Source organism: Novosphingobium huizhouense (assembly GCF_020179475.1).
Lineage (GTDB): Bacteria > Pseudomonadota > Alphaproteobacteria > Sphingomonadales > Sphingomonadaceae > Novosphingobium > Novosphingobium huizhouense.
This window is the reverse complement of record NZ_JAILXZ010000001.1, coordinates 613,137-667,182: the sequence shown is the minus strand read 5'-3', so window position 1 is coordinate 667,182 and position 54,046 is coordinate 613,137. Positions and strand designations below refer to the sequence as shown.

Sequence of the window (54,046 nt, the reverse complement as noted above, 5' to 3'; positions counted from 1 at the left end):
CGTCGGGCTTTCCTGCGACTACTGGCAGGCCCAACTGCCCGGCCGCACATTCGGCGAGCTGCTGGAACGGCGGATGGACTTGATCGACCGCGGCGTGCTGCGATCGGCCCGGCCGATCTAGCGCTTGCCCTGCTGCGCCGTCGCCCGCATCCTGACCAACTGCGCGGCGATGCCCCTTATCTGCGCAGTCCGCGCGGCCTCGAAAGCCTTTCGGCTTTCTGACCACGGCAGGCCCGTCAGCGCGCCGAGCCGCGCTTGCGCGGCCTCGGTTGCCCGCTGCTCGTCGATGCAACCATCCACCGCCGCCGCTGCAAGCGTCTCAGCGCTGTCGGTGCCATTTGCCGAGAGTGCTGGTGCCGCCTGCCATGCACAGTCGAACCACGTCCGGGTGGTGGCGGTTACCTGGGCCACCGCGCTCCGCAATTCGGCCGCATCTGCTGTTGGCGCGGCGGCTTGAGCAAGGATCAAAGCAACGATCATGCAACGCAATTAGCATCTTTCGGCAACTATATCACCTGGGCGCCTTCCTATTGAACATAATAAGAACAAACCACTTTCCAACACGCTAGCACGCTGTTTACAAACGCCCCGTAACGTCACTCCCGGGGGGAATCGTCATGGACAACATCAGTCACCTGAATCTGCGCGAACCGATGTTCGCGCCCTGCGCGCCGCATGTCGAACAGGAACGCGCGCGCAGCGCGCTTTTCACCCTGCGCGATCTTCTCGAAGCGGCACCGCCCGCCGTTGCGTTCGATCCGGAAGGGCTGGGTGCTTTGATCGGCATGGTCGGCGACATGTTGCCGGTCCTGCCCGAGGATGGCGGTTAGCCTTCCTCGCCCGCCATCAGGACGGACAGCGGCACCGCGATGGCGTTGTCCGTCTTGCCATCGCTTCCCGATGTGAAGCGAATTTTCAGCCCCTTCACCACGCCCTCGATCTTGCCCAGCGATTGCAGCCATCCGCCTTCGGCCCATTCGCTGCCGCGGAACACGTCGCACAGCGGCTTGTACGTGGGATAGGCGATGGCAAGATACTGGTTTTCCAGTGTCTCCGGCAGCGCCTCGGCAACGCGCCACCGCCCGCCTTCCGTTTTCAACTGGATCACCCGCAGGCCCCAGCTTTTCAGCTTGGCCCGCGCCTCGTGGTCGATTTCCTTGGTGCTGTCATCGGTCGGGAACTCGCCCGGCACGATCCGCAACCGCATCGCGCGGTCCAACCACGTGCCCACACTCTCGCCGGGCTTGCCGTGCGCCCCAGGGAGCATGTGCGACAGCAGGTGCAGCTGCACCCGTTCGACATCGCTGCGCGCTTCCACGCGGCCCCGCGTCAGCAGCGCCTGGACCGTGGATATCGCTTCGCCGACGCGCTCGCGGCCCTCGCCCTCGTTGGCGGCCATGTTGTCCCCCGGTACGTCGTCGTACAGCAGGAGGTCCGCACAGGCGAGCAGCGTGCCGTAGGTGTCGCGCCAACGCCCCTCGAACCGCCTCGCGGCGATTTCGCGCTTGTACAGGTCCAGCGTCACCTCGAAGCGCGGCCATTGCTCGATCATCCGCCGGTGCATTCGGCGGCCCAGCTGTCGCCAATGCTGCCAGTCTTCCTTGATCGGCTCGGCCTCGATCGGCACGGCGCGCATTTCTAGGATCGCGATCCGGTTGCGGTCCTCGCCGCGCATGTTCGCATGCAGCACCGATGACAGCAGAAAGCAGCTCTGCGCGGTGAACTCGATGCCCTTGTGGTCCTGTCCGCCACGATGCAGCTTCGCGCCGCTCGATGCCTTTTTCATCAGGTTCAGGATCGCGGCAAGTCGTTCCGGCCGATCGTGCGCTTCGGCTTCGTCGATCATTACCGGCAGCGTGTCGTCGCCCAGGATTTGCCGGATCGCCGCTTCGCTGGCGTCCTCGGTGTGCAGGCACCAATCCGCATGGATCGCGCGGATCACCTTCTGCAGGCTCGATTTGCCGGCGGCCGTCGGTCCGGCCAGCCAGATATGGCTCCGCCATTCGAGCGCGCCACAGATGAACATTTCCGCGATGAAGCCCAGCAGCAGCAACGGCGCAGCCTTCTGCTCCACCCAGTACCACCGGCTCAGGTGGTCGAGCAGGTTGCGCGCGTCCGTCGTGCTGCTCGCCTCGTCGGCCGGCGCCGGCAGGCCGGGCAGGGCAGGATAATAACACCCGTTGATTTCACCCGCAGGCTCGAACCGGCTTTTCGCCGGCTTGCCCTTGCGATCCTTCGGGTTCGCCAGCATCACCTTGCGGCCCAGGTGCAGCACAAGCTGGCTTTCGTCCTCGCGCGCCCGATGCGCTCCGCGCCCGAACACCCGGCCGTGCGGATTGAAGATGCCCTTCTTGCGGCAATCCTCGATCAGCGCGGTCTGCGCCAGGTCCTGATTGAATTTGACGACGTTGCCCTTGGCATCCTTCTGCGGGAAGTGCTCTTCCAGCCAGTCGTTGCCGAACCACAGCTTCAGGTCGCCCTTCTGGATATTGGCCGGCGCCGTCGCGATCTGGTTCAGGCTGTCGAGGAAGAAGATTTTCGTGCCCTGCACGCCAAGCGGCGTCACCGGGCACGGCTGCGGTAGCAACGGCACCGGCCCGCACTCGGGCGATGCGCCTTCGTTCGCGCCAAAGAAGTCGGGCGCGTCCACCGGTTCGGTGCTGGCAATGGAATCAATCGGCCTGCGCGCCATCTGTTATCCTTTTGGTTCGATCCGCTTGCCGAGCAGCTGGTCGTTGAAGTCCTTGAAGGCGGGGTCCGGCCACAGGAACCGCACCCGGCGGTTGCTGCCGTCCTGCCGTCCGCGCGCCTGTTGCTTGGTCACTTGCGCTTCCAGGCTTTCGTCAGCCTTCGATCCCGGGGCGTCCTGCTGGCCGATGATGATAATGTCGCCGGCTTGCGGCGGCAGGATCATCGCGCCGATGTTGCCCAGCGTACCCGCTGCGACGATCCGCGCGTCCGGCTTGGCCATCGCCACGGTCAGCCCGTCCTCGATCCCTTCGGAAACATAGACCGGCGTGCCGGGCGCGATGTCCTTCAGCGGGCACCGCTGCGCTCCTTTCGCGATCGGAATGTGCGCGCCCCAATACGCCGGGCTGCGGATTTTCTTGGCGCTCTCCACGCCCTGCAGCTTGGTCCAGCGCCCGTCGGGCAGTCGGTCCAGATAAGTCAGGTGCACCGCGGCGAATTGCCCCTCGATCGACCAGAACGCCGTACACATGGCGGGGACCTTGCGGTGCAGCTCGGCCTGCCACACATCGGGGCGGAACCGAATTGCGCCCGGCACGTGGCCGATCGCGCCGAAGTCGATGCCGCGGCCCTGCAGATAGGCTAGGGCCGGTGTCCCCAATGGCTTTGCGGCATTCAGCCACAGGCCCTCGGCCTGCCGGCGCTTGTCCTCGCGCTCGCCCGCGCGGCGCTGCTCGGCCCGGCGCTGCGCCGCCTCGGCGCGGCGGCGGTGTGCCTCCAGTTGGTCGCCGTTCATGCTCTCGATGCCCAGCCAGCCCTTTGCCCACTGGATCGCCGCGGCATAGGTCGGCTGCTCCGCCACAGTCAGCATGACCAACTTCAACATGTCGCCTTTGCCGGCAGGGTCGCCCTCGTCGGCGGCATAATCCGCCCAGGTCCCCTGCTTGCTGCCCGACAGGCGGATTTTCAGGCTGTTGCCGCTGGCCCCGTGGATGTTGCCCACGCTCCAGAAACCGCCAGCCTCGGTTCCGGCGGGATAGAGCACGCGGGCAAGCCGTGCCGCCTCGGCGTTCAGCATGCGCCCGATGTCCCGCGCCGTCAGTTCCTCGCCCCCCGCCATGGCGTCAGTCCTGCGCTGCCGGCGCGATCGGCCGAGCGGGGCCGAGGCGGTCCCGGTCCACGCTGCCGCGATAGGGCAGCGCGGCAATCATCCGCAGCACCTCATGCCGCGCCGCCGCCTTCACAAGCTTGGGGTCCGGCCAAGGCTTCATGCCGCCGCCTGCGTAACGGTAGGAAACAGGTCGGACAGAATGGGCGCGTCGGCACGGGTGAACGGGCGCGCGCGAAGCGCAGCGCAGACTCGCTTGCGTACCTCGGCGCCGGTGAAATATTCCGAAGCGCGCAGGATGCTCGCTTCTCGCGCGACGCGCGCGCCCGTTTCGGCCACGATCCGGAGCTCGTTCGCCCACAGCATCGCAAGCCGTGCAGGAGCATTGCACGGGGTGCCCATGAGCTGCTTTGCGGACCAGCTTGTACCTATTTCGCGGGCAAAGTCGTCCTCGGCCACCACACGGCCCCAGCCTGTCGCCTCGCGCGCCTTGTCAAGATGCTTGGCCGCGACGACCACGCGATAAAGGTCGGCAACCTCTTCGGCTTCCTTGGTCTGACGATCCAGGCGCTTCAACACGTCCTTTTCGGACTTGATTTCAACCAGCACGATCCGGTTCGGCGTTACTGCCGCGAGGTCGAGGCGGCATGAACCTTGCCGCACGACCAGCTCGTGAATGATGCGGGCTTCCGGGAATTGCATTCGCAATGCCGCTTCAACCTTCAAGCGGATGCGCTCCTCTGCTTCTGAACCGCTCACGCCGCCATCCTCTCGATTACATAGGCGCCCAGCTGCGCAGCAACTGCCGCCGCGAGGCCGGGGAAGGTTTCGCTCCGCCGCCGCGCGCGATCGGGGCCCGGCGGCGCCCGGTGAATCGCGCTCCACCGCTTGTGCTCGTCGGTGCCCGGGCGGGGCGGCGTAAGCTTGTCGGTCGGTTTCAGGTCCGGCAGGTTTATCAGCTCAAGGCCCGTTGCCTTGAACGCTGGATCGCCAAACCACCATGGCTGCACGAATTGGGTGCGCCCCCGTCCGGTCAGCCGGATTGCATGTTCGTGCATCACCGGGTTCTCGATTACCCGGTGCGGGATCTGCTCCGCGTCACGCAGCTGGCGATAGAACCACGCCGCGCCCTCCAGCTCGGCCCACTTTTCCGGATCGCGCCCGTTCACCTTTCGCCCGCCGATGTAGAGCCAGCGCCCGCCCGAATTGCACAGGCGGGTGCAGGGCGGGTGCATCACCGCCAGCAGGTCCCATCCGTCGTCCAGGTGCAGCAGCACGTCGCCCCGGATATGCCGGTTGCTGCCGTCGTCGGCAGGCTGCGTGTCGCAGCTCCACGCATCCCAGCCCAGTGCATCGAACGCCCGACGCATGACTCCGCTGCGCTCGCACGCGATCAAGACGCGCGGCGGTACGCTCACGCCGCTTGCTCCCGGCCCTCGTCGCCCTTGGCAAACCAGTCGTCCGGCGCGCAGATTCCCATCTTCACGATCTTGTCCATGACATCGCCGTGCGGCAGGGCGCCGTTCTCGATGCGATAGGCTTGAGTGGGCGAAATCCCGACCATTTGGCCGAAGGCGGCGGCGGTCAGGCGCGGGTTGTGCGCCTTTCGCCAGCTCCTGATCTTACGTGCTGCTGCGTGCATGTTACCTCCGCGTCGAAAGCTTTTTGCCTTCTATGGCGAATTATGGCAACACCCTGCAGGCCGAAAGTTCGTCACGATAGGGGCTAAGAGCATGCGAGGCGTTGTTTTACAATTCCCGGCGATGGCAAAGCGCGAACACATTGCACAGGGACCCAACCGCGTCCGCGAATGGCGCAAGAAGGCCGGGCTCACCTTGAAGGAGGCCGCCCCCGCGATCGGCCTTTCGTGGACGCACCTGGCGCGGATTGAATCCGGCGAGCGCGAATTGAACCAGGCGTGGCTCGAACGCATGGCGCCGGTCTTTCAATGCGCGGCGGCTGATCTTCTCTCGTCCGAGCTGGGCGGCCTTTCCCCGGAAGAGCGCGATATGGTCAACCTCATGCGCGCTCTGCCCGACCCCAATCGGGCGGCTATCCTGGCGATGCTCGATAGCCAGCGGCAGTTCCTGCCGCAACCGGGCGGCGCCGATGTCGTCGAGCTGCCGCGCAAGACCGGCTGAACCCCTGGTTGTTGCTGAAGATCGGCCCGCCGGTGCGAATCCGGCGGGCTTTTTCGTGCCCGCTCGCCCGGCCATCGTCTTGGCGTTCGCCATGGTGACAAATACGGATTTGCCATAGAGGGCAAATTTCCTGTTGCACTAATTCGCCATAGAAGGCAAAAACCTCCCGTGAACAGTTCGTCCACAGGAGGAAACCATGCCTGCTCAACTCTTGGCCTTCCCCGGGAAGGCGCGCACCGCGCCCCCGCCCCCCGACGCGCCTGATCTGCCGCGGCTCCGCCACTCGCGCCCGTTCGTGCCGGCGACGCGCGAATACGATATCAACGCGGTCGCGCGCCTCGTCGGTCTGGCGCACGTCAGCCAGAAGGTGCTGATCGGCACCTTGCGCAAGCTGGCGGAACAGTCCGGCATGCCGCTACCCAAGACGCCGCGCATCCATGCCGGTATCGTTCAGTCCGGCGCCCTCTCGATCGGCAAGCGTTCACGCTGGGACGCCATGCGGTTCGATGACTGGCTCGATGGCTGGACACCGCCTGGCGGCGCAGCTGCTTACCCCGGCGCGCTGGTGCCGGAAACGGCCAGCGCCGCCACGCGCGATGCTATGGCGTCGCGCGCGGTGCTGCTGGGTCAGCTCGGGCGTCGGCGCGCATGACGCTCCCCGCCGTCGCCTTGCGGGCCGGGGCCATCGCCTTCGGGATCGTCGTCGCGGCGCACTTCCTCGATCGCGTGGCGTTCGGCCTCTGCATGGCGGGCGTCCTGTGATCCGCGAAACGCGCCTGCGTCCGCTGGAGCTTCGCCCCGATCCGCCCCGCGGCTGCGGCCCGCTCACTTTGGCGGCCATCATGTGCAGCGCCGCCTTCGCCTCCGCCGGCCTCACCTGGCTCTGGCAATGGCTATCGACCGGAAGCTGAAACCGATGACGTTTCACCACGACCGCATCGCTGCGGCGCCCGCGCCTGCGCTCCCGTGGCGCCCCGAAACCGCCATGGCCCGCGTGATGGCGCGCCGCATGGACCAGGTTGCCCGCCACGGCCACGCGCCGGACAAGGACCTGAAGCTGCCGCTCCACGTCCTGCCGGAACATGCGCGCGCCTACCTCGTCGCCGCGCTGGAGGACATCCAGTTCGCCGGGCGCACCGGCAAGGGGCGCCAGCACGCCCTGTCCAACCTCGAACGCGCGGGCGCGATGATCCTTGCCGCCATGGATCGCATCCAGGCCGAAGAGGACGCCGACTTCGCCGCCATGACGGAGCCGCTGTGATGGCTGCCCAGCTCACCACCACCCAGGCCGCGCAGGTCTGCGCCGCCGCTGCAGCCGATCTGCTGCGCCACACGGTCGATGGCCCCTGCGGCGACGGCTTCGCCTTCGACGATGAGAACATGGTGATCGAGCTCGCCGCTGCGCTCGATACTGCACTGTTGCTGGAACGCGCCCAGGCCGGATGCGAAGCGCGCGACGAAATCGACCAACTCCGCGCTGCCATCTACAAGTTCCGCGTCGATTTCGGCGGCCTGCCGGCATGATCTCTGCTGCCACAGCGGTCGATCGCGTCTTTGCGCTGCTCGTCCATGCAGCCGAAGCACACGCGCCATGTCCCAAGAACGATGAAATCTGCGGGGCAATAGGCGCAAGCTCCACTGCGACGGCCGCACGGATGCTTGACCGGCTGCAGGCCGAAGGCCGGATCGAGGTCCAGCGCGGCAATTGCAACCGCGTCGTCACCATCTGCGCCACGGGCAAGCGAACCGCCGGCACGGTGGAAGAGCTGCACTGGCGGCTGCGTGATCCGGTCAAGGCCGCGCGCGCGCAGGAACCCAGCCGCGCCACCATCACACGCGATGGAGCCGCGCCACCGATGGGCGAACCATCCGTGCCGGCGGCGGGTCAAGCCGTCGTCCCCTGCTTCTTCTGTGGCATCCGCTCGGACATCGGTTGCCGCCACCTGGCCATCCCGGCGTGATCGCGCCGCACTGGAAGCCCGCCACCTGCGCCGATTGTCCGGCGCCCTGGCCCACCTTCAGCGCAACCGGCCCCGCCGGCCCATGGCGCTGCCGATCCTGCCACACTCGCGCCACGTCCGGCGTACCGCTCGCTGCGCAGGCCGCCGCCGCGCCAGCGCAGGGCAGCCTGCTGTGACCCCGGCAGAGCGCCGCGCGCTGCGCCAGCTGCTCAAGCTGCTCGACGCCCTGCTGGACCTCACCGGCTGCACCCTGCGCCCGGAAACCCGCGAACACATCGCCGCCCTGCGCCAGCTCGCAGCACACGCGCGGCCAAGCTCTCAAGCTCCCACTACCTGAAAGGAAAGACCATGGCCGAAAGTGCCGACGACCGCCTGCGCCTGCTGATCGAACGGATCGAACGGCTCGAGGACGAGAAGAAGGGGATCGGGGACGACATCCGCGATGTCTACAACGAGGCCAAGGCTGTCGGCTACGACCCGACCATTCTTTGCCAGATCGTCAAGCTGCGGAAGATGAAGCCCGACGATCGCCGCGAAATGGAAGCGGTGCTGGAAACCTACAAGAACGCCTTGGGGATCGACTGATGGCCGTTGCTGACAACGCCCCTGGCACCGTCCCCGCGAAAATCGCCAACCAGCTGGAGGAGTTCCTTGCCGCCAACGAACGGCGAATTTCTCCCAACCAGCGCCGCGCGGTCCTTGCTGCCATCGGAGAGCTGCGCACCGTGCACGAACGCATCTACGTGCAATTCAGCGCCTGCGGCCAGCACATCCGCCGGTGGAGCCGTGAACCGTTCCCGTTCGCGTCTGAGTTCGATGTTTCCCCGATCGAGCACGAGGCGGCGTGATGGAATGGCGCGTTCGCTTTCAGGGCCGGATGCATGCACGGTTCGTCGCCTCGGGAAAGGAGGACCCCCGCTTCCCGCGGTGCGTTGCCTGCGGTCAGCTGGACGAGCCTGAAATCCACGATGCCGCCTATTGTCCGGCCTTGGGCGGCGCGCTGCCTTTGACGGAGAAGGCGAAAGCCTTCGTGTCTGCCAACCAGCGCAGCGGCGTGGTTCTCGGATCGGTCCAGCCCAACGGCGGCGTGTACTACCGCTTGCGCAACGGCACGGCCTTCCGTCTCACGCCCTATGAAACCAGGGCGGTGTCACAGCCGCACTGGGATTTTCCCTCCGCTTGACCAACGCCAGCACCCGGGCGCAGCTTCGGCTGCGTCCGCCCCGGCAAGAAAAGGCCGATTCCATGTCCGATTCCCCTGCCGTCCTCACTCGCCCAGCCTTGCGCGCCTATGTCGAACGTCTCGGCGGGCCGCGCGCCTTCGGGCACCGGCACAGCCTCTCGCACCGCACTGCCGAACGCATCTACTCCGGCGCCATGGCCTGTCCATCGGGCGTGGCCGATGAAGTCCTTCAGGCCCTCGCGGCGGACCAGGGGCGCGGCCGGTGACCAGGCAAATTCCCTTCCTGCACTGGCAGAAGCGCGCCGACGGAACCGAAGTCGCGCACTGGAAGCCGAGCCCGTCGCTGCGCAAGGCCGGTTTCCAGAACCACATGCTCGGAACCCGCCGCAACGCGCGCGACGCCGCCGGCACTCGCGCTGCTATGACCGCTGCGATGGCCCTGAACGACAAGGTTGCCGAATGGCGCACCGGCAAGGCGGCAGCTCGGAGCATGGCGCGCCTGCCGCGCAAGTGGCGCTTCGCCGATCTTGTCGCCGCCTACCGCGCCAGCACCGAATGGCAGGGGTTGGGCGACAAGACACAGGCCGAATACAACGTCCGCCTGCGCCAGCTCGAATACTGGGCCGAAGAGGGAAATCTGCCCGTCCGCTCGATAGACAAGGCCATGGTGGCCGATCTGAAGAAGGGCCTGCTCGCCAACGATGGCAGCCTGTTCCGCTGCGCCAGCACGCTACGCATCCTGCGCCTGCTGCTGAACTGGGCGATCGGTGAAGGGATCATCGAGGACAATGCCACCAAGGGCGTGAAGATCCCCGCGACGCCCAAACGCTCGGTCCTCCTGCTCGAAAGCGAAGTCGCGGATGCCGTGGCGATTGCGGCGGGGAAGGGTTGGCACAGCCTCGCGCTGGGGCTTGAGCTGGGCCTCTGGAGTTTTCAACGCGAAGCCGACCTGCTCGCGCTCACCCGCCTCAACTGGCGCGTGTACGACAACGCCGCACCCACCGATGCCGCCGTGCTGGCGAATGCGCGCGGCGATGTCCGCGGCTTCCGCCTGCAGCAGATGAAAACGCGCGCCTGGGTCGATTGCCCGATGCCGCCGTGGTTGCACGAACGGATCGAGGCAGCCTTTGCCAGGTCGTCGCAACACGATGCGCAGCACCTGCTCTACGACGATGAACAGCCCGGCCGGCCCTATCCCGAATGGCTGTTCCAGCGCCGGCTGCGCAAGGTGCTTGACGAAGCCGGCCTGGAGGGCAAGCGCTTCCGCGACCTGCGCCGCTCGGGCATGAGCATGTTCCGCGACCTCGGCGTGGAAACCGCCGCAATCGTCACCATCAGCGGCCACGCCGTCATCGGCACCGCCAGCGTGCTCGATCACTACATGCCCGCCAACACCCGCGCCGCCTGCGCCGCCATGGCCACCGCCCTGCGCGCCCGCGCAGCGCGAGAAGCAAAGCGAGACGCGCGCTAAAGATCGGTGTTGGGCTAGATGCGGATCGAGGCGGACTTGGACGACCGCCACGCTCGACGCTGTTTTGCACAGTGCGCATCGACAGTGTAAAATTAATTTTGCGGGCCGTTAGAGGCGCTTGATCCGGCGAAATTGCGAGATTCGCTGCGCTGCACAATGCGTGTAGCTGCGGTATTGTGAATCACTCATGCGACGAACGGAATCGCTCAAAGGGCACTCCCCCACTTGTGTCTGAAACTTCTTCAGCCACTATGGTGGCGTCGAGTGGGTAGGTTCTCTTGTGTACCTGCAAGCTCGATGCGCTGCAGCCGGCGACAAAAACGCCGGCAATCCCGGCCAGGGGATCACCGGCGCTTGTTCAACCGAAGGCCGGCGGGCCTTGCGATCGATTGGTAGTGCTGAAGGTGTGGGGGAATCTCCTGCACCGGTCAAGCCCGCCGGCCCTCGTATGGAGACCTTTCCGTATGAGTGCCAAGACGAACCATGCTGCAAATGCGGCAGAATTGCGGGCCCAGTCCAAGAAGGTGCGGCGCGGATATACCGACACGCTTCATGAACACGGTGTCGCCGGTCGGGGCTACATGGTGTGCACCGAGGCGATCAACCGCAACTTGCTGGGTGCTGGCGCGAAGCGCCTGCGCGAAATGCGCGGCCTTCGCCCAAAGGCGAACCTGCGCGATCACATGGACTGGCTTGAGCTGTCGTTCGTCATGGCGGCCGAGGCCATGAGCGCCGAGCGGATCAGGTTCGAAGATCGCCGCGGCACGTCCCAGTGCTGCGATGCTACGGCCCGCAGCGCGGCCCGCCTGCGCGCCGTGCTCGACGACGATCGCGCCAGCTGGCAGCGTCCGTTGATCTGACGGTTACGGCGGCGTCTTAGGGCGCCGCCGCCCTTACTGCCACCATCGCGCCAGTCCCTGCTGCACCAGCACCGCTCCCGCGTCCTTCCCGCTCACCGTCACCCGCGCCAGCGTTCGCCCGTACCTGTCCTGGCCCATGCGCTCGATGCGCGCCGGTCCGCTGGCCAGCAATCGCTGCAGCGCCTCACGCGCCGCATAACCCTTCGCGAAGTCGCACCAGGCATAGCTTCGCCTGTAGTCCTGGCACTTCGGGCTGTCGGGCAGCTCGGGCGCATCGATGTTGGCGATGCGAATACGCTCGGCTCCACACCGGATCGTGTCGCCGTCATGGACCGAAGGCGTCGCGCAAAGGGCCGCGCCGGCAACCAGGGCAAGAAATTGGCTCATAGGGGTCTGCTTATCATGCTACGCCTAACCGCCAACGAGGAATTGCCCCATGCCCGATAACCAGCTTCAGCACGCTGCCGCTCATCTGGAACAGGCGTTGGCCCATCTGAAATCGGCGCTGATCTACTGGCAGTCGGTGGCCAGCGGCCGAGAGGAACTGGATGCCATTACGCTCCGCCTCGCTGTCCTGATCGACGAGAGCGGGCCTCTCCCTCATCAAGCTTGAGCCACCGCCACATTCCAGCGTCGTTCCACATCGGCCAGTACCGGCCGTTGAGGTAGTAGAACCGGTTCCACCCGGTGCAGCCATCGGTCAGGCGGCATCGGCATCGCCGGTTCAGCAGACTATAGGCGCCGCCCACCTTCGCCGCGAGCGCGTACAGGTCGATGTCGCGATACGCGCTGCACTCGGTGCACATCGCGCGGACCTTCACATCGGCCGCCAGCATCGCTCCCAGACTCATCACCCAGGTGGGCGTCACCGCTTCGCTCTTTGCCATTGCGCAATGAGAACAGACAAGGAACGGAAGGGCAAGGGACGTTGCGCATCCATCGGTGGGCAAACCCGGGAAAACCTGCGGTCGCACGCAGGCTCCGGCCCTGCCGCGAATCAAAAAGTCGCACGTGCGACTTTCAAACCGTCGCACGGCATCTGTCGCATGGGGCTTGACGCACGGTTTTCCGCCGCCTAGAGGCGGCCTCCCATTGCCCCGTCGTCTAAAGGTAAGACTACGGATTCTGATTCCGTCTATCGAGGTTCGAATCCTCGCGGGGCATCCATTTTCCCAAATCATCAGCCCGAACCGCCAAGGCGAACGGCCATCACGCGCGCGCGTCCGATGCGGAGCGGTCGGTCCCCGGAGAAGGGGCTGTCCGCGGAGCTGCGGGCAAATGCAAAGGGCGGCCGTTCACCTGGAACGACCGCCCTTGCGGGAATGCGGTCCGGCCTGCCCGGCCGGGGTCGTCGCGCTTGTCAGAGCACGAAGTCGGTTTCGACCGGCATGATGCCCTTGCCATCGAGGCGGATGGCGAAGTCGGCGACGCCATCGCCGTTGGTGTCGCCCTGGATCAGCACGCCGCCGCGCGCAGCCTCGATCCGCAGCTCGCCGGCCACGTCGCCGAAGGCGGCGGTGCCGATGAAGCTGAAGGCCTGGTCGCCGTCGACGAGGGTATTGGCATCGACCGCCGCGAGGTCGATCAGGTCGCCCTGGGCATGGCTGAAATCGATGATGCGATCCGCGGTCTTGGCCGAAAGGCCGGCGAAGTCGCCATCGCCGAACACGAAGTGGTCCGCGCCATCGCCGCCGGCGAGCCGGTCGAAGCCGCTGCCGCCGTCGAGGATGTCGTCGCCGGCGCCGCCCTTGAGCACGTCGTTGCCGCTGCCACCGTCGAGATCGTCGTTGCCGTTGCCGCCCGCGACCGCATCGTTGCCATCGTCGCCCGACAGCGTGTCGTTGCCCGCATCGCCGCCGATCTTGTCGTTGCCGGTGCCGCCGTGCGCGACATCGTCGCCGTTGCCGCCGGCGATCTTGTCGGCGCCGTCGTCGCCGTAGAGCTGGTCACCGTCGTCGCCGCCGCTGATCTTGTCGTTGCCGGCGCCGCCGTGCTCGATGTCGAAGCCGGTGCCGCCGCTCAGCGAATCGTTGCCGGCGCCGCCGATCAGGTCGTCGTCTCCGGCATCGCCGGCGAGCTTGTCGTCGCCGTCGCCGCCGTCGAGGTGGTCGTCGCCGAAGCCGCCGTGGAACGCGTCGCGACCGCTGGTGCCGGCGACGTGGTCGTCGTCGCTGCCGTCGTTGTCGAGATCGTGCTTGCCGCCATGCTGCTCGCCCGGCTCGTGGCCGCCCTTGCCGCCGCCGGTGATCGGCTGGCCGTCGAGCGTCTGGAAGCTGACGTCGGGCTCACCGTAGAGCGAGGCATCGTCGGTCAGGTCCGCCGTCTGGTGGAACACGTCGACGCGAACGAAGTCCTTGAAGGTCGAGCGGACGGTGACGTCGTTGGTCAGCGCGTCGAACGCGATGGTCTGGTTGAGGTGAAGCGGCTTGAGCTCGAAGCCTTCGTCCTCGGCTTCGAACCATTGCACGGTGTCCCCGGCGACAACGAACTTGAACAGATCAGACATGGAACCCCTCCTTGGCTACCTAGCCTTTTGGCTGCGGAACATTAACAGCATACGACAGAAGATTGCTAACGCTGCGCCGACCAAAGCGCGAGCCTGCGGGGGAGGGGCCTGCCCGGGCCGTTCACGTGGGGTGCGCCCCGGCGATGGAGCCGGCCCGGGAACGGCCGGACCGGCTCGCATCCTTCAGCCGTCGCTGTCGTTGCGATGGTGGGCGGAATGCTCGTTGGCATGCTGCCAGGCGTTCTCGATGCCGTGATTGCGTGGCCAGCCCTTCTTCGGACCGACATGTTTGGGCAGCTCCTTCGCTGCTCCGCCGTGCGCGGCGGCGGGAACCGGCGGCTTCGGTGCGGGCAGGCTGCTGCCCGAGCGGGTTTCCTTGGCCCAGGCGCCCACAGGCGCGGCAGCGAGCGTGACTGCGACAAGAGTGAATGCGAGCGAAGAGCTTCGGTGTTTTTTTGCGGACATCGTTTACCCCCTTGGTTGGTCCGCCGCGATCTCGCCCGAGGCAAGTTGAGGAACGTTGTTAGGACCGGGTTAAAACGAATCCCGAAGAAACTGCTAAAACTACGATGGTCCCCGTAAGGTTTCGTTAGCTTTTCGCGGTTTCGCAGCTGCGAAAGAACGTTAATGCGTTGCAACATGCGCGAGGCAACCCGCGCCAAAACGGCTTAAAAGATTGCACCCTGGCACCGACACGGCGAGAAGCACGATCCATGAGCACCGACCAATCGAAGCGCGACGACGCTGCCGGCCGCGACCTGACCCGCGCCAAGTTCTACAAGGCCGAGCAGGAGGCGAGCTTCGTCGAATCGCAGCCGCGCACCACCCCGCAGCAGCAGGACCCCGCCTACCGCCTCGCGTTCCGTGACGTGGACTTCCTGTTGCGCGAGGAACTGCGCCCGGTCCGCTTCCAGCTCGAGCTGCTCAAGCCCGACATGCTGCTGGAAGAGGCCGGGATCGGCTCCACCCTGGTGATGTACGGCTCGGCGCGCATTCCCTCGCCCGAGATGGCGCAGGCCGCGCTCGCCACCGCGACCACCCCCGAACGCAAGGCGGTGGTCGAGCGGCTGGTGGCCAAGTCCAAATACTATGAGGAAGCGCGACGCCTCGCCTTCACCGCCTCGCGCTGCGCAGTGGTCGAGCAGGGCAAGCGCCAGTTCGTCGTCTGCTCGGGCGGCGGCCCCTCGATCATGGAGGCGGCCAACCGCGGCGCCGAGGAAGCGGGCGCCGAATCGATCGGGCTTAACATCGTGCTGCCGCACGAACAGGCGCCCAACGCCTATGTCACCCCGCACCTGTCGTTCCAGTTCCACTACTTTGCGCTGCGCAAGATGCACTTCCTGCTGCGGGCGCGCGCGGTGGCGGTTTTCCCGGGCGGGTTCGGCACCTTCGACGAGTTCTTCGAGCTGCTGACGCTGATCCAGACGGGCAAGATGAAGCCGATCCCAATCCTGCTGTTCGGCGCCGACTACTGGAACAAGGTGATCGATTTCCAGGCGATCGCCGAGGAAGGCGTGATCAACTTCGAGGATCTCGACCTCTTCCGCATGGTCGAGACCGCCGAGGAAGCCTGGGCGCACATCGTCGACTTCTATGCGCTCGACTGCGACTGAGCGGCCCGCGGGGGCCGATCCCGCGCCTGTCCTCAGGACCGACCGGCTCGTGCTGCGCCCGGCCGGCGCCGGCGATCTGGATGCGCTCCATGCCATCATGCGCCAGCCGCGTGCGATGGCCTACTGGTCGACGCCGCCGCACGACACGATCGATGCGACGCGGGAGTGGCTCGCCGCGATGATCGCGATCCGCCCGGAAGAAGGCGAGGATTTCATCGTCGAGAGCGAGGGCCGGGTGATCGGCAAGGCCGGGTTCTATCGTTTCCCGTACATCGGCTACCTGTTCGATCCCGCGGTCTGGGGCAGGGGCTATGCGCGCGAAGCGGTCGGCGCGGTGGTCGCCCGCGCCTTCGCGCACCATCGGCTGTCGCGGATCCTCGCCGACGTCGATCCTCGCAACGCGGCCTCGATCCGCCTGCTCGAGCGGCTCGGCTTCACCGAGAGCCACCGCCAGGAGCGTACCTGGCTGGTCGGCGAGGAATGGTGCGACAGCGTCTACTTCGCGCTCGAGCGTCCGGCCGCATAGCGGCGCACGCCTGCGCGTCAGCGCACCGCCTGATGGCCGAGCGGGCCGTGGCCGGCGCCAAAGCCCGGCGCGGCGAGCAGCGCGGCGCGGACGAATTCGCGGGCGTCCTCGACCGCTTCGTCGAGCGGCAGGCCCATGCCGAGCAGCGTCGCGATCGCGCTCGACAGCGTGCATCCGGTGCCGTGGGTGTGGCGCGTGTCGATCCGCGGCGCGCTCCATTGGCGCGGCGGCTCGCCCGGCACCACCAGCCGGTCGACGACTTCGGCGCCCCCGGCATCGCCCCCCTTGGCGAGATAGGCGACGCCGCGGCGGGCCATTGCCGCATCGCCGCCGAGCGCCTCCAGTTCGGCAACGTTCGGCGTCGTCAGCGTCGCCAGCGCCATCAGCCGCTCGAACGCCGCGATCGTGGCGTCGTCGGCGAGCACGGCCCCGCTGGTCGACACCATCACCGGGTCGAACACGATCGGCACTTCCAGGCCTGCGAGCCGCTCGGCGACCAGTGTGGCCACTTGCGCCGAGCCGAGCATGCCGATCTTGACCGCATCGACACCGATGTCGTCGAGGCAGGCGTCGATCTGGGCGCGGACCATGTCGGGCGCGCTGGCCGCGACCATCGCCACCCCGGTGGTGTTCTGCGCGGTCAACGCGGTCACCGCCGTCATCGCATAGCCGCCGAGCATGGTGACGGTCTTGATGTCCGCCTGGATGCCGGCCCCGCCCGAGCTGTCGGAGCCGGCGATCGAGAGGATGCGCGGCGGGGTCACGCCATGCCCCCGAACTTGCGCTCGGTCGAAGGGGGATGCTTGGCGTGAAGCGCCTTGGCGCGGGTCGGGCGATCCATCAGTTCGCCGCCGCAATTGGGGCAGCGGTCGTCCATGTCCTCGCTGCATTCGGCGCAGAAGGTGCATTCGAAGCTGCAGATGAAGGCGCCGGGCGCTTCGGCGGGAAGGTCGGCGCCGCAGCGTTCGCAGTCGGGTCGCATTTCGAGCATGGCAAAGGTCCCCTTTCGCGTGTCGTCAGCCGGCCGCCTTGCGCACCGCGGCGCAGATGCGGTCGACCACCGCCTCGACTTCGCCGGCATCGTCGCCCTCGGCCATCACGCGGATGACCGGTTCGGTGCCCGAAGGGCGGATGACCAGCCGCCCTCGCCCGGCGAGCTGCGCTTCGGCTTCGGCGATGACGCGTTGCACGTCCTCGTCGTCGAGCGGCTTGCCGCCGGCGAAGCGCACGTTCTTGAGCAACTGGGGCACCGTGTCGAACAGGTGCAGCGTCTTGCTGGCGGGCTTGCCGCTGGCGACCAGCGCGGCGAGCACCTGCAGCGCCGCGACGGTGCCGTCGCCGGTGGTGCCGTGGTCGGTCAGGATCATGTGGCCGGACTGTTCGCCGCCGACGTTGTAGCCGCCGTCGCGCATCTTTTCGAGCACGTAGCGGTCGCCCACTGCCGTGCGCACGAGGTCGAGCCCCCTCGCCTTCAGGTAGCGCTCGAGCCCGAGGTTCGACATCACCGTCGCGACGACGCCGCCCCCGCGCAGCGCGCCCGCTTCGGCAAGGCGGGTGCCGATCAGCGCCATGATCTGGTCGCCGTCGACGGTCTGGCCCTTCTCGTCGACGACGATCAGCCGGTCGGCATCGCCATCGAGCGCAATGCCGATGTCGGCGCGCACCTCGCGCACCTTGGCCTTGATCGCGTCGAGGTGGGTCGAACCGACGCCGGCGTTGATGTTCCTGCCGTTGGGCTCGACGCCGATGGCGATGACTTCGGCCCCCAGCTCCCACAGCGCCGAGGGTGCGACATGATAGGCCGCGCCATTGGCGCAATCGACCACGATGCGCAGGCCGTCGAGGCGCACGTTGTGCGGCAGGCTGCCCTTGACCGCATGGATGTAGCGCCCGCGCGCGTCCTCGATGCGGCGGGCGCGGCCGACGTCCTCGCTCGCCGCGAGCGGGAGATCCTGCTCGAGCATCGCCTCGATCGCGGTCTCGTCCTCGTCGGAAAGCTTGAAGCCGTCGGGGCCGAACAGCTTGATGCCGTTGTCTTCGAACGGATTGTGGCTCGCCGAGATCATCACGCCGACATCGGCGCGCATCTCGCGCGTGAGCAGCGCGACCGCGGGCGTGGGCATCGGCCCCAGCAGCACCACGTCCATGCCGACGCTGGTGAAGCCGGCGGTCATCGCGTTCTCGAGCATGTAGCCCGAAAGCCGCGTGTCCTTGCCGATCACCACGCGGTGGCGGTGCGCGCCGCGCAGGAAATAGGTGCCGGCGGCCTGGCCGACCTTCATCGCCGTGGCAGCGGTCATCACGCCGTCGTTGGTGCGCCCGCGAATGCCGTCGGTGCCGAAGAACTTGCGTCCCATCGCAATCGTAGTCCCGTCCTGCCGCCGCCCCTTGATGGCGCGCGGCGTTGCCCGTTTGCCGCCGCCCTTGATGGCGCGCGGCGTTGCTATGTCGCGCCGCGTAGCTAAAGTCATCTCAAGATGAGCTTACCGCACCCTGAAAAGTCGTCCATCTCGTTGCCGCCGATACCACAGGTCTCGGCGCTGTGGACGTTCGCCGCCCTCGCGCTCGGCCTGCTTGGCGGGCTCGGCCTCGCCTTCGCCGCGCCGGCGTCGCTGCCCTTCGTGCTCGCGGTGTCCGAGCCGATCGGCGACCTCTGGCTGCGGGCGCTGCAGGCGACGATCGTGCCGCTGGTCGCGGCGCTGTTGTTCACCGGCGTGGTCCAGACCGTCGCCACCGCCAGCGCCGGCGCGCTCGCGCGGCGCAGCCTCGGCTTCTTCCTGCTGGTCCTCGCGTTCAGCGCGGCCATGTCGCTGGCGGTGACGCCGCTGATCCTCGACCTGCTGCCGATACCGGGCGCTGCGGGCGAGGCGCTGCGCGGCAGCCTCGGCGGCGCGCCGTCGGGGCCGGTGCCGGGCATGGCCGACTACCTCAAGTCGATCGTGCCGACCAACGTGATCGACGCCGCCGCCAACGACCGCATGCTGCCGATGATCCTGTTCATGTCGGTCTTCGCCATTGCCAGCACCCGGCTTGAGGAACGCCAGCGCGACCTGATCGCGACGTTCTTCGCCGCGATCGCCGCCGCCATGCTGGTGGTGATCGGCTGGGTCTTGGCGGTCGCGCCGCTCGGCGTGCTCGCGCTCAGCCTGACGGTCTCGGCAAAGACCGGCGCGGCCGCGATCGGGGCGCTGGCGCACTACGTGCTGGTGGTGGTGCTGACCGGATCGGTGGTCTGGCTGGCGGGCTACGCGCTCGCCGCGATCGTCGCGCGCAAGCCGCTTCCCGCCTTCGCCCGGGCGATGGTGCCGGTGCAGGTCTTCGCGCTATCGACCCAATCCTCGCTCGCTTCGCTGCCTGCGATGCTCGGCGCCTGCCGCAAGCTGGACGTGCGCGAATCCACCTCCGAATTCGTCATGCCGCTCGCCGTCGCGCTATTTCGCGCAACCAGCCCGGCGATGAACCTTGCCGTGGTGGTCTATGTCGCCCGATGGTACGGGGTGCCGCTGAACCCCGCCATGATCGTTTCGGGCTGGCTGATGGCGATCCTCGTCTCCTTGAGTTCGGTGAGCCTGCCCGGGACGATCAGCTACGTCGCATCGGTCGGTCCGATCGCCATCGCGATGGGCGTGCCCGTCGGGCCGCTGGCGCTGCTCGTCGCGGTCGAGGTGCTGCCCGACCTGATGCGCACGCTCGGCAACGTGACGATGGACGTGGCGGTCACCGCCGCGGTTGATCGCGGCCTGGCGCCGGCGGCAATGGCTCCCGGTGACATTGCGTCTGCGGGCATAAGGGACGAAGCGAGCCGCTGACGCGACCAGCCGCGCTGCCCTGCAATAATCGCAAATTCCTTCGCGCCCTATTCAAATTTCTCGCTGGACGCTTGCGGCGCGGCGCCTAGTCGCTGGCCGCAACCGACGCCCGCCACGGGCGTTGGTCTGCGACGCAATCACCGATGACACGGAGCTGACATGGCCATTTCCCTTCTGCCGCTGCCCTATGCCGACACCGCGCTCGAGCCGGCGGTCTCTGCAACGACCCTGCAGACCCACCACGGCAAGCACCACAAGGCCTACGTCGACAAGACCAACGCCGCGATCGAGGGCACCGATCTTGCGGACAAGAGCCTCGAGGACATCGTCGCCGCCGCGCAGGCCAAGGGCGACAAGGGCCTGTTCAACAACTCGGCACAGACCTGGAACCACGGTTTCTACTGGCACAGCCTGAGCCCGCAAGCCGCCGCGCCCGAAGGCGATCTCGCCGCTGCGATCGACGGCTCGTTCGGTTCGCTCGATGCGCTCAAGGCCGAACTCGCCGCGCAAGGGGCCGCGCACTTCGCCTCGGGCTGGGTCTGGCTGGTCGAGAAGGACGGCAAGCTGGCGGTCGAACAGACCCACGATGCCGCGACCTACAGCGACCTGTCGGGCAACCCGCTGCTGGTGATCGACCTGTGGGAGCACGCCTACTACGTCGACTACAAGAACCTGCGCCCCGACTACCTCAAGCAGGTGATCGAGACGCGGCTCAACTGGGCGTTCGCCGCCGAGAACCTGGCGCGCGGTTCGCGCTGGACCTACCCCGCCTGAACATGGCCTGCCCGGCTCCGGTGGTTCAGCCGCCGGGGCCGGGTTCGGCTTCGCTTGCAGGGACGAGCGAAGGTGGCTCGAACAGCGCCTCGCCGAACAGGAAGCCGACCATGTTGGGCCGGCCGAGATGCTCGACCAGCGCCGACAGCGTCAGCAGGATCGGCACCGACAGCAGCGCGCCGAGCACGCCCCAGATCCACGAGAAGTAACTGATCGCGATCAGGATCGAGACCGGGTTGAGGGTAAAGCGCGCGCCCAGGATCGCCGGCGTCACCAGGTTCGCCTCGATCGCGTGCAGCGCCAAATAGAGCAGCATCGGCACCAGCCCCAGCGCGATCGAGCTGGCCGTGCCGAGCCCGACCAGCGCGAGCAGGCCCATCATCACCAGCGGCCCGAGGTAGGGCAGGAAATTGAGCACGAAGGCAAGGCCGCCCCACATGATCGGCGCGGCCAGGCCCCAGCTCCACGCGCCGGCGGCGACGATGCAGCCGACCGCGAAATTGACCTGCGCGACGGTCAGGATGTAGCTCGCGACGCGGTCCTGCACCGCGCGCATCACGCGGGCGATGCGCACCGATGCGCCGAAGTGCTGCCGGTCGAGCAGCAGCCGCCGCTTCATCCGGATGCGCGATTCGACCATGAAGAACGTCATCAGCAGCGTCAGCAGCGTCTCGAGCACGACGCTCGGCGTGGCGAAGGCGACCTGTTCGATGACCGAGGGACTCGCCAGCACCACCTCGCGCGCCGTCCTTCCCGACAGGCGGGCGAGCTGGCGGTTGATGTCGTTGATCCACGCGAATTCGCCGCGCAGCTCGGCGAAGCGTTGCACCACCTGCCGCGCCATCGCCGGCACCTGGTCGACCATCACGAAGGCGGGCTGCAGGATCAGCGTCAGCGCCATGATGATCACCGCGATCATCGCCAGCAGCGCCAGGAACGAGGCGAGCATGTTGGGCAGGCCTACCCGGACCAGGCGATCGGCGAGCGGCGACAGGATGATCGTGAAGATGATCGCGGTGACCGGGGGCAGGAACACCACCGAGCCGATCGACAGCACGAACGGCAGCGCGAGGAACAGCCCCAATCCCAGCACGAGCAGGATCGCGGAGAGCAGGCGGGTTCGCTCGAGGGGAGAGGCGTCGACCGGCGCGGTGCCGGAAGGAGCGGGATTGTCGGCCGAATCCACGAAGGTGCGTTGCTTTCACGAAGGCTGCGTCGCGCCACCTTGCACGTGCAGGGCGGTGCGACGCAAGGCCTGCGCGTGGCGGAATTCGGGGCCTGCGGCGGCGACCCCGGCCGGGTGGTTCAAGACCCGGCCTGGACCGTGCTGTCGAGCTCGCCCATGATCGCGTCGTGGGCGACCGCATCGGCGGTGCTGCGGCGCGGGAGCTGCCCGTCCTCGATCATCTGCGCCAGCGCGGCGCGGGCGCGTCCGACCCTGCTCTTGATCGTGCCCACCGCGCATTGGCAGATCTGCGCCGCTTCCTCGTAGCTGAAGCCGCCGGCGCCGACGAGCAGCAAGGCCTCGCGCCGCTCGGGCGGAAGCGTCAGCAGCGCGCGGTGCATGTCCGACAGGTGGAGCGGGCCTTCCTGTCCGGCCGGCGCGACGAGGATTCGCTCGGCCACGGTCTCGTCGTATTCCGCCCGGAAGCGGTTGCGCCGCATGTCGGTGAGGTAGGCGTTGCGCAGGATCACGAAAGTCCAGGCGCGCATCGAGGTGCCCGGCTCGAACCGGTCCTGCGCGGCCCAGGCCTTGAGCAGGGTCTCCTGCACAAGGTCGTCGGCAAGGTCGGGACGGCCGCACAGGCCCCGCGCAAAGGCGCGCAGGTGAGGAATGACGGCGGTCAGTTCGCGCTTGAATTCGGGTCCTGCGTTGCGGGGGCGCTCCGGTCGCTGGGCGGGAGCCGTGTCACTGGTCGGTTCGGCGCGGTCGCGCCCGTTTCCGGTCGGGGCTTCAGCCATTGGCATCGTCATCCAGCTGGTCGAGCAGGCGCGCGAAGCTGTCGGGCAGGGGCTCCTCCACGACGGAATCGTAAAGTCGTCTGAGGCCCGTCGCCCATTCCGGCGCATTTGCCTTGGCGCCGCTGCGCCGCTGGCCCCCAGTCGTCTTCATCGGCTTCGTCTCTTTCGGCTTCTGATCCGTCAAAGCGTCCCCCAGGTCGTTACAAAAACAAATCGCCGCGCTCGGCGCGGCGTTCACACGATAAACCGACATCGACTGTCCAAGCCATCCGTTCAGTGCGGTATGGAGCGAGGAACGAAAAATCCCTCCGGTTGTTCCCCGAAAATGCTTCCGCGCCAGCATCTGGCGTGGAATTTGTCGCCGTGTCATAGCGATACGCGATACATCGGGTGCGCCGGGCCTTGCCTGTCGCGGCAGGAGGGTCAGACGGCGCCGTGGAGAAATTGCTCTCCCAGAAAAACTGGACGCCGCGTTGGTACGAACGGTTTCCCCGGGCCCTGCCGATCGGGATCTTCGGCCTGACCATGGCGGTCACCGTGCTCAGCGTGTTCGCGATCGAGCATGCCGAGACCCAGCGCGAGATCGCCCAGCTGACCCAGACCGCGCAGGCGGTGGGGTCGGGCATCGAACGGCGCGCGAACGCCAATGTCGCCTACCTGCGCTCGGGCGCGGCGCTGTTCGCGACTCAGCAGATGGTCGAGGCGCCCCTGTTCCGCACCTTCATTCAGCAGCTCCAGCTCGATGGCAACTATGTCGGGTCGGACGGGATCGGCTGGGCGATGAAGGTCGCGCCCGGCGACGTGCCGGTGGTCGAGGAGGTGATGCGCCGGCGGGGGAGCCCGCGGTTCGCGATCCACCCCCGCCCCGATCCGGCGCAGCGCGTGCTCGTCCCGATCATGTATCTCGAACCCGACACCTCGCGGAACCTGCGCGCGCTCGGGTTCGACATGTATTCCGAGCCCATCCGCCGCCGGGCGATGGACCAGGCCGCGCGCGACAACCGCCCGACCGCATCGGGCCGGGTCGTGCTGCGCCAGGAGGGCCTGCGCTCGGGCGAGCCGGGCTTTCTCATCTACATGCCGGTCTACAGCATGGGGCAGGGATCGCAGCGCACCCTGCGCGGGTTCGTCTACAGCCCGTTCAACGGGCAGGAGTTCCTCCAGTCCGCCATCAACACCGACCGCATCGGGCCGGTCGGCATCCGCATCTACGACCAGGCGGTCGCGCCCGCCAACCTCATCGCCGAGCTCAAGCTGGCCGAGCGTTCGGGGCGGACCGTGCAGCGCACGCTCGATCTCGCCGGCCGGCGCTGGGTGATCGACGTCGAGGCGCCGGCGTCCAACCTGCTCAGCATGATGTCGGTGATGACGCTGCTGTTCGGCCTGCTCGTGGCAACGCTGCTGCTCGTCCTGGCCCGGTTGCTGACGCAGCAGGCGGTCGAGGACCGGATCGCGCTCGCCTGGTTCGAGCAGCAGTCCTCGATCCGCAATTCGCTGACCCGCGAGCTGAACCACCGCGTCAAGAACACGCTCGCCAACGTGCTCTCGATCATCGCGCTGACCCGCCGGCGGGCCAGCAATCTCGACGATTTCGCGACGAACCTCGAAGGGCGCATCCGCGCGCTGTCGGCGACGCACGACCTGCTCACTCAGTCGGAGTGGGGGACCACGCCGGTGCGCATGGTGCTCGAGGCCGAGCTTGCGCCCTATGCGCAGGGCGTCGAGGCGCATGTCGCGATGGCGGGGCCCGACGTCGAACTCGCCCCCAACGATGCGCTCTCGCTCGGCCTCGCCATCCACGAACTCGCCACCAATGCGGCCAAGTACGGGGCGCTCAGCACCCCCGAGGGACGGGTCGACGTGCGCTGGGAGCTGCTCGGCGAGGATCGCGCGCGGATCGACTGGCGCGAGCGCGGCGGCCCGCCGCTCGATACCGCGGCGCGGCGCAAGCGCGGCTTCGGCACCGACCTGATCGAGAAGATCGTCGCCCACGAACTGCGCAACCCGGTCGAGCTGCTGTTCGAGCGCGAAGGCGTGCGCTGCTCGCTGGTGATCCCGGTGCGCCGCCGCGGCGACTTCGCGATCCGCGAGGGCCGCCGCCCCTGAGCCGGGAGGGAAACGGCCCCGTCAACGAGAAAGGCCGCAACCCGGCGAGCGGGCTGCGGCCTTTTCGGTTTGCATGGCGGTGCAGCTCAGGCGAGCGGGCGGCTCGAACCGAAGAACAGCGCCTGGCTGATCGCCGCGCGAACGGTCGATTCCTGGAACGGCTTGGTGATCAGGTAGGTCGGCTCCGGGCGATCGCCGGTCAGCAGGCGCTCGGGATAGGCGGTGATGAAGATCACCGGCACGTCGCCGATCTTCAGGATGTCGTCGACCGCGTCGAGCCCCGAACTGCCGTCGGCGAGCTGGATGTCGGCCAGCACCAGGCCCGGCGTTTCCTGGGCCACGATGTCGCGCGCCTGGGTCCGCGTCGCGGCCATGCCGCAGACGTCGTGGCCGAGCGAGCGCACCAGGTCCTCGAGCTGCATCGAGATCAGCGGCTCGTCCTCGATGATCAGCACCGAGGTCGCGCTTTCGCGGTCGATCTCCTCGATCGCTTCCTGGACCAGGTCTTCGACCTCGTCCTCGCTGCGGCCCATGATCGTCGCGGCTTCATCGATCGAGAAGTCCTCGAGCGTGGTCAGCAGCAGCGCCTGGCGATTGAGCGGCGTGATGTGCGAGAGGCGCTCCTGCGCCGCCGCTTCGTGCAGCCCGGCGCCATCGGAGCCCGAATAGTCATTGGTGTCGACGAACGCGCTCGACCACACCGCGTTGAAGGCGCGGTACAGCGCCACGCGGCCTTCGCCGATCTGCGAGCGCAGCGCATCGTCGGCGAGCGCCGCCTCGAGCGTGGCGCGAACGAAGGCATCGCCGGTCGCCTGGCTGCCGGTCAGGGCGCGGGCGTAACGACGAAGATACGGCAGATTGGCGGCGACTTTGGCACCCAGTGACATTGATACCCCTTCCCGGATACTCGATGCTGGCCGCAACGCCCTTATCCGCAAAAAGGTTCCCGAACCAGCGTCACGGGCCAGGAACAGGGCTCCGAAAGGCGCGGGCGTCACGGCTGGGGGAACGGGGCGGCGGAAGGAGCCGGGGCGGGGCCCGGCTGCACCACGTCGATCACCCACTGCGCCAGACTGCGCGCCGGGACGGGCTTCTGGAAGCGCGGGAACAGCTCGAAGCCGGCGGGCAGGGCATCGACCGCGGCGCCGCTGACGATCGCCACCGGGCACCCTCGTTCCGACAGGCGCAGCGCGATGTCCAGCGCATGGCCGTCAGGAAGATGGCAATCGAGCAGGGCAGCGGCGAACAGTCCGTTGCGGATCCGCTCGTCGGCGGCCCCGAGGCTGCCGGCCAGCTGCACGGCAAAGCCGCGCGCGGTCAGCTCCTCCTCGATCTCCATCGCGACGAGCAGGCTCTCCTCGACGACGAGGACCTGCTGGAGGCCCCGGGGCGGGCCCTTGTGCTCGCCCGCTTGCGACCTCGGCATCGATATCTCCCTGCGTAACGCGACGGGGGCGTACCGGGGAACCGGCGAACGGTCCGTGTCATTTGACATGGCGCGCGGCGCCCGGCGGCGACAAGCCCGCCCCGTTCCAGCAGGCACCTTGCGCCCGGTCCACAGGATGAGACGATGGCCGATTCCGACAATGCCAAGACCACCCGGCCCTTCGCGCAGGCGGCCGTGCTTCCCGATGGGGCAGCGCCGCAGCAGCCGGGATCGGGCGACCGTGTTCCCTGCCGGCAATGCCCGCTCGTCGGCCGGCGCGGGCTGGCGCCGCCCGACGAGGGCCAGCGGGCGTGGATCGAGAGCTTCAAGTCGAGCGAGGTTCGCTTCGCTCGCGGCGAGCAGGTACTGCGCCAGGGCGGGCGCGCGACGCGGCTCTATACCCTGCTCGAGGGCGTGCTGATCCGCTATCGCCTGCTCGAGGACGGGCGCCGCCAGATCGTCAACTTCCTGTTCCCGGGCGATCTCGTCGGCCTGCAGGCGGCATTCGACGCCGAGCTGACCCACAGCGTCGAGGCGATGACCGAGGCGCGGCTCTGCGCGTTCCCGCGCGACCGCTTCTTCGATCTCGCGGTGAGCCACCCCAAGCTGTCGTTCGACCTCACCTGGATGGCCGCGCGCGAGGAGGCCGCGCTCGAGGATCACCTGGTCTCGCTGGGCCAGCGCAACGCGCAGGAGCGGCTGGCCTATCTCGCGGTGTTCCTCGTCCAGCGCGGCGTGGCGACCGGCGTGGTCCGCGAGGGCGTGCTTCGCCTGACCGTCACGCAGAGCCAGATCGCCGACATGCTCGGCCTTTCGCTGGTCCACACCAACCGGTCGCTCCAGTCCCTGCGGCGCAAGGGGCTGGTCGACTGGACCCTCTCGACGATCGCGGTGCCCGACATCGAGGCGGCCCGTTCGTTCGCGCAGATGGACGGCGATCCCTACATTCCGCGGCCCTACATCTGACCGGCTGCAAAAAATCTCCAAAATCGAACGACACGCGGAACCAAACTTTTCGACCCCCGTTAAGGGCATGTCACCGCCGAGACCCCCCCTCCCGTCCAAGCGGCTGGTGATACGATCCCGAAAGGCCTCCGCCGGCATCAGCCAGCGGAGGCCTTTTTTTGTACCGCAGATGCTTCGCCGGCGCTTAACGCCGCCCGCGCGCCCACTCGGCGCGGCTTGGCTTGGCGGGGCCTGGCTTAGCGGGGCCTGGCTTAGCGGGGCCTGGCTTAGCGGGGATTACCGCGCAGGCGCGCAAGCAGGCCGGATGGCGCGCGGTTCTCGCTGACCAGCCGGACCAGCGCGGCCGGCGGAAAGGGCTTGGCGAGCACGTGGCCGAGCGCCGCGGTATCGGCGGGGATGCTGTCGGGCGTGCCGGTCGAGAACACGATCAGCGGCGGCGCGGGGTTGAGCTGGATCGCCAGCTCGGCGAGCGACCAGCCGTCGTCGCGATCGGCCAGCCGGACGTCGAGCACGAGCACGTCGGGGCAGATCTTTTCAAGCTCGGCCAGTGCCGCGGTGATCGAGCCGCAGACCACGACCTGGTCGGCGCCCGCATCGCGCAGCGCTTCGGCAAGGTCGAGCGCGACCAGCGCGTCGTCCTCGACGATAAGCGCGCGGCCGAGCGAAATCCGACCGTCGCCCGCTGCCCGCCTGCTCGCCATCGTCCTTGATCCCTTGCCCTGTGCGGCGATACCGCTGCTCGCCTCGACAGCGAACGGCGGGCGGGCCGGGCGCGTTCCCGGGCGGCCGTTCAGTCCGCCAGCGACTTTCCGTAGATTTCGTATTCCTTGTTGACGTGGCTGTCGATCGCGTCGGCGATCGCCACCATCCCCTGGTTGTCCTCGAGGATCCAGCCGATCTCGCCGCGGGTCGAGCCGTAGCGCGTCACCGAATTGCGGCGAATGTATTCGATCATCATGAAGGCGAGCTGGCTGGCGAGCCGCGAGGCCTGGAGCTTCTTGCGCACGCCCATCAGCGGCACGCGCATCGTGCGGGGGCGGGGATTGCGCAGCCACAGCAGCAGCTTGGCCCAGTTGAACGGTAACAGCTTGCCGCCCATCGGCTTGAGCGCCTCGTTGAGATCGGGCAGCGTCATCATGAACGCCACCGGCTCGCCCTCGTACTCGGCGACCATGATCAGGTCCTCGCGCACGATCGGCTTGAACTTCTTGCCGGCGTAGGCGATCTCGCGGTCGGTGAAGGGCACGAAGCCCCAGTTGTCCGACCAGGCATCGTTGAGGATGTCGAGGATCAGCGCCGCTTCCTCGTCGAACCTGCTGCGGTCGACGTTGCGGATGCGGATCTTGGCGTTCTTCTCGCCCGAGGCGATGATCCGCTGGATCAGCGGCGGGAACTCGCGCGTGATGTCGAGCTCGTAGGTCTTGAGCGTCTTGGCCGGCGCATAGCCTGCGGCCTTGATGTAGTCGTCGTAGCGCTTGGGCTGGTGGCCCATCATCACCGTCGGCGACTGGTCGAAGCCCTTGGTCAGCTGGCCCGGCTCCTCCCAGATCGACATCGACAGCGGCGCCAGCACGCGGGTCATGCCCTTGTCGCGCAGCCAGGCTTCGGCGCGCGCGATCAGCGCCTGTGCGACGGCTTCGTCCTCGGCTTCGAGCAGGCCCCAGTTGCCGGTGCCCGGGCCCATTCCCTGCGCCGGGTCCATCGCGGTGGCGAGATGGTCGATGTGCGCCGAAATGCGGCCGACGACCGTCCCGCCGCGGCGCGCCAGGAACAGCTCGACGTCGGCGTGGTCGAAGAACGGGTTCTTGCCCGGCGTGACCAGTTCGAGCGCCTCCATCCGCAGCGGCGGCACCCAGGCGGGATCGCCGGCGCCCAGCCGGTAGGCGAGGTCCACGAAGGCCTGCCGGTCGGCCTTGCCGGCCACGGGGGTGATCACTACTTCGGCCTGTGCCACGATCTTGCCTTTGTTTGATTTTAGGGGGCGGGTCGACGGCGAAGTGCGACCGGGTGCGCTGCCTTGTCAAGCCGCACCCCCACTTTCGTCCGGCGTGCCGCATGGGCCGGACGCTTCGCGCACCGGGTCAGACTGGAAGCAGAACGATGATTGCCACCGATTCCCTCGACCTCGTTGCAACCGCGCCGGCGCCCACGGCGTCGAAGCGCAACCTTGCCGGCATGCCCGAGGACAAGGCCATGCTGCGCGCAGCGGTCGACCTCACGCGCGACATCGCCCGCGCGCGGCCCGAGATCTACTGGCCCGACATGCTCGCCTCGGCCGCGATCGGCTACCTCGCGCTCTACGGCGCGATCGTCGCCACGCAGCCGCTGGTCGCGGTGCTGCTCGGCGCGCTGTCGGCGGTGGCGCTCTACCGCGCGCTGCTGTTCATCCACGAGCTGACCCATATCCACCGCGACGCGCTGCCCGGCTTCCGCTTCGGCTGGAACCTGCTGGTCGGCATCCCGGTGCTGATTCCCTCGTTCATGTACGAAGGCGTCCACACGCTGCACCACGCGCGCACGCGCTATGGCACGGTCGAGGATCCCGAATACCTGCCGCTCGCGCTGATGAAGCCGTGGACCTTGCCGGTCTTCGCGCTGACCGCGCTGCTGCTGCCGATCGGCCTGCTGATCCGCTCGGCGATCCTCGTCCCGCTCGGCGCGCTGGTCCCGCCGCTGCGCACGCTGGTGTGGGAGCGCGCCTCGTCGCTGTCGATCAATCCGCAGTACCGCCGCCGCAAGCCCGAGGGCGATTTCGCGCGGATGGTGTTCTGGCAGGAGCTGGGCGCGAGCGCCTGGGCCTGGTTCGTGCTCGGCTGGTCGGCCACGCATGGCTGGCGCCCGCTGGCGATCGCCGTCGCGGTGCTGTCGGCGACCGCGCTGCTCAACCAGATCCGCACGCTCGTCGCGCACTTGTGGGAGAACGAGGGCGAGGTGATGTCGGTCACCGGGCAGTACCTCGATTCGGTGAACGTGCCGCCGCCGGCGGTGCTCACCGCGGTCTGGGCGCCGGTCGGCCTGCGCTATCACGCGCTGCACCACCTGCTGCCGTCGATGCCCTATCATGCGCTGGGCGAATGCCACCGCCGGCTGCGCGCCGAATTCGGCGCCGGAACGACCTACGACGGAGCCAACTATCCCGGTCTTCTGCCGATGATCGCCCGGCTTGCGCGCAGCTCGATGGGGCGGCGCGGCTGAGCGGTCATTCCTCGGTGCGGACCAGCACCGTCTCGCCGATCAGCAGGAACAGCAGGAACGGCGCCCAGGCCGCGAGCATCGGCGGGTAGCCCCCGAAGTTGCCCATCGCCAGGGCCGCATTGTCGACGACGAAGTAGGCAAAGCCCAGCGCCATCCCGATCACCGCGCGCACGAACAGCTGGCCGGACCGCGCCAGCCCGAAGGCCGCGACGGCGCCGAGCAGCGGCATCAGCAGCGCCGAGAGCGGGCCCGAGAGCTTGTGCCACCACTTCCCCTCGAGCTCGCTGGTGCGATAGCCCGCGTCGCGGATCGCCGCGATCGAATCGGTCAGCGCGAACACCGATTCCGCGTCGGCGTCGGTCTTGCGCAGGATGATCTGCGAAGGCTCGACGAGGCGGGCGAGCACGCGGTCCTGCGCCAGCCGGGTGCGCCGCGCGCTCTGCACGTCGAACGACACCGGATCGGCGAAGCGCCAGCCGGGCCGGGCATAGCTCGCGCGCGGGGCGCGGACGATCTCGGTCACCATGCCGGTGGGATCGCGCCGGTACCAGCTCACCTCGACCATCCGCGTCGCATCGCCCCGGCCCTCGACCGTCTTGGCGAAGAGGATGTTCGCGCCGTCCTGCAGCCAGACGTTGGACTTGACGTCGCCGTCGCGCGGGATCGGGCCGTACTTGACCGCCTGCCATGCCTTGAGCGTGGCGTTGGCGCGGGTCACCACGCGTTCGTTGAAGCCGAAGGTGACGAGCGAGACGCCCGCGGCGACGAGGAACAGCGGGGCGAGGATCTGGTGCGCCGACAGCCCCGCCGCCTTCATCGCCACCACTTCGCTGTTCTGGTTGAGCGTCATCAGCGTGATGATCGTGGAAAGCAGCACCGAATAGGGCAGGAAGCGGCTGATCAGCTGCGGCATGCGCAGGCTGACATAGGTCAGCAGCTGGGCCTGACCGTTGCCCGGCGCGGCAAGGATGTCGCCGCTTTCGCTCAGCAGGTCGAGCATCTGCAGCACCAGCACCAGCATCAGCAGCACCGCGACGATCCGCGTCGCGAACATCCGCGCGATGTAGAGCGTCACCGTGCGCGAGGGGAAGAACTCAAGCTGCACCGGTCTCTCCCGCTTCGGCCTGCTCCTGCGGCCGGCCGTGGCGCGGTGCGAAGAGCTTGCCCAGCCGCTTGGCGATCTTGGCGAAGCCGGTTTCGAGCGCGCCGATCGGCTGCCCGCCGGGGACATAGGCAATGCGCCAGTACATCCACACGATCAGCGCGGCAAACAGCGCGAACGGGCCCCACAGCGCCAGCGTCGGGTCGATCTTGCCCAGGCTCGACACGTCCTGCCCGTACTGGTTGACCTTGTGGTAGGCGACGACCATCACGATCGAAAGGAACACCCCCAGCGCCGAGCTCGAACGCTTGGGTGGGATCGCCAGCGCCACCGCCAGCAGCGGCAGCAGGAACATCATCACCACCTCGGTGATGCGATAGTTGAAGCTCGCCCGGCTCTGCGCACGGGCCAGCGCGCTCGATTCCGACGACCAGCCCATCCGCAGCAGCTCGGGCAGGAAATATTCGCGCTCCTTGTCGCCGCGCTGGCGGAACTGCTCGATCTTGGGCAGGTCGATCGGCAGGTCGTGGCTGGCGAAGGTCAGCACGCGCGGGCTGGGAACGCCGGGGCCGTCCTGCACGATCTGCCCGTCGGTCAGGCGCAGGATCACCGTATCGGGGTTCTCGCGGTTGGCGAAGAACTGCCCCTCGCGCGCCGAGATCACCAGCACCTGGCCCTCGTCGGTCGAAATCCGGGCGAAGATGCCCTGCAGGTCGCGGCCCTCGTCGCGGCTCGATTCGACGCGCAGCGCGGTGCGGTCCTGAAGCGCGTTGAACTCGCCGACCTTGATCGAGGCGCCGAGCGCGCCCGAACGCAGCTCGTAGTTCAGTTGCTCGTAGTAATAGCGCGACAGCGGCTGAAGATAGCTCACGATCAGCAGGTTGAGCGCGGCGAGCGCCAGCGCGAACAGGTAGGGCACCCGCAGCAGCCGCGTATACGACAGGCCCACCGCGCGCATCACGTCAAGCTCGGACGAGGTCGCGAGCTTGCGGAAGGCGAACAGGATGCCCAGCATCAGGCCGAGCGGGATGGCGAGGCTGGCGTATTCGGGCAGCAGGTTCGCCAGCATCTTGAACACCACCGTGACCGGCCCGCCCTGCGTTGCGACGAAGTCGAACAGCTTGAGCATCTTGTCGAGCACGAGCAGCGAGGCGGCGATGACGAACACCGCCAGCATCGGCACGATCACCAGCCGGGCGATGTACTTGTCGGTGGCAGTGAGGAACGTCACGGGCGCTTCGTAGGCTCTCGTTTTCGCGCGGCACCGCGCCGGTGGAAGCGGGTGGACTAGCTTGTCCGTGCGTTCGGCGGAAGGCGCAAAAACCAGAGCCGCGCGGCATCCCCGGGTTAAAATTTAACTATAGTTATTGACTGCACAGAACGTTAGTATAGGGCGTAGGCCCATGGGGGCCTGCGCGCGAGCCGAAAACACGCCGCGCGCAATCCGGTTCCCGAGGTCGCACTCATGCAGGGGAAACCTGTGTCCATCGATGCCCGCATCAAGAGCCAGCGCAGCTGGCGCAACCTTCTTCGCGCCCGGCTCGCCGCGCAGCCGGTCGATCTCGACCTGCTTGCCGACAAGTGCGAGGCCCTGCCCTTCGAGCGGCAGGGCTGGGGCCTTGCCCAGGTCCTCCACCTGTTCCGCGAAGACGCGGCGGAAGGCTCCGGCGGCACCGCTGCCAGGACCGCGCCCGAGGTCATGTGGATCGGGCTGCTCGCCGATTCGGGCGCCTACGAAAGCGCCGCGCTGGCGCTGCTTCCGGCCGACGGCACCTACACCTTCGCGCGGCTCGGCGACGGGACGCATCTCGCCCAGGTCGTGCTTCCGGGCGGGGTCGGCGCCTATTCGCGCGGCGCTGCGGCGCTCAGCCTGGCGATCGTCGCCGCGCTGCTGCGCGCAACCGCGCGCGAGATGGTCGAGCATCGCTACCGGGCCTGATATCTGGAAGGTGGGTGTTCAGGCTTTTTCGAGCGTGCACTGCAGCGGGTGCTGGTTCTGGCGCGCGAAGTCCATCACCTGGTTCACCTTCGTCTCGGCGATCTCGTAGGGGAAGATCCCGCAGACGCCGACGCCCTTCTGGTGGACGTGGAGCATCACCCGCGTGGCCTGTTCGAGGTCCATGTGGAAGAAGCGCTTGAGCACCATCACCACGAATTCCATCGGGGTGTAGTCGTCGTTGAGCATCAGCACCTTGAACATGCTGGGCTTCTTCGGCTTGGCGCGGGTCTTGGTGGCGATGCCGACCAGGTCGCCGCCGCCCGGGCCGCCCGGCGAATCGTCCTCGCTCGCGCGGGTGGCGCCAGCCGTCGACAGCACGGCGAGAAGGTTCGGTTCGAGTTCTGACATGGTACGGTCGCAAATATCGCATCGCACGCCGCCCGGTACAAGGGGGGCTGCGCCGACCTGAAGCAAAGTCCTTGCGGAACGACAAACGGACCGGGAGGTCGTTTCCTCCCGGTCCGTCGTCCACAGGCCGGTAGCAGCGCGCGTACGCCGATACGGACGCGCTGCTCGATCTGGTGTCAGGCCGCCTGCTTCATCTTCTCGACCGCGAGGCTGACGCGGGTCGAAATCGGCTGGAACGCTTCGTTGGCCAGCTTGAGCATGGCCTCGCTGTTCTTCGAGCTGGTGGCGACCGCGGCGTCGAACTGCTTGCGCAGCAGCGCCGACTGCTTCTCGAAGAACTCGGTCGGCGACTTGACCGTGGTCAGTTCCTTGAACTCGGCGGTCAGGCTCTCCATCGCGGTCTTGCTTTCCGCGACGTAGCCCTTGCCCATTTCCTGCAGGCCGGCGGCGAAGATCTTGCTCGATTCGAGCATGGCTTCGACGTTGCCCTTGGCGAACGCGCCCATGTCGCCGAACGCGGCCTTGGCCTTCTCGCTGGCGTCCTTGAACGAGGACTGGAACTTGTCGGTGAATTCGGTGGCGGTGGTCATCTTGGTCTGTTCCTTCCTGGGCGCCGGCGACTCCGTCTTCTGCGAAGCGGCGGCAGGCTTGACGCTTTGCGATGCAGGCCGGGCGACGGGCGCCGGCGGAACCACGCGGGCGGCTGCGACAGGGGCGACCTCCGGCGTTGCGGCCGTCTCGATTGAAGCCGATTCAGCCGCAGCCGGTTCAGCCGCAGCCGTCACGACCGGATCTGCCGCTTCGGTCTCCGCCGCGGCCGCGACCGCTGCGAGAGGGTCCGCAGCGGCGGTCGGCATGGCGGGTTTCCTTGCCGGCACGCGGCGGCGGCTCGTCTTGCTCGCCGCCTTCGGGTCCTTGATCGAAGGCACCGGCGGCAGCGCGTCGAGATCGATCGGAGCAGGCGCCCGCCCCTTGTCGCGCGGCGCTGCGGCCTGCTTGACGATCGGGGTCGCGTCTTCCGGGGTCTCGTCGGCCATCGCCTGCACCTCCAGCATCGACAGCGCCGACAGGAAGCGATCCGGTCTTTGCTGCACTGCACAAAATAGGTGCGGGGGCGGCAAAGTCAAGTCCGGTTTGTGCATTGCACAATGGTTTGCGCCCATTTCGGACGCGACTGGCGGAAATACTTCCGTTTCAGTCGATTAGCGGCTCTTCACGTAGCGCCCCGGGGCGTCCTCCAGCACCGTGTCGCCCGCGTTTCCGGGGTGGCGCTTAGCAGTTGCCGCAATGCGACGCTCGCCCTGGCCGACGATCCACGCGATCCAGTCGGGCCACCAGCTGCCGCGCGTTTCGCTGGCGCCGGCGACGAATTCGGCCAGCGTCCCGGGATCGCCCGGGTTCAGCCAGTACTGGTACTTTCCGCTGGCCGGCGGATTGACGACGCCCGCGATGTGGCCCGAACCGGCGAGCACGAACTTCCACGGGCCGGCAAGGTGGCGGGTCAGCTTCCACACGCTTTCCGCCGGGGCGATGTGGTCCTCGCGCCCGGCCTGGATGTAGCAGGGCGTGGCAATGCGCCGCAGGTCGATCGGCGTGCCGTCGGCGGCGAGCGCATCGGGCACGACCAGCTTGTTGTCGCGATAGAGATCCTCGAGATAGGCCTTCTGCCACTTGAACGGCAGGTTGGTCGTGTCGCCGTTCCAGTAGAGCAGGTCGAACGCCGGATAGTCCTGCCCCAGCAGGTAGTTGTTGACCACGTAGTTCCAGATCAGGTCGGGCCCGCGCAGCATGTTGAAGGTCGCGGCCATGTAGCGCCCGTCGAGCACGCCGTCGGTGGCGAGGCTTTCGAGCAGCTTGAGCTGGCCTTCGTCGATGAAGGTCTTGAGGTCGCCGGCCTTCTCGAAATCGACTTGCGCGGTGAAGAAGGTGGCCGAGGCGATGCGCTCGGCCTCTCCGCGCCGGGCGAGGATCGCGAGCGTGGCCGCGAGCGTGGTCCCGGCGACGCAATAGCCGATCGTATGCACGCTCGGCACCTCGAGCCGGGCGCGGACCACGTCGACCGCCTCGATCTGCGCGCGGATGTAGTCGTCCCACACGGTGTCGGCCAGGCTCGCGTCGGCCGACTTCCACGACACCACGAACACGCTGAGCCCCTGCTCCACCGCCCAGCGGATGAAGCTGTTGCCGGGGTTGAGGTCGAGGATGTAGAACCGGTTGATCCACGGCGGGAAGATGACGAGCGGCGTCTCGAGCACCGTCTCGGTCGCCGGCGCGTACTGGATCAGCTGGAACAGCGGCGTCTCGTGGACGACCTTGCCGGGCGTGGCGGCGATGTTGCGGCCGAGCTCGAAGGCGTTGGGGTCGGTGTGGGTGAGCTGCCCCTTGCGCACGTCGGCGAGCAGGTGCTCGACCCCCTTGACCAGGTTCTCGCCCTTCGTCTCGAGCGTGCGCTCGATCACCACCGGGTTGGTCAGCGGGAAATTGGCCGGGCTCAGCGCGTCGGTCACTACCCGGGTGAGGAATCGCAGCTGCGCCTTGCGCTCGTCCGGCAGGCCCTCGGCCTCGGCGGCGAGCGCGTTGATCTTCTCGGCGAGCAGCAGGTAGGTCTGGTGGAGCAGCGCGAAGACCGGCTGCTCGCGCCAGCGCGGATCGGCAAAGCGCTTGTCCTTGCGCGGCAGCTCGGCGCCCTCCTTGGGCTTGCCGCCGGCATATTGCGAAAGCACCTTGGTCCACAGCGCCATGCTGTCGTCCCACAGCTTCGCCTGGACCTCGGCCGCCGCCAGCGGCACCGCGGCAAACCACTGGTCGAACAGCCCGGTCACGCGCTCGCTGTCGCCGAGTCGCGCGATCGTCCGCTCGATCGTGCCGGCCTGCTCGGTCCCGAAGTCGAGCCACATCTTCTGCAGCTTGGCCGCCGACATCGCCCAGCGCTGCAGGTCCGCAGGCTCGGGGACCTCGCTCTGCGCGGTCGGCATCAGCGGGGCGAACAGCGCGCGCATTGCCTCGCCCTGCTGGCGCAAAAGGTCCTCGACCACGGCGCTGTCGAAACCTGGAGCGGGCGAGGCGGGGTTCGCTGTCATCGTCGCTGTTTCCGTTACGTCGCCGGCCGGACACGGCCCTGGTCCGGCGAACCATACACGCCTTCGCCGCGCTTGTTACCCTCAAGGTTTCCTTGGCCCGGCGATTGCCGTAAGGCGTGCTTGCGGCAATCCCGCCGCGCCAAACGAGTACACTGTCGTGGACGAAGAATTCTACCGCATGAAGCGCCTGCCGCCTTACGTCATCGCCGAAGTCAACGGCATGCGGGCCGCAGCACGCGCCGCCGGTCGGGATATCATCGACCTCGGCATGGGCAACCCGGACCTTCCGCCGCCCCAGCACATCATCGACAAGCTGTGCGAGGTTGCGCAGAAGCCCAGCGCGCACGGCTATTCGGCCTCGTCGGGCATCCCCGGCATCCGCCGCGCGCAGGCCAGCTACTACGGCCGCCGCTTCAACGTGGAGCTCGATCCCGAAACCGAAGTGGTGATGACGATGGGCTCAAAGGAGGGCCTCGCCAGCCTCGCCACCGCGATCACCGCGCCGGGCGACGTCGTGCTTGCGCCCAATCCCAGCTACCCGATCCACACCTTCGGCTTCATCATCGCCGGCGCCACGATCCGTTCGGTGCCGACCACGCCCGACGATCGCTATTGGGACTCGCTCGACCGCGCGATGAAGTATTCGGTGCCGCGCCCCTCGGTGCTGATCGTCAACTACCCCTCGAACCCCACCGCCGAGACCGTCGACCTCGCCTTCTACGAGCGGCTGGTCGCCTGGGCGCGCGAGAACAAGGTCTGGGTGCTGTCCGACCTCGCCTATTCCGAGCTCTACTTCGACGGCAAGCCGACCCGCTCGATCCTGGAAGTGCCCGGCGCCAAGGACGTCGCGGTCGAATTCACCTCGATGTCCAAGACCTTCTCGATGGCCGGCTGGCGCGTCGGCTTCGCGGTCGGCAACCGCAAGCTGATCGCCGCGCTCAAGCGGGTGAAGTCCTACCTCGACTACGGCGCCTTCACTCCGATCCAGGCGGCCGCCTGCGCCGCGCTCAACGGCCCGCAGGACATCGTCGACAAGAACCGCGAGCTTTACCAGAAGCGCCGCGACGTGATGGTCGAGGCCTTCGGCCGCGCCGGCTGGGAGATCCCGAGCCCGCCGGCCTCGATGTTCGCCTGGGCGCCGCTGCCCCCGGCGCTGCGCCACCTCGGCAGCCTCGAGTTCTCCAAGCAACTCCTCACCCACGCCGAAGTCGCGGTCGCGCCGGGCGTCGGCTACGGCGAGGACGGCGAGGGCTTCGTGCGCATCGCCATGGTCGAGAACGAGCAGCGCCTGCGCCAGGCCGCGCGCAACATCAAGCGCTACCTGCAGAGCATGGGCGTCAACGCCTCGGCGGCCTGAGCCCGGATCGGTCCGCAGGCCATTGGCTTTGCGGACCGGCCACCTTGCCTGCTTTACGCAAGCGTCGGGATCGGCGACGGTGGCGCAAAGCCATCAGCGGGAGAGGTCTGCCATGCGTTTCCATGATCGCGTTTCGATCACCGTCGAGGACCACGTCGCGCACGTGCTGCTCGACCGCGCCGACAAGATGAACGCGCTCGACGACGCCATGTTCGAGGCGATCGTCGCCGCCGGCCAGCACCTCCACGCCGAGCGCGGCGTGCGCGCGGTGGTGCTCTCGGGCGCGGGCCGGGCGTTCTGCGCCGGGCTCGATCTTTCGAGCCTCGGCAACACCAGCCGCTGGGACGGCGACAATTCGCTGGTCGCGCGCACCCACGGCAACGCCAACCGGCCGCAGCAGGCGGCGATGGTCTGGCGCAAGCTGCCGATGCCGGTGATCGCCGCGATCCACGGCGTCGCCTTCGGCGGCGGCCTGCAGGTCGCGAGCGGCCCCGACATCCGCATCGTCCACCCCGCCACGCGGATGGCGGTGATGGAAGTCAAATGGGGCCTCGTCCCCGACATGGCAGGCTTCGCGCTGTGGCAGGGCAACGTCCGCGACGACCTGCTGCGCGAGCTGATCTACACCCATCGCGAGTTCACCGGCGCCGAGGCGCAGGCGCTCGGCTTTGCCACCCACGTCGCCGAAGACCCGCTCGCCATGGCCTTCGCGCTCGCGCGCGACATCGCCGGCAAGAGCCCCACGGCGGTGCGCGGCGCGAAGTCGCTGTGCAATCGCGCCCCCGACATGACCGTCGACCAGATCCTCGTCGCCGAAAGCCTCGCGCAGCAGGAACTGATGTACTCGAAGAACCAGATGGAAGCGGTGCGCGCCGGCATGGAGCGGCGCCCGCCCGAATTCGTCGACCCGTGACCGCGCTGCGACCGCTCCGTCTTGCGGGCGAGGGGCGCCGGTGAAGGCGCTGTACGATCCGGGCGGCATCCTCGGCGCGGGGCTTGCGGCGATCCGCCGCGAATACGCGGTGCCGCCCTCGTTCCCGCCGCAGGTCCTCGCCGCCGCCGAACAGGCGGCGCGCCGCGCCCCCGCCGACCATGTGGACCGCACCGCGGTGCCTTTCGTCACGCTCGACCCGGAAAGCTCGACCGATCTCGACCAGGCCTTCGCGATCGAGCCCGCCGGGTCCGATCTGCTGCTGCGCTATGCCATCGCCGACGTCGCCTGGTTCGTCGAGGACGGCGATGCGGTCGACGGCGAGGCCTGGCGCCGCGGCGAGACGCTCTACCTGCCCGACGGCAAGGCGGGGCTCTACCCGCCGGTTCTGGCCGAAGGCGCGGCGAGCCTGCTGCCCGACGGCCCGCGCCCGGCGGTGGTCTTCACCGTGCGCGTCGATCCGGCGGGCGAGGTCGCGCTCGACGATGTCGAGCGGGCGCTGGTGCGCAGCCGCGCCAAGCTCGCCTACGACACCGTCGCGCCCGGCGACCTGCCCGCCGCCTTCGCCGAACTGGCCGCGCGGATCGGCGCGGCCGAGGCGCGGCGCGGAGCGGCGCGGGTCGATCCGCCGCAGCAGGAGGTCGAAGCCCTCGGCGAAGGGCGCTTCGCCCTGTCGTTCCGCCCGATGCTCGCGTCCGAAACCGCGAACGCGGCGCTGTCGCTGGCGACCAATCTTGCCGTCGCGCGCGCCCTGCTGGCGCACCGCACCGGACTGTTCCGGGTCATGGCCGGCCCGGACGAAAAGGCCGTCGCCCGCCTGCGGCAGAGCGCGCACGCGCTCGGCCTGGCCTGGCCCCAGGCGCAGGGCCTCGAGGACTTCGAGCGCGGGCTCGACGGCGCCGACCCGGCGCAGGCGGCGTTCATGCTCGCGGTGCGGCGCGCCGGCAGCGGCGCCGGCTATGCCCCCTATCGCCCCGGGGCCGAGCCGTGGCACGCCGCGATCGCCGCGCCCTATGTCCATGCCACCGCGCCGCTGCGGCGGCTGGCCGACCGCTACGTGATCCGCGCCGCGCTCGCGCTGGCGCGGGGGCAGGCGGTGCCCGGGGCGGTGGCCGCGGCGTTCGAGCGGCTGTCCGAGGTCATGGCCCGCGCCGACGCCGTGGCGAGCCGGATCGAGCGCGCCGTCGTCGACCTTGCCGAGACGGTCATGCTCCACCGCCGCGAGGGCGAGGTGTTCCGCGCCGTCGTCACCGAGGCCGAAGGGGCGAGCGCGCGGATCCAGCTCGAAGGCCTGCCGGTGGTCGCGCGGGTCAAGGCCGCGGGCGCCGCGCCCGGCCAGGTCCTGCCCGTGCGGCTGGACCGGGCCGACCCCGATCGCCGCCAGCTGAGCTTCAGCGTTGCATGAGGTGAAGAATCCCGTTGCGGGCAGGAGCGCGCTCGGCTAACCGCCCCCTTCCACGCTCATGCGCATCGAGGCCCGATGGCGGAGTGGTTACGCACCGGACTGCAAATCCGTTTACGCCGGTTCGATTCCGGCTCGGGCCTCCAGAAAAATCAACAACTTACGCGAACGACAACGATCAAAACCCCTAAGGTGGGGGATTTGGTGGGGGACACAATGTTGCGCGGGTGATTTTGTGACCGCAATTCCATCGGTGCAATGGGTCCCTCCGGAGCCGAGATGACCCTCTCCGAATCATGGGCAGGGCGGTAGGCGGGACGCCTCGTGAGGGCTTCCTACATACCCGTATGCGCCGCGCCTTATAGGCCGTAGAGCGTTCCGACCACAAGCGTATCACCAACGCTACGCGGTACGACGACCGGAACGAAGCCGCTCGCCTCTACTGGATGGTCAACGGCTGCACAGGAACAGACCTTGCCTCCCGGTTCAATGTCACCCCGTCTTGTGGATGCCGCTGGATCAGAGAATGGAAGGCAGAGGATCAGGCCGCATAGGGCCTAGATTGCCCTAGGGGAGTCACACAGCGCGAAGGGGGACTTGCATGGGCGATGGGTTCGTCTTGTCTTCCTTGCGCTGTGTGGACTCCGCAGGGGCTGCGCGGGCGGGTCGGTGTTTGACGCTTAAGAAGCGCAATGCCTCCCGCAGCATGAGCTTGAGGTCCAATGCACGTATTTCCGCCGATCCTTATTGCGAACGCTCGCAAATGCGGGGATCGGGTAGGTTAACGTAAACATCAATTTGTAAGGCTTTGGGGATGGGACGGACGTTCCGTGTGCCGGATATGCGGAAAGGTAATTAGTTATACCCCTCGCCCACCCCTAGTAGGTGAGGTAGTGAAGACCTTATGTCATATCTCTCGATACGCCTGCTGTAGTCCCTGAAGGTGATACAGAAAGAATAACCCTATCAATCAACAACAGGGATAATCCCTACCTTGTCCTTGAAGCTATCCCGCAAGACATCCTTCGCCAGACCCTTAACCTTATCAGGTACGATCAAGCAATCATGCACCGGGAGCGAAGAAACGTCATGCTTGAAGGCCAGCGTTTCCATTGCAGACAGGATAATTTCGCTCTCGATGAATTGAAGGTCTGCCCAACCAAGACCCAAAGCCACCCCTTCGTCTCCTTCAGGCAGGATGGGGAGGACCTTCAGGATTGCATCTATGGTCTTCCTTATCGGGTAGTCTTTCCGAAGGTCGATACCGTCCTTCGCCATGTCCGTTACCGCCTCCGTGGGCCAGCGCGTGTGTCGCCTTCCGTAGCTCAGGGCCATAGTGACCCAAGCCTTCACAACGGCGCGGGGAATGCCTTCGACTGCATACGGGTCTTCCGGAAGCTCAATGCCCGGAAGGTGGCCTAGCCCCGACAGGATCGTCAGGTGGCAGGACCGAAAGTCTAGCTCCACCGTGGCTTCCCCGTTAATCGTGATGAAGGGTCTTTCGGTCTTCTTCTTCATGTTGGTGTGGGGACCTGAAATCCTGCCCCCTTGGTTCCAATCGAAGTCCGGAGCGTCCCCTCTGTTGAAGACTCGTTGGAGGCGCACAGACTCCATCGGCGCGAAGGTCTGCGCTGCTAGGTAGGCGTTGATCCTCTCCATTCGGTCCACAGCTTCGATGCACTTAGGGTCCGACTTGGGGAGAGGCATATCGCGCCCTTTTAGCGTCTCCCGGCCATTGCGCTCCGATGAAGCCCTGAGGACCACGGCGGGCGCGAGAGGTGCGCGTACAGGGGCCACGCGGGCGAAATGCTCGCTCCAGGTATCCCTTGTTATCCCTGCGTCTGCGAACCGCTGGCGGAGACTGTCTGTTGCCCTGAAGCGAGTTGCCTGCCCCTTCATTGGGACCCATCCCCGGTCGGTGAAGGAGGACTTGGCGAAGCGCGAGGTCCCCACGACCACTTCGATTAGGCCGTGGCCTTCAGCCGCCCAGAACACCTTGTCGAAGGGCTTGTAGCCAATGTCCCTACCGTTGAAGGAGTTGGAGCTAAGGGGTCTGCCCACCCATCCTCCCCGGTCCTGAGGGTCCCGTTCGATCAGGTCGGGGACAAGGGCTGCGAAGGCCAGCTTACGCTTGTTCAGAGGGCGTTCGCCTATCGCGCCCAACGCCTCCGCCAATACCGCATCGCACAGGTCCTGAGCCGCCTTCGACAAAGGACGAGCGGTAAGGGGCGCATAGGGCGCAGCCTTCATGTCCTCGCGGTCCTGAGCCGAATAGGTCGGGCCTGTGTCTGTCGTGGCTTGTGTGGTCATGGATTGGGTCTGTCGGTTTGGGATAGGCAGGAGGCTCGAAAGTCACAGTAAATAGTGAGGCTTCCGGAAGGGCGAGAGGCTGTCCGCCACCTTACCCCATCGGAAGCCTTCGCCCTTCGTTCTGCACTGAAATAACTAAGGAAAATTGGCGAGAATGGCCTGTCGCTTTCAGGCGGCTAGACGATCTGTGTTTTTCGGCTGGCCGTAGCGGGAGGCTTCAAGGGTCGTGACGATAGCGCGAAGGTCGTCCAGACTGAGGGCAAGCCGTTCGGTCTTGCCGGTCACTTCGTTGCGCTGGGAAAGCACAAGGTCCCCATCGCCCATGTCATAGATCGAGACGTTGGATTCGGTAGCGAGCGTGAAGTCTGAAGGCTGCAAGGTGGTCCCCTGTATAAACTGATTGCGATATGCAGGGGGCGTATGAGTCCTGTCGATTCCCTTGGCAACGCAGAATGATGGTTAGCGTCGAAGTAAACGTTCGACGATCAGGGACTTATTGCAATGGCGGACTATCCAAGCCTTTTGCTGTCACATCATTCAGCCGAAGGGTCAACGCGCTACTAAGCCTGCAAATCTCAAGCTGGTCGATCATGCCAGAGTGTATCATTGTTCCGTGGAGTGTTGCGGCGGCCATCATCATAAGGTGGGTCCGTCTGGCGAGGCTTTTTGTTTCCTCCTGTAGAGGTCTAAGCGCCGCGTTGTCTACATCTCGCAAAATTGAAAATCCCGTGACATGCGACGAAAACCCAGAAAGATGGCGATGGAAACCGTACAGTTGTGGAACACCCCCAGCGTTAGCTAGTTCTTTCCAGTCAAGCTTTGCCGCCTTCTTTTCTGCGGGCAGCTTAGAGCGCATTTCTCGCAGGCCTTTTTCCGCCATTCGGACGAAATCAAAATCTCCATCATCCCGGTGCATCTTAATTTGTCCGAGCGCCGTATAGATTGCATCCTGCCGCATGAGCGTGACGAAATCATCTTTCAAATTAAAATTGGCAGCGATGCAAATTGCAGCTTCGACTGCGGAACGAAGAATAATGTCCGCTTCTAGTTGCCGTCCTTCTTTCCAAAGAACCGTAAAACCTTGATGGTTGCTCCATAGACGCTTGAACAGCATCACGGAGAACATCTTCGGACTGGTACTTAATCCTTCCACGGACGCAGAGGCGGTCCACAACACGCTCGCCAGATTTGTTATCCCGTCATACAGTTGTATTTCTTCGATGGTTGGATCGTGGCTCATAACTGTGAACAATACCGGGCAACCGTGGCCTTCGATAGCCCAAAGTGTTCGCAGGTTTCCCGAATGCTTTTGCCGTTGTCTCGACGCCAAGCGACGACCGCCGCAGGATCGTCCGCAGCCTTAGGACGACCAAGGCTCGCTTTGCCCCTGTGGGTCTTGCCGGTAGCCTTCAAAGCGTCCCGCGCGGCTTCGCGCCCGGCGTCACACCGCTCCTTGATCCGCTGGCGCTCCATGTCTGCAATCTGTGCAAGGACAGCGACCACAATCTCACCAGCGCCGCGACCGATTATGCCAAGGCCGCGAACGTCTAGCATGACGCCCTTGTCCAGAAGGAAGCGCACGGTCGCCTGCACGTCCAGTGCATCGCGCCCCAAGCGGTCCAAGGCATAGAGGCAGACGGTATCGCCTTCACGGACGTAGGACAGGAGTGCAGCAAAGCCGGGACGATCCTTGGCGAGCGTAGCGCCGCTAATGCCTTCGTCCGCAAACTCCTTGTCGAAGGTCCCCCCGAGGGCGTGGCGCTGCGCTTCGACGCTCTGGTCGGAAGTGCTGCAACGGAAGTAGGCGATACGGCTCATAGACAACCCCTGTGTCTCTAAAGATATGGGGCGCAATATGAGGTAGTCGCAAAATATGTCAATATAGGTTGTGAGACATTCCTGCGCCTCCTTTCAGCATGTCTCAAAGGTTAGAAGTTTTGAGTCATCGACAGCGAAGATGGGCAGAGGGCGGAATGCCCGGACAGCGCCACAGCGGGCAGCGCGAAATGTCCGACAGGCTCAGTGACCAAAGATGCAGGGGGAGGCGAGGGGCAGGCGGAAGGGCGCTAGGTTTCGTTGGGTCCCCCGATGAGGATTGCGGGTCCTCTCCGGGTCCCCTTTCCGGCGCTGGCGGGTTCCCCCGGTCGCTGTGGACAGGTGATTTCAAAAAGCCGTTAAAGGCTCGTTGCTCGTTGTTGTTGTTAGATGTGAGAGGGCGCGGGTTAGCTGCCAAAGCCGATCAGTGTCTGCGCAAGGTCCCCACCGTTCTCTAAGAGCTTATTCCCGGTTCCAACAGCCTCAGCGATCTTCGACAGTCGCTCGCCCCACTTCAGGATCGAAGGCCAAATGGCCTTCGTCTTCTCTGCTTCTCCCGGCGCGGAAGATTGGCTGGCAGTCTTTAGGCGAACTAAGAGTTCTGCATAGACCGCCATCGCTGAATCGATGCCAAACGCATCAACATGGTCCAGAGTTGTTAGAAGCACACTGAGGTGACGCTTTGCAATCTCGGTCAGTATGGTTTGCGGATCGGCATCTGAGAAGTTGCGATAAACTGACCGGACCTCTTCAGATAATTCTGTAACGTCTTTGTTAGATGATGTGGTTCCCCGGTCGCCGTAAACAGAAGCAAGGATGGCAAACGATGAAATCGAAGAATCTATTTGGGGTAGATGGCTTGAAATAGAGGATTGCGCAGATTGCGGTGAAAAGCAGGACCTAAGTGACTGGACTGTCTGCAGTAGGCCATCTTTTGCTTCTTGGCTCAAAGAGCTATAGAATATAGCTTCTGTCGCCATTTGGCACTGGTCTAGCGCGTATGCGAATAGCCTTAGGACCGCCCCCTCTGTTAGCTGATCGCCACACCAATTCCGCACGTTGTCATATGTGTTGTGATTCGGCATCTGATTGTGCTTAAGGAGTCGCAGAATATTGAGTACGTTCGTTATCGGGTTGTCGCTCACTCTGCACTCTCCTTTGGCTGCATTCACTCTGAACCATTGCAGCGGTTTCGGGCAAGCCTTACTTGTGGTGCAATGCCCATCTACCCCGACAAGAAGAACGGCCAGCCAACCGGACGCTACCGTGTGGAAGTCCAAGCCAACGGACAGCGCATGAGGGGCCGTGCGTCCTCCCTGTCGGACGCCAAACGTCTAGAGCTGACGTTCCTTGACCAACTCGAAGGACGCGAGGCCGCAACGCCTTCCCCGGTCCCCGCCGCTTCCCCTCCGACCCCTAAGCCTTCCTGTCTGTCGTTCGGAGAGGCAGCGAAGCGGGCGAGGGGTATCCTCTGGGTCGGGCAGGCTACGGAAGCTGAGAGCTTCCTCAAGCTGGACCGCATTGTCGGGATCGTCGGCCCTAAGCTCCCATTGGACGACTTCGACGCCGTAGCGGCGGACGACTTGCTTGCGACACTATCGGCGCGGGGAATTACCCCAGGAACGATCAACCGCTATCTGTCCTGCCTCTCTGCGTTCCTCCGGTTCTGCAAGAAGCGCAACTTCCGCACCGCGCCCCCTCTAGAGCTAGAGTGGCGCGACGAAGACGAGGGGCGCATTCGCTGGCTCTCCTACGAGGAAGAAGCTCGGCTGATGGAGTTGCTTCCGGGTCCCATCGCCACTGTCGTCTATGTGGCTATCAGGACCGGCTTGCGAGCGTCGGAGCTAATCGGCCTCAAGCCCGATCAGGTTCAGCCGCGTTGGGTCCACCTGTGGAAGACAAAGAACGGCTCTCCCCGCTCTGTGCCAATCTCGGATGACCTCTATCGGGTCCTAGCGCCCTTGGTCCGCACCATGCCTAGCTACCCTCAGGTCTACCGGGCTTGGGAGGCTGCGCGGACCAAGATGGGCCTCAGGTCCGACAAGACCTTCGTGTTCCATGCGTGTCGCCACACCTACGCAACCCGTGCCGTCCAAGCGGGCGTGAACATTCGGGTCTTGCAAAAGCTGATGGGGCACAAGACCATCCAGACCACACTGCGCTACGCCCATGTGGACGACAAAACTTTGGCCGATGCGGCGCTATCTGCCTTGGCGTTCCATGAGGCCCTGATGCCTCCGAAAGGTGGGGGATTCGGTGCGGCAATCGATCCCGTCGTCGCATCGACGGATTCGAGAAAGTTACGCAATTTCAGAGTCTTAGTGTCTGTCGGAGTGCCGCCCCGGCGCTCTGCAAATCCGTTTACGCCGGTTCGATTCCGGCTCGGGCCTCCAACTCTTCCGACAAGCGAAAGCGATCGTCCGCGCGGCGGCCTTCGGAAGGCGCGCACGGGTTTGGCGCCTGCACGGCACACACCAAACCATCCGGCGGCGAACCCGGACCTTTGCGCCTTGGGGAAACGGAACGAACCTGCGCGACCGGCGCGGGCGCCATTGCCTGGCGCTGCGCGAAGGAGGGCGGTGAACGCTCTGGCGAGTGGCCGGCGGGGGCGTTGCTTCCCGCACGGCGCGGCCTTGGTCGGACGGGGGGCTCGTATCCCTTGCGACGGCTCGCGTGCCGCATCGGGTCCGTAGCGAGTCCCTAAGGATAAGTTCCGGGATAAGCAGGGCCGCGCGAGGGGGCCAGGCCGGACCGGAACCGGACTTCATGGGAGCGCTGCCACGCGGCTGGACCACCGCACCACATCCGCCCGTCCGTTGCACTGGCTGGGTATGCCCTGAGGGACTTGGGGCTTTACGCCCTCGCTCGCCGCTGGCTCTTTCCGAGGAACACCAGCGACTTCCCGCAGCGCCGACCCGCGCCGGTCGCGTCGGGGTGTGACCTTTCGGCTGACCCCGAAGGAGCGAAGAGCAAGCCGGCCATGCCGCTCCCGGTCCGTGGGTTGGCGTATAACCTATATGGTTAGTCATGTCAAGATGGGTTGGGGAGGGTTGGTTTCGCGCAGGGATCGCAGAGAGCGCAGAGAAGGAAGAGAGTATAGGGGCGAGGGGCATGGCCCCTCGCGCTCCCGGGACGTCTTCCGGCTTTGGCCTTGCGGCTGGGGTGAGGGTGCGGGGGACTTCGGGGGTTGCGCTGAAGGAAGGGCGGCCCTTCGACAGGCTCAGGGCGGGCGGGTTTGGGGCTGGCGTTGGTGTGCCTATCCCGTCCATCCAGAGCGGCTCGGGGCAAAGGCTGGCCTGCCAACTCCGTCCATCCTGAGCTTGTCGAAGGATCGTCCATCTTCTTCGGGGGTTGGCGCTGCGCGGCACCCCTCCACCACTCTGCGGGTGGTCCCCTCCCCTTGCGGGGGAGGATGACGGGCGCGCTTTTTCCGCGTCTCTGCGTAAACTCTGCGGGCTCTGCGAGCTCTGCGAGAACCTCTTTCCCACGCGACCGGAAAGGAAGGGCGGCCCTTCGACAGGCTCAGGGCTGCGGAGTTCCCGCCCGCACTTCCTTCCCCGTTCCTGAGCTTGTCGAAGGATCGTCCTTGTTCTTCTAGGGCTGGCGCGGGGCAGATACCCCTCCACCACCCTGCGGGTGGTTCCCCTCCCCTTGCAGGGGAGGATGAGGGGCGGCGCCTTGCGGGGTCTGCGGGAACCGCAATTCACCCGCGGCGGCAGCCTGCGCGCACTTGATCTTTGCGCTACATAACCATAAGGTAGCGCTATCAAGAGTAAGGCTGGGGGAAGGATTGATGGGTGTGAGCCTTACGGCTTGTCTTCCGCACGACTATCTCGACGGAGTGTTCGTCGCGCGTGCGCAAAGTCCGCAGGGGCCTTGCGTGCTGGTTCTGCGCGATGGCCGAATTCTGGACATGACATCGTCGGCCAGCACCGTCGCCGGCCTCATCGCGCGGCGGCAGTGGAACGCCCACGGAGTCGACATGGGGCCTGTCGAGGCGGGCCTTCCCGACGGCTGGAGCCTGCTCTCGCCGATCGACCTGCAGTGCGTCAAAGCCTGCGGGGTAACGTTTGCCGTTAGCGCTATCGAGCGCGTGATCGAGGAGCGCGCGCGGGGCGACAGCGCGGTGGCCGCGGAAATCCGCAGCGGGCTCGAAGCGACGATCGGTTCGGGTATCCGCGCGGTGGTCCCCGGCAGCGCCGAGGCGATGGCGCTGAAGGAGGCGCTGATCGCGCAAGGCATGTGGTCGCAGTACCTCGAAGTCGCGATCGGGCCGGATGCCGAGGTGTTCTCGAAGTCGCCGGTGCTCTCGACGGTCGGCCACGGCGCGCCGATCGGGGTGCGCTCGGATTCGAGCTGGAACAATCCCGAGCCCGAAGTGGTGCTGGTGGTCGATCCCGCCGGCGAAGTGGTCGGCGCGACGCTGGGCAACGACGTCAACCTGCGCGACTTCGAAGGGCGCTCGGCGCTGCTGCTGTCGAAGGCCAAGGACAACACCGCCTCGTGCGCGGTGGGGCCGTTCATCCGCCTGTTCGACGACACCTTCGGCATCGACGACGTGCGCCACGCCGATGTCGACCTGGTGGTCGAGGGCGAGGACAACTTCCGGCTCGAGGGCGCCAACCGCATGACCGAGATCAGCCGCGACCCGCTCGACCTCGTCGCCCAGACGCTGAGCGAACACAGCTACCCCGACGGCTTCGTGCTGTTCTGCGGCACGCTGTTCGCGCCGACGCAGGACCGCGACGAGCCGGGGCGCGGCTTCACCCACAAGGAGGGCGACCTGGTGACGATCCGTTCGACGCGCCTCGGCACCCTCGCCAATCGCGTCACCACCTCGCGCGATGCGCCCAAGTGGACCGTGGGGATCGGCGAGTTCGTCCGCAACCTCGCCGCCCGCGGCCTGGTCGAAAGGATCTGACGATGGCGCTGCCACGGGTGCAGGGCACCGGATCCGACACGCCCGCCGATTCCGGTGGCTTCCAGGCGGCGGCGGTGGCCTCGGTCATCACCGCGCGCTTTCCCAGCCTGCGCGACAAGCGGGTGATCGTTACCGGCGGAGCGACCGGGATCGGCGAGGGCATCGTCGAGGCGTTCGCGCTGCAGGGCGCGCAGGTAGGCTTCGTCGACATTCTCGCAGCCCCCTCGCACGACCTCGTCGCGCGGCTGGCGCACGCGCCGCACGCGCCCCGCTTCTGCGAGCAGGACGTGGCGCAGGCGAGCAGCCTGACTGCGGCGATCGGCGACCTGATCGCGCAGCTCGGCGGCTGCGACGTGCTGGTCAACAATGCCGCGAGCGACGACCGCCACGCGCTCGACGCGGTCACCCCGAGCTACTGGGACGAGCGCCTTGCGGTGAACCTCAAGCACAAGTTCTTCGCCTCGCAGGCGGCCTGGCCGGCGATGAAGGCGAACGGCGGCGGGGTGATCCTCAACCTCGGCTCGATCTCGTGGCACCTCGGGCTGGAGGACCTGGCGCTCTACCAGGTCGCCAAGGCCGGGGTCGAAGGGCTGACCCGCAGCCTCGCGCGCGAACTCGGGCCGTACAACATCCGCGTCAACACGATCATCCCGGGCAACGTCCAGACCGAGCGCCAGATGCGCTGGTACACCCCCGACGGCGAGGCGCAGATCGTGGCCGCGCAATGCCTGAAGGGACGCTTGCAGCCCGCCGACATCGCCGCCATGGCGCTGTTCCTGGCTTCGGACGAGGCCCGCTTCTGCACCGGGCACGAATATTGGGTGGACGGAGGCTGGCGGTGACCGGACCGGCGGTGCGGCAGGTGGCGGAGCAGGTTCTCGCCGCGGGCTGCACGCTCGGCGAGGGGCCGGTCTGGGACCGTGCGCGCGCGTGCCTGTGGTTCACCGACATCAAGCGGCCCGCGATCCACGCGTTCGAGCCGGCGAGCGGGCGGCACCGGACCTTCGCGGTGCACGACCAGGTCAACTGGGTGCTGCCGGCACGCAACGGCCTGCTGCTCGCCGGGCTGCGCGACGGGCTGCACCTGTTCGATCCCGCGCTCGGCCGTTGCACGCCGCTTGCGAGGGTTCCCGGCGAGCCTGCCGGCAATCGCCTCAACGACGCCTGCGTCGACAGCCGCGGGCGCGTCTACTTCGGCTCGATGGACGATGGCGAGAGCGCCGCGAGCGGCCGCTTCTATCGCGCCCACGGCGCCGCGATAGGCCCCCACGGGCCCGATGCGATCTGCATCACCAACGGTCCGGCGGTCGCGCCCGACGATCTGCGGATCTACTTCACCGATACGCTGGGCAAGGCGATCCTCGTGGCCGATCTCGCCGCGGACGGGTCGGTCGGCCCGCTGCGGCTCTTCGCCGACGTCGCGCGCGATTTTCCCGAGGCCTATCCCGACGGTCCGGTGTGCGACGCCGAAGGCTGCGTATGGACCGGCCTGTGGAACGGATGGGCCGTCGCGCGCTATTCGCCGCATGGCGAGCTGCTCGAAACGGTCGCGCTGCCGGTCGCCAACGTGACCAAGCTCGCCTTCGGCGGGCCGGACCTGACCCGCGCCTACGTCACGACCGCGCGCAAGGGGCTCGACGCGGCGGCGCTCGCCGCACAGCCGATGGCGGGCGACCTCTTCGCGTTCGATGCGAAGGTGCCGGGCGTGGCGCCGGCGCTGGCGGAGGTCGGCGCGTGAAGCTTGCCGCGCTCCTGGCAGGCGTGGCGGCGCTGGCGCTGCCGGGGCTCGCGGCTGCCACGCCGGCGCTCGAACTGGGCGCGGTCTGGAGCGACCATGCGGTGATCCAGCGCGACCGGCCGATCGTGGTCGAAGGCCGCGCCGCGCCGGGCGCGAGCGTCGAGGGCGTGCTCGGCAGCGAGCAGGCGCGCACGAAGGCGGACCGCGAGGGCCATTTCGCGCTGCGCTTCGCGGCGCGGGCCGCTTCGGCGCAGGGCGTTGCGCTGACGGTGACGAGCGCAGGCGCGCGCGCGCAGGCGTCCGACCTGCTGGTCGGCGATGTCTGGCTGTGCTCGGGCCAGTCGAACATGGAGTTTCCGCTGGCGCGCGCGCTCAACGGCGCGATCGAGGTCGCGCGCTCGGGCGATCCTGCCCTGCGGCTGCTGCAGGTGCCCAAGGCGCTGTCGTATCTGCCCGAGCGCCAGTTCGCCAGGCCGACCGCGTGGGCGCTGGCGAGCGCGGAGAGCAGCGCCGAGTTTTCCGCCGCCTGCTATTTCATGGCGCGCGCGCTGCGCAAGGCGCGCGGCGTGCCGGTGGGCGCGATCCATGCGAGCTGGGGCGGCTCGAAAGTGACGCCCTGGCTCGATCCGCAGGCGGGCGCGGCGATCGCGGGGCCGGCCGACATGGCGCTGCTCGCCCTGTTCGCGCGCGACCGGCGCGCGGCAGTGACCCAGTTCGCGCCGCGCTGGCAGGCCTGGTACGGCGCGGGCGCCGGCGGCGCGACGCCGTGGGACAGGCCCGATGCGCTCGACTGGCAGGCGGTGCCGGCAATGACCGGCTGGCGCGCCTGGCAGGGCACGCCGCTCGCGGCCAAGGCCACCGGGACGGTGTGGCTGCGACGGCAGGTCACGCTGACCGAGGCGCAGGCGAGGGCGGGCGCGACGCTGGCGCTGGGCGTGCTCGACGACATGGACATGACCTTCGTCAACGGCCACGCGGTGGGCAACACCTTCGGCTGGGACGAGGAGCGCGCCTACCCGGTGCCGCCCGAATGGCTCCGTGCCGGGGTCAACGAGGTGATGGTCGCGGTGACCAACACGTTCGACAACGGCGGCTTTGCCAGCCCCGCCGACCACCTCGCCTGGCAGGTCACGGGCGGGGAGCGGCTGCCGCTGGGCGAAGGCTGGCGCTATGCCATCGCGCCGATCGCGAGCTACCCGCCGCGCGCGCCGTGGGACGCCAATGCCGGCGTCGGGCTGATGCACAACCGCATGATCGCGCCATTGGGCACGTTCGCGCTCGAGGGCGTCGCCTGGTACCAGGGCGAAAGCGACGTCGACACCGCCGACTACCGCCGGCGGATGGAGGCGCTGATCGCCGGATGGCGCGCGCGCTTCGGGCAGGGGCTGAAAGTCGGGATCGTGCAACTGGCGAACTACGGCGAGCCTTCGGACAAGCCGGTCGCTTCGGGCTGGGCGTGGATGCGCGACGTGCAGCGCCAGGTCGCGGCGGCGCAGCCGGGCGGCGTGCTGGTGAGCGCGATCGACGCGGGCGAGCGGACCGACATCCATCCCGCCAACAAGCTGCTGATCGGCGAGCGGCTGGCGCTGGGCGCGCAGGGCAAGGCGCTGCCGATGCCGCTCGAGGCCCGCCGCGACGGCAACGACGCGGTGCGCGTGCGCTTCAGCGGGATCGAAGGCGGGTTGCACGCCTGGAGCGGCGCCGCGCCGCTCGGCTTCGAGCTGTGCGATGCGGGCGGGGCGTGCCGCTTTGCCACCGCGCGGATCGAGGGCGATGCGGTGGTGCTCGATCCTGCGGGCACGGCGGTGCAGGTTCGCTATGCCTGGCAGGACAGCCCGGTGGTGAACCTGTTCGATGGACGCGCGCTGCCGGTGCCGGGCTTCGCGCTGGCGATCAGCGCGCCTTGACCCCTTGCGCGGCGGGCGCTGCGTCGGATTCGCGGCGGATCAGCTCGTAGTCGAGCGTGACGAGCGGGGGCCGGGTCTCGTCCTCGCTGCGGTCGGCGCGGATTTCCTGCGCCAGCAGCTCGAGGCCGGTCTCGGCCATGCGGCGGATCGGCTGGCGGATGGTGGTGATCTCGGGCCAGATCGTCGAGGCGAGCGCGGTGTCGTCGAAGCCGCAGACGGTGAGATCGCGCGGGACTTCGAGATCGTTGCGATGCGCCGCGGCGACGCAGCCGGCGGCCATGTCGTCGTTCGAGGCGAAGATCGCGGTCGGACGCGCCTCGAGCGCAAGCAGCGCCATCGCCGCGTCGAGCCCCGAGCGGTAGGTGAACTGCCCCTGCGCGATCAGCGCGGGATCGACCGCATGGCCCGCCTCGGCCATGGCGTCGCGGAAACCGGCGAGCCGCAGCGCGCTCGCCGACTGCTGCGGGTTGCCGATGATGAAGCCGACGCGGACGTGGCCGAGCGAGAGGATGTGCCGCGTCATGTCGTAGGCGGCCTGGTAGTCGTCGATCATCACCACGCCGTGGTGCGCCTCGGCCTGGCCCGGGCCGATCAGCACCGCGTGCGCGCCGACGCGGCGCAGGCGGGTGAGCAGCGCGGTATCGTCGCACAGCGGCGGCGGCAGCAGGAAGCCGTCGATCGCGGTCTCCAGCAGCTTGGCGATGGTCCGCGCCTGGTCGCGCTCGGGATCGAAGCTTTCGACCATGAGGTGCGCATCGAGCCGCGTCGCGGCGTCCATGCAGCCGATCAGCAGCTCGCTGAGATAGGCCGCCGAAGGGTTCGAATAGAGCAGCGCGATGCG

Annotated in this window: 62 protein-coding genes and 2 tRNA genes (2 of these 64 only partly in view); 32 read left to right on the top strand and 32 right to left on the bottom strand. The window is 67.1% G+C overall.

Annotated elements, in window-relative coordinates:
• A protein-coding gene (locus tag K3A85_RS03295; protein WP_225205073.1) for a hypothetical protein crosses the window boundary here: on the top strand, positions 1-121 show its 3' portion. The gene continues 92 nt to the left of window position 1, outside the view; only the last 121 of its 213 coding nucleotides appear in the window; its start codon lies beyond the left edge, outside the window; the stop codon is at positions 119-121.
• Here K3A85_RS03295 and K3A85_RS03290 read toward each other — a convergent pair.
• Entirely contained in the window at positions 118-480 is a 363-nt protein-coding gene (locus K3A85_RS03290; RefSeq protein WP_225205072.1) for a hypothetical protein, read from the bottom strand. The two genes, K3A85_RS03295 and K3A85_RS03290, sit on opposite strands and share 4 nt — an antisense overlap.
• Before the next feature lie 137 nt (positions 481-617).
• On the opposite strand from K3A85_RS03290, the gene K3A85_RS03285 reads away from it, so the two are divergent.
• Complete coding sequence (locus tag K3A85_RS03285) at positions 618-830, top strand: hypothetical protein (protein WP_225205071.1); 213 nt, start codon at positions 618-620, stop codon at positions 828-830.
• On the opposite strand, the gene K3A85_RS03280 is transcribed toward K3A85_RS03285, so the two are convergent.
• The 6 genes from K3A85_RS03280 to K3A85_RS03255 form a co-directional block, all read right to left on the bottom strand.
• Positions 827-2,692: a hypothetical protein gene (locus K3A85_RS03280; RefSeq protein ID WP_225205070.1), complete on the bottom strand. Its 1,866-nt coding sequence runs from the start codon at positions 2,690-2,692 to the stop codon at positions 827-829. The two genes, K3A85_RS03285 and K3A85_RS03280, sit on opposite strands and share 4 nt — an antisense overlap.
• A 3-nt stretch (positions 2,693-2,695) precedes the next feature.
• Positions 2,696-3,733 (bottom strand): DUF7146 domain-containing protein, encoded by a 1,038-nt coding sequence (locus K3A85_RS18095; protein WP_225205069.1) that lies wholly within the window; start codon positions 3,731-3,733, stop codon positions 2,696-2,698.
• A 79-nt stretch (positions 3,734-3,812) separates the two neighbouring features.
• Complete coding sequence (locus K3A85_RS03270) at positions 3,813-3,959, bottom strand: hypothetical protein (RefSeq protein WP_225205068.1); 147 nt, start codon at positions 3,957-3,959, stop codon at positions 3,813-3,815.
• Entirely contained in the window at positions 3,956-4,555 is a 600-nt protein-coding gene (locus K3A85_RS03265) for a hypothetical protein (RefSeq protein WP_225205067.1), read from the bottom strand. Before K3A85_RS03265 ends, K3A85_RS03270 begins: the two co-directional genes overlap by 4 nt.
• Positions 4,552-5,214 carry a hypothetical protein gene (locus K3A85_RS03260; RefSeq protein ID WP_225205066.1) on the bottom strand — a complete coding sequence of 221 codons (663 nt, stop codon included), beginning with the start codon at positions 5,212-5,214 and terminating at the stop codon, positions 4,552-4,554. Before K3A85_RS03260 ends, K3A85_RS03265 begins: the two co-directional genes overlap by 4 nt.
• Entirely contained in the window at positions 5,211-5,438 is a 228-nt protein-coding gene (locus tag K3A85_RS03255) for a helix-turn-helix domain-containing protein (protein ID WP_225205065.1), read from the bottom strand. The genes K3A85_RS03260 and K3A85_RS03255 overlap by 4 nt, the downstream gene beginning before the upstream one ends.
• A 121-nt stretch (positions 5,439-5,559) precedes the next feature.
• Between K3A85_RS03255 and K3A85_RS03250 the strand changes: the two genes are divergently transcribed.
• From K3A85_RS03250 to K3A85_RS03195, 12 genes are all read left to right on the top strand, one after another.
• On the top strand, positions 5,560-5,937 hold the full coding sequence (locus tag K3A85_RS03250) for a helix-turn-helix domain-containing protein (RefSeq protein WP_225205064.1): 378 nt from the start codon (positions 5,560-5,562) through the stop codon (positions 5,935-5,937).
• Positions 5,938-6,133: 196 nt separating this feature from the next.
• The gene (locus K3A85_RS03245; protein WP_225205063.1) at positions 6,134-6,589 is read left to right on the top strand and encodes a hypothetical protein; all 456 of its coding nucleotides are present in this window, start codon (positions 6,134-6,136) and stop codon (positions 6,587-6,589) included.
• Positions 6,590-6,853: 264 nt separating this feature from the next.
• Positions 6,854-7,198, top strand: coding sequence for a hypothetical protein (locus K3A85_RS03240; RefSeq protein WP_225205062.1), 345 nt, complete (start codon positions 6,854-6,856; stop codon positions 7,196-7,198).
• Positions 7,198-7,461: a hypothetical protein gene (locus K3A85_RS03235; protein ID WP_225205061.1), complete on the top strand. Its 264-nt coding sequence runs from the start codon at positions 7,198-7,200 to the stop codon at positions 7,459-7,461. Before K3A85_RS03240 ends, K3A85_RS03235 begins: the two co-directional genes overlap by 1 nt.
• Entirely contained in the window at positions 7,458-7,898 is a 441-nt protein-coding gene (locus K3A85_RS03230; RefSeq protein WP_225205060.1) for a hypothetical protein, read from the top strand. The genes K3A85_RS03235 and K3A85_RS03230 overlap by 4 nt, the downstream gene beginning before the upstream one ends.
• A gap of 172 nt (positions 7,899-8,070) precedes the next feature.
• Entirely contained in the window at positions 8,071-8,235 is a 165-nt protein-coding gene (locus tag K3A85_RS03225; RefSeq protein ID WP_225205059.1) for a hypothetical protein, read from the top strand.
• 11 nt (positions 8,236-8,246) lie between these two features.
• Positions 8,247-8,483, top strand: coding sequence for a DUF2312 domain-containing protein (locus tag K3A85_RS03220; RefSeq protein ID WP_225205058.1), 237 nt, complete (start codon positions 8,247-8,249; stop codon positions 8,481-8,483).
• Complete coding sequence (locus tag K3A85_RS03215; RefSeq protein WP_225205057.1) at positions 8,483-8,746, top strand: hypothetical protein; 264 nt, start codon at positions 8,483-8,485, stop codon at positions 8,744-8,746. The genes K3A85_RS03220 and K3A85_RS03215 overlap by 1 nt, the downstream gene beginning before the upstream one ends.
• On the top strand, positions 8,746-9,081 hold the full coding sequence (locus K3A85_RS03210) for a hypothetical protein (RefSeq protein ID WP_225205056.1): 336 nt from the start codon (positions 8,746-8,748) through the stop codon (positions 9,079-9,081). The genes K3A85_RS03215 and K3A85_RS03210 overlap by 1 nt, the downstream gene beginning before the upstream one ends.
• A 62-nt stretch (positions 9,082-9,143) precedes the next feature.
• Entirely contained in the window at positions 9,144-9,347 is a 204-nt protein-coding gene (locus K3A85_RS03205) for a hypothetical protein (RefSeq protein WP_225205055.1), read from the top strand.
• A complete protein-coding gene (locus K3A85_RS03200) occupies positions 9,344-10,552 on the top strand; it encodes a site-specific integrase (RefSeq protein WP_225205054.1) in 1,209 nt (402 codons plus the stop codon). Before K3A85_RS03205 ends, K3A85_RS03200 begins: the two co-directional genes overlap by 4 nt.
• 464 nt (positions 10,553-11,016) lie before the next feature.
• A complete protein-coding gene (locus K3A85_RS03195) occupies positions 11,017-11,412 on the top strand; it encodes a hypothetical protein (protein ID WP_225205053.1) in 396 nt (131 codons plus the stop codon).
• A gap of 33 nt (positions 11,413-11,445) precedes the next feature.
• Here K3A85_RS03195 and K3A85_RS03190 read toward each other — a convergent pair whose 3' ends face one another.
• Both K3A85_RS03190 and K3A85_RS03185 read right to left on the bottom strand, forming a co-directional pair.
• Entirely contained in the window at positions 11,446-11,799 is a 354-nt protein-coding gene (locus K3A85_RS03190; protein ID WP_225205052.1) for a thermonuclease family protein, read from the bottom strand.
• 167 nt (positions 11,800-11,966) lie between these two features.
• Positions 11,967-12,299 carry a hypothetical protein gene (locus K3A85_RS03185; protein WP_225205051.1) on the bottom strand — a complete coding sequence of 111 codons (333 nt, stop codon included), beginning with the start codon at positions 12,297-12,299 and terminating at the stop codon, positions 11,967-11,969.
• Positions 12,300-12,505: 206 nt separating this feature from the next.
• On the opposite strand from K3A85_RS03185, the gene K3A85_RS03180 reads away from it, so the two are divergent.
• Positions 12,506-12,579: transfer RNA gene (locus tag K3A85_RS03180), tRNA-Gln, on the top strand.
• A gap of 193 nt (positions 12,580-12,772) precedes the next feature.
• On the opposite strand, the gene K3A85_RS03175 is transcribed toward K3A85_RS03180, so the two are convergent.
• The gene (locus K3A85_RS03175; protein ID WP_225205050.1) at positions 12,773-13,918 is read right to left on the bottom strand and encodes a calcium-binding protein; all 1,146 of its coding nucleotides are present in this window, start codon (positions 13,916-13,918) and stop codon (positions 12,773-12,775) included.
• Between the two features lie 183 nt (positions 13,919-14,101).
• Positions 14,102-14,383 carry a hypothetical protein gene (locus tag K3A85_RS03170; protein ID WP_225205048.1) on the bottom strand — a complete coding sequence of 94 codons (282 nt, stop codon included), beginning with the start codon at positions 14,381-14,383 and terminating at the stop codon, positions 14,102-14,104.
• A 248-nt stretch (positions 14,384-14,631) separates the two neighbouring features.
• Here K3A85_RS03170 and K3A85_RS03165 point away from each other — a divergent pair, with 248 nt between their 5' ends.
• A complete protein-coding gene (locus tag K3A85_RS03165) occupies positions 14,632-15,531 on the top strand; it encodes an LOG family protein (protein WP_225205047.1) in 900 nt (299 codons plus the stop codon).
• Between the two features lie 49 nt (positions 15,532-15,580).
• Positions 15,581-16,057 (top strand): GNAT family N-acetyltransferase, encoded by a 477-nt coding sequence (locus K3A85_RS03160; protein ID WP_318248057.1) that lies wholly within the window; start codon positions 15,581-15,583, stop codon positions 16,055-16,057.
• Between the two features lie 17 nt (positions 16,058-16,074).
• Here K3A85_RS03160 and thiD read toward each other — a convergent pair whose 3' ends face one another.
• Genes thiD through glmM form a run of 3 tightly spaced genes read right to left on the bottom strand, consistent with a single transcriptional unit; the run spans position 16,075 to position 18,414 of the window.
• Entirely contained in the window at positions 16,075-16,821 is a 747-nt protein-coding gene (thiD, locus tag K3A85_RS03155; RefSeq protein WP_225205045.1) for a bifunctional hydroxymethylpyrimidine kinase/phosphomethylpyrimidine kinase, read from the bottom strand.
• The gene (locus tag K3A85_RS03150) at positions 16,818-17,048 is read right to left on the bottom strand and encodes a DUF1272 domain-containing protein (protein ID WP_225205043.1); all 231 of its coding nucleotides are present in this window, start codon (positions 17,046-17,048) and stop codon (positions 16,818-16,820) included. Before K3A85_RS03150 ends, thiD begins: the two co-directional genes overlap by 4 nt.
• Before the next feature lie 25 nt (positions 17,049-17,073).
• The gene (glmM, locus tag K3A85_RS03145) at positions 17,074-18,414 is read right to left on the bottom strand and encodes a phosphoglucosamine mutase (RefSeq protein WP_225205042.1); all 1,341 of its coding nucleotides are present in this window, start codon (positions 18,412-18,414) and stop codon (positions 17,074-17,076) included.
• A gap of 120 nt (positions 18,415-18,534) precedes the next feature.
• Here glmM and K3A85_RS03140 point away from each other — a divergent pair, with 120 nt between their 5' ends.
• Positions 18,535-19,866: a dicarboxylate/amino acid:cation symporter gene (locus K3A85_RS03140; RefSeq protein WP_225205041.1), complete on the top strand. Its 1,332-nt coding sequence runs from the start codon at positions 18,535-18,537 to the stop codon at positions 19,864-19,866.
• 159 nt (positions 19,867-20,025) lie between these two features.
• The gene (locus tag K3A85_RS03135) at positions 20,026-20,640 is read left to right on the top strand and encodes a superoxide dismutase (RefSeq protein ID WP_225205040.1); all 615 of its coding nucleotides are present in this window, start codon (positions 20,026-20,028) and stop codon (positions 20,638-20,640) included.
• Positions 20,641-20,665: 25 nt separating this feature from the next.
• Here K3A85_RS03135 and K3A85_RS03130 read toward each other — a convergent pair whose 3' ends face one another.
• From K3A85_RS03130 to K3A85_RS03120, 3 genes are all read right to left on the bottom strand, one after another.
• On the bottom strand, positions 20,666-21,826 hold the full coding sequence (locus K3A85_RS03130) for an AI-2E family transporter (RefSeq protein WP_225205038.1): 1,161 nt from the start codon (positions 21,824-21,826) through the stop codon (positions 20,666-20,668).
• Positions 21,827-21,945: 119 nt separating this feature from the next.
• A complete protein-coding gene (locus tag K3A85_RS03125; RefSeq protein WP_225205037.1) occupies positions 21,946-22,602 on the bottom strand; it encodes a sigma-70 family RNA polymerase sigma factor in 657 nt (218 codons plus the stop codon).
• Positions 22,595-22,945: a NepR family anti-sigma factor gene (locus tag K3A85_RS03120; protein ID WP_225205036.1), complete on the bottom strand. Its 351-nt coding sequence runs from the start codon at positions 22,943-22,945 to the stop codon at positions 22,595-22,597. Before K3A85_RS03120 ends, K3A85_RS03125 begins: the two co-directional genes overlap by 8 nt.
• A 92-nt stretch (positions 22,946-23,037) precedes the next feature.
• Between K3A85_RS03120 and K3A85_RS03115 the strand changes: the two genes are divergently transcribed.
• Complete coding sequence (locus K3A85_RS03115) at positions 23,038-24,708, top strand: CHASE domain-containing protein (RefSeq protein ID WP_225205035.1); 1,671 nt, start codon at positions 23,038-23,040, stop codon at positions 24,706-24,708.
• An 86-nt stretch (positions 24,709-24,794) separates the two neighbouring features.
• On the opposite strand, the gene K3A85_RS03110 is transcribed toward K3A85_RS03115, so the two are convergent.
• Positions 24,795-25,595 carry a response regulator gene (locus tag K3A85_RS03110; RefSeq protein ID WP_225205034.1) on the bottom strand — a complete coding sequence of 267 codons (801 nt, stop codon included), beginning with the start codon at positions 25,593-25,595 and terminating at the stop codon, positions 24,795-24,797.
• Positions 25,596-25,702: 107 nt separating this feature from the next.
• Positions 25,703-26,134, bottom strand: a complete 432-nt coding sequence (locus tag K3A85_RS03105; protein WP_225205033.1) for a response regulator — start codon at positions 26,132-26,134, stop codon at positions 25,703-25,705.
• Positions 26,135-26,278: 144 nt separating this feature from the next.
• Between K3A85_RS03105 and K3A85_RS03100 the strand changes: the two genes are divergently transcribed.
• Positions 26,279-27,100 carry a Crp/Fnr family transcriptional regulator gene (locus K3A85_RS03100; RefSeq protein ID WP_225205032.1) on the top strand — a complete coding sequence of 274 codons (822 nt, stop codon included), beginning with the start codon at positions 26,279-26,281 and terminating at the stop codon, positions 27,098-27,100.
• A gap of 266 nt (positions 27,101-27,366) precedes the next feature.
• On the opposite strand, the gene K3A85_RS03095 is transcribed toward K3A85_RS03100, so the two are convergent.
• Positions 27,367-27,801 carry a response regulator gene (locus K3A85_RS03095; RefSeq protein WP_225205031.1) on the bottom strand — a complete coding sequence of 145 codons (435 nt, stop codon included), beginning with the start codon at positions 27,799-27,801 and terminating at the stop codon, positions 27,367-27,369.
• Between the two features lie 89 nt (positions 27,802-27,890).
• Entirely contained in the window at positions 27,891-29,054 is a 1,164-nt protein-coding gene (locus K3A85_RS03090) for an N-acetyltransferase (RefSeq protein ID WP_225205030.1), read from the bottom strand.
• Positions 29,055-29,200: 146 nt separating this feature from the next.
• On the opposite strand from K3A85_RS03090, the gene K3A85_RS03085 reads away from it, so the two are divergent.
• Positions 29,201-30,295: a fatty acid desaturase family protein gene (locus K3A85_RS03085; RefSeq protein ID WP_225205029.1), complete on the top strand. Its 1,095-nt coding sequence runs from the start codon at positions 29,201-29,203 to the stop codon at positions 30,293-30,295.
• 4 nt (positions 30,296-30,299) lie between these two features.
• On the opposite strand, the gene lptG is transcribed toward K3A85_RS03085, so the two are convergent.
• Both lptG and lptF read right to left on the bottom strand, forming a co-directional pair.
• Complete coding sequence (lptG, locus tag K3A85_RS03080) at positions 30,300-31,400, bottom strand: LPS export ABC transporter permease LptG (protein ID WP_225205028.1); 1,101 nt, start codon at positions 31,398-31,400, stop codon at positions 30,300-30,302.
• On the bottom strand, positions 31,390-32,628 hold the full coding sequence (lptF, locus tag K3A85_RS03075) for an LPS export ABC transporter permease LptF (protein WP_225205027.1): 1,239 nt from the start codon (positions 32,626-32,628) through the stop codon (positions 31,390-31,392). Before lptF ends, lptG begins: the two co-directional genes overlap by 11 nt.
• 249 nt (positions 32,629-32,877) lie before the next feature.
• On the opposite strand from lptF, the gene K3A85_RS03070 reads away from it, so the two are divergent.
• Complete coding sequence (locus tag K3A85_RS03070) at positions 32,878-33,336, top strand: hypothetical protein (protein ID WP_225205026.1); 459 nt, start codon at positions 32,878-32,880, stop codon at positions 33,334-33,336.
• Positions 33,337-33,354: 18 nt separating this feature from the next.
• Here the strand turns inward: K3A85_RS03070 and clpS are convergent, their stop codons facing one another.
• The 3 genes from clpS to K3A85_RS03055 form a co-directional block, all read right to left on the bottom strand.
• A complete protein-coding gene (gene clpS / locus K3A85_RS03065; protein ID WP_225205025.1) occupies positions 33,355-33,744 on the bottom strand; it encodes an ATP-dependent Clp protease adapter ClpS in 390 nt (129 codons plus the stop codon).
• A gap of 176 nt (positions 33,745-33,920) precedes the next feature.
• Entirely contained in the window at positions 33,921-34,838 is a 918-nt protein-coding gene (locus K3A85_RS03060; protein WP_225205024.1) for a phasin family protein, read from the bottom strand.
• A gap of 108 nt (positions 34,839-34,946) precedes the next feature.
• Positions 34,947-36,824, bottom strand: a complete 1,878-nt coding sequence (locus K3A85_RS03055) for a PHA/PHB synthase family protein (RefSeq protein WP_225205023.1) — start codon at positions 36,822-36,824, stop codon at positions 34,947-34,949.
• A gap of 157 nt (positions 36,825-36,981) precedes the next feature.
• On the opposite strand from K3A85_RS03055, the gene K3A85_RS03050 reads away from it, so the two are divergent.
• The 4 genes from K3A85_RS03050 to K3A85_RS03035 all read left to right on the top strand — a co-directional run bounded on the left by K3A85_RS03050 (position 36,982) and on the right by K3A85_RS03035 (position 40,660).
• Entirely contained in the window at positions 36,982-38,181 is a 1,200-nt protein-coding gene (locus K3A85_RS03050) for an LL-diaminopimelate aminotransferase (RefSeq protein ID WP_225205022.1), read from the top strand.
• A gap of 112 nt (positions 38,182-38,293) precedes the next feature.
• On the top strand, positions 38,294-39,094 hold the full coding sequence (locus tag K3A85_RS03045; RefSeq protein WP_225205021.1) for a crotonase/enoyl-CoA hydratase family protein: 801 nt from the start codon (positions 38,294-38,296) through the stop codon (positions 39,092-39,094).
• A 40-nt stretch (positions 39,095-39,134) separates the two neighbouring features.
• Positions 39,135-40,517: an RNB domain-containing ribonuclease gene (locus K3A85_RS03040; protein ID WP_225205020.1), complete on the top strand. Its 1,383-nt coding sequence runs from the start codon at positions 39,135-39,137 to the stop codon at positions 40,515-40,517.
• Positions 40,518-40,586: 69 nt separating this feature from the next.
• Positions 40,587-40,660: transfer RNA gene (locus K3A85_RS03035), tRNA-Cys, on the top strand.
• An 820-nt stretch (positions 40,661-41,480) separates the two neighbouring features.
• On the opposite strand, the gene K3A85_RS03030 is transcribed toward K3A85_RS03035, so the two are convergent.
• The 5 genes from K3A85_RS03030 to K3A85_RS03010 form a co-directional block, all read right to left on the bottom strand.
• Positions 41,481-42,824 carry a hypothetical protein gene (locus K3A85_RS03030; protein WP_225205019.1) on the bottom strand — a complete coding sequence of 448 codons (1,344 nt, stop codon included), beginning with the start codon at positions 42,822-42,824 and terminating at the stop codon, positions 41,481-41,483.
• Between the two features lie 168 nt (positions 42,825-42,992).
• On the bottom strand, positions 42,993-43,202 hold the full coding sequence (locus K3A85_RS03025) for a hypothetical protein (RefSeq protein WP_225205018.1): 210 nt from the start codon (positions 43,200-43,202) through the stop codon (positions 42,993-42,995).
• A 115-nt stretch (positions 43,203-43,317) separates the two neighbouring features.
• Positions 43,318-44,064 (bottom strand): hypothetical protein, encoded by a 747-nt coding sequence (locus K3A85_RS03020; protein ID WP_225205017.1) that lies wholly within the window; start codon positions 44,062-44,064, stop codon positions 43,318-43,320.
• Positions 44,061-44,642, bottom strand: coding sequence for a recombinase family protein (locus tag K3A85_RS03015; protein ID WP_225205016.1), 582 nt, complete (start codon positions 44,640-44,642; stop codon positions 44,061-44,063). The genes K3A85_RS03020 and K3A85_RS03015 overlap by 4 nt, the downstream gene beginning before the upstream one ends.
• Before the next feature lie 404 nt (positions 44,643-45,046).
• A complete protein-coding gene (locus K3A85_RS03010) occupies positions 45,047-45,784 on the bottom strand; it encodes a hypothetical protein (protein ID WP_225205015.1) in 738 nt (245 codons plus the stop codon).
• Between the two features lie 72 nt (positions 45,785-45,856).
• Here K3A85_RS03010 and K3A85_RS18180 point away from each other — a divergent pair, with 72 nt between their 5' ends.
• From K3A85_RS18180 to K3A85_RS02985, 5 genes are all read left to right on the top strand, one after another.
• Entirely contained in the window at positions 45,857-47,332 is a 1,476-nt protein-coding gene (locus tag K3A85_RS18180; protein ID WP_404822879.1) for a tyrosine-type recombinase/integrase, read from the top strand.
• A gap of 1,100 nt (positions 47,333-48,432) precedes the next feature.
• Positions 48,433-49,560, top strand: coding sequence for a fumarylacetoacetate hydrolase family protein (locus K3A85_RS03000; RefSeq protein WP_225205014.1), 1,128 nt, complete (start codon positions 48,433-48,435; stop codon positions 49,558-49,560).
• A 2-nt stretch (positions 49,561-49,562) separates the two neighbouring features.
• The gene (locus K3A85_RS02995) at positions 49,563-50,402 is read left to right on the top strand and encodes an SDR family NAD(P)-dependent oxidoreductase (protein ID WP_225205013.1); all 840 of its coding nucleotides are present in this window, start codon (positions 49,563-49,565) and stop codon (positions 50,400-50,402) included.
• Complete coding sequence (locus K3A85_RS02990; protein ID WP_404822905.1) at positions 50,393-51,298, top strand: SMP-30/gluconolactonase/LRE family protein; 906 nt, start codon at positions 50,393-50,395, stop codon at positions 51,296-51,298. Before K3A85_RS02995 ends, K3A85_RS02990 begins: the two co-directional genes overlap by 10 nt.
• Positions 51,295-53,205: a sialate O-acetylesterase gene (locus K3A85_RS02985; RefSeq protein ID WP_225205011.1), complete on the top strand. Its 1,911-nt coding sequence runs from the start codon at positions 51,295-51,297 to the stop codon at positions 53,203-53,205. The genes K3A85_RS02990 and K3A85_RS02985 overlap by 4 nt, the downstream gene beginning before the upstream one ends.
• Here K3A85_RS02985 and K3A85_RS02980 read toward each other — a convergent pair.
• Positions 53,192-54,046, bottom strand: partial view of a LacI family DNA-binding transcriptional regulator gene (locus tag K3A85_RS02980; protein WP_225205010.1) — the 3' portion only. Its footprint extends 216 nt past the window's final position; only the last 855 of its 1,071 coding nucleotides appear in the window; its start codon lies off the right edge, out of view; it ends in the stop codon at positions 53,192-53,194. The genes K3A85_RS02985 and K3A85_RS02980 overlap by 14 nt on opposite strands.

Bases quoted from the DNA above. Each gene is read 5' to 3' on its own strand.
- K3A85_RS03290 (WP_225205072.1), bottom strand. From the start codon at position 480: ATGATCGTTGCTTTGATCCTTGCTCAAGCCGCCGCGCCAACAGCAGAT.
- K3A85_RS03285 (WP_225205071.1), top strand. From the start codon at position 618: ATGGACAACATCAGTCACCTGAATCTGCGCGAACCGATGTTCGCGCCC.
- K3A85_RS03280 (WP_225205070.1), bottom strand. From the start codon at position 2,692: ATGGCGCGCAGGCCGATTGATTCCATTGCCAGCACCGAACCGGTGGAC.
- K3A85_RS03270 (WP_225205068.1), bottom strand. From the start codon at position 3,959: ATGAAGCCTTGGCCGGACCCCAAGCTTGTGAAGGCGGCGGCGCGGCAT.
- K3A85_RS03255 (WP_225205065.1), bottom strand. From the start codon at position 5,438: ATGCACGCAGCAGCACGTAAGATCAGGAGCTGGCGAAAGGCGCACAAC.
- K3A85_RS03250 (WP_225205064.1), top strand. From the start codon at position 5,560: ATGGCAAAGCGCGAACACATTGCACAGGGACCCAACCGCGTCCGCGAA.
- K3A85_RS03245 (WP_225205063.1), top strand. From the start codon at position 6,134: ATGCCTGCTCAACTCTTGGCCTTCCCCGGGAAGGCGCGCACCGCGCCC.
- K3A85_RS03240 (WP_225205062.1), top strand. From the start codon at position 6,854: ATGACGTTTCACCACGACCGCATCGCTGCGGCGCCCGCGCCTGCGCTC.
- K3A85_RS03235 (WP_225205061.1), top strand. From the start codon at position 7,198: ATGGCTGCCCAGCTCACCACCACCCAGGCCGCGCAGGTCTGCGCCGCC.
- K3A85_RS03230 (WP_225205060.1), top strand. From the start codon at position 7,458: ATGATCTCTGCTGCCACAGCGGTCGATCGCGTCTTTGCGCTGCTCGTC.
- K3A85_RS03220 (WP_225205058.1), top strand. From the start codon at position 8,247: ATGGCCGAAAGTGCCGACGACCGCCTGCGCCTGCTGATCGAACGGATC.
- K3A85_RS03215 (WP_225205057.1), top strand. From the start codon at position 8,483: ATGGCCGTTGCTGACAACGCCCCTGGCACCGTCCCCGCGAAAATCGCC.
- K3A85_RS03210 (WP_225205056.1), top strand. From the start codon at position 8,746: ATGGAATGGCGCGTTCGCTTTCAGGGCCGGATGCATGCACGGTTCGTC.
- K3A85_RS03205 (WP_225205055.1), top strand. From the start codon at position 9,144: ATGTCCGATTCCCCTGCCGTCCTCACTCGCCCAGCCTTGCGCGCCTAT.
- K3A85_RS03195 (WP_225205053.1), top strand. From the start codon at position 11,017: ATGAGTGCCAAGACGAACCATGCTGCAAATGCGGCAGAATTGCGGGCC.
- K3A85_RS03190 (WP_225205052.1), bottom strand. From the start codon at position 11,799: ATGAGCCAATTTCTTGCCCTGGTTGCCGGCGCGGCCCTTTGCGCGACG.
- K3A85_RS03185 (WP_225205051.1), bottom strand. From the start codon at position 12,299: ATGGCAAAGAGCGAAGCGGTGACGCCCACCTGGGTGATGAGTCTGGGA.
- K3A85_RS03175 (WP_225205050.1), bottom strand. From the start codon at position 13,918: ATGTCTGATCTGTTCAAGTTCGTTGTCGCCGGGGACACCGTGCAATGG.
- K3A85_RS03170 (WP_225205048.1), bottom strand. From the start codon at position 14,383: ATGTCCGCAAAAAAACACCGAAGCTCTTCGCTCGCATTCACTCTTGTC.
- K3A85_RS03165 (WP_225205047.1), top strand. From the start codon at position 14,632: ATGAGCACCGACCAATCGAAGCGCGACGACGCTGCCGGCCGCGACCTG.
- K3A85_RS03150 (WP_225205043.1), bottom strand. From the start codon at position 17,048: ATGCTCGAAATGCGACCCGACTGCGAACGCTGCGGCGCCGACCTTCCC.
- glmM (WP_225205042.1), bottom strand. From the start codon at position 18,414: ATGGGACGCAAGTTCTTCGGCACCGACGGCATTCGCGGGCGCACCAAC.
- K3A85_RS03140 (WP_225205041.1), top strand. From the start codon at position 18,535: ATGAGCTTACCGCACCCTGAAAAGTCGTCCATCTCGTTGCCGCCGATA.
- K3A85_RS03135 (WP_225205040.1), top strand. From the start codon at position 20,026: ATGGCCATTTCCCTTCTGCCGCTGCCCTATGCCGACACCGCGCTCGAG.
- K3A85_RS03125 (WP_225205037.1), bottom strand. From the start codon at position 22,602: ATGGCTGAAGCCCCGACCGGAAACGGGCGCGACCGCGCCGAACCGACC.
- K3A85_RS03120 (WP_225205036.1), bottom strand. From the start codon at position 22,945: ATGCTGGCGCGGAAGCATTTTCGGGGAACAACCGGAGGGATTTTTCGT.
- K3A85_RS03110 (WP_225205034.1), bottom strand. From the start codon at position 25,595: ATGTCACTGGGTGCCAAAGTCGCCGCCAATCTGCCGTATCTTCGTCGT.
- K3A85_RS03105 (WP_225205033.1), bottom strand. From the start codon at position 26,134: ATGCCGAGGTCGCAAGCGGGCGAGCACAAGGGCCCGCCCCGGGGCCTC.
- K3A85_RS03100 (WP_225205032.1), top strand. From the start codon at position 26,279: ATGGCCGATTCCGACAATGCCAAGACCACCCGGCCCTTCGCGCAGGCG.
- K3A85_RS03095 (WP_225205031.1), bottom strand. From the start codon at position 27,801: ATGGCGAGCAGGCGGGCAGCGGGCGACGGTCGGATTTCGCTCGGCCGC.
- K3A85_RS03085 (WP_225205029.1), top strand. From the start codon at position 29,201: ATGATTGCCACCGATTCCCTCGACCTCGTTGCAACCGCGCCGGCGCCC.
- clpS (WP_225205025.1), bottom strand. From the start codon at position 33,744: ATGTCAGAACTCGAACCGAACCTTCTCGCCGTGCTGTCGACGGCTGGC.
- K3A85_RS03055 (WP_225205023.1), bottom strand. From the start codon at position 36,824: ATGACAGCGAACCCCGCCTCGCCCGCTCCAGGTTTCGACAGCGCCGTG.
- K3A85_RS03045 (WP_225205021.1), top strand. From the start codon at position 38,294: ATGCGTTTCCATGATCGCGTTTCGATCACCGTCGAGGACCACGTCGCG.
- K3A85_RS03030 (WP_225205019.1), bottom strand. From the start codon at position 42,824: ATGACCACACAAGCCACGACAGACACAGGCCCGACCTATTCGGCTCAG.
- K3A85_RS03020 (WP_225205017.1), bottom strand. From the start codon at position 44,064: ATGAGCCACGATCCAACCATCGAAGAAATACAACTGTATGACGGGATA.
- K3A85_RS03015 (WP_225205016.1), bottom strand. From the start codon at position 44,642: ATGAGCCGTATCGCCTACTTCCGTTGCAGCACTTCCGACCAGAGCGTC.
- K3A85_RS18180 (WP_404822879.1), top strand. From the start codon at position 45,857: ATGCCCATCTACCCCGACAAGAAGAACGGCCAGCCAACCGGACGCTAC.
- K3A85_RS03000 (WP_225205014.1), top strand. From the start codon at position 48,433: ATGGGTGTGAGCCTTACGGCTTGTCTTCCGCACGACTATCTCGACGGA.
- K3A85_RS02995 (WP_225205013.1), top strand. From the start codon at position 49,563: ATGGCGCTGCCACGGGTGCAGGGCACCGGATCCGACACGCCCGCCGAT.